Source organism: Clostridium sp. AF27-5AA (genome assembly GCF_003478415.1).
Lineage (GTDB): Bacteria > Bacillota > Clostridia > Lachnospirales > Lachnospiraceae > Otoolea > Otoolea fessa.
This window is the reverse complement of the sequence record NZ_QUFH01000009.1, coordinates 1-57,671: the sequence shown is the minus strand read 5'-3', so window position 1 is coordinate 57,671 and position 57,671 is coordinate 1. Positions and strand designations below refer to the sequence as shown.

Genomic DNA, 57,671 nt, shown 5'->3' with positions numbered 1-57,671 from the left:
AAACTGGGAAAGAAAATCTATATCACGGGAAAAGGGCGCTGCAATGTGACGAATGACTGTGATATGGAAGGGCTGTTTGACAGTGTTGTGACAAACAGCCGCTTTTTGTACAGTGCATTTTATGGTTTTACCAATCAGGATATGAAGGATTTTCTGGAGGCGAACGGCTGTCATGTTAAGGTGGAGCGCGGCAGCCGTGTCTTTCCGGTGTCTGACCGAGCGTCGGATGTGACATCGGCGCTTGCAAGACGGCTGCGGGAACTGCGCGTGAAAGTAGAATTGAATCAGGGAGTCCGGGAACTGTGGCTGGAGGATGGTGTATTAAAAGGTGTGATTCTGGCGCAGGGCGGTAATGAGCGTGGGAAAAAGGACTCCTACATAGCTGCGGATGCAGTGATCGTGGCGACGGGCGGTTTGTCCTACCCGACGACCGGCTCAACCGGCGATGGTTACCGGTTTGCGGAGGCAGCAGGGCACAAGGTAACGGAACTTTCGCCGGCGCTTGTTCCGTTTGAGACGAAGGAAGATGTGAAGGAGCTGCAGGGACTCTCCCTGCGGAACGTGGAAGCTGCTGTTTTAAATGGAAAGAAAGAGGTTTACCGTGAATTTGGTGAGATGCTGTTTACCCATTACGGCGTTTCGGGTCCGGTACTCTTGAGTGCCAGCAGTTATGCGGCGAAAAAACTGAAAAAGGCTCCGCTGACTCTGATGATCGATCTGAAACCGGCGCTTTCCATGGAACAGCTCGATGCGCGGATTCTGCGCGATTTTGAGGCGGAGAAGAATAAACAGTTTAAAAATGCGCTGAACCATCTGTACCCATCAAAACTGATACCGGTCATAATTCGCCGCAGCGGCATTGAGCCGGACAAGCAGGTCAACGCCGTGACGAAGGAAGAGCGGAGACGGCTGGCGGAGGTGACAAAGCATTTTACACTGACGCTGACCGGGCTGCGAGGTTTCAATGAGGCGATCATTACCCAGGGCGGTGTGACGGTAAAAGAAGTTAATCCATCCACGATGGAGTCGAAGAAGCTTCCAGGGCTTTATTTTGCCGGGGAAGTGCTGGATCTCGATGCAGTCACCGGCGGCTACAACTTACAAATTGCGTGGTCGACCGGTGTGCTGGCAGGACGGAGCGCAGCGGAAAATCATGAATTATAACGATATGAAAAAGGGGAAACGAAATGCCGATTAATATAGCGATTGATGGACCAGCCGGGGCTGGGAAGAGCACAGTGGCAAAGAAGCTGGCGGAAGATTATGGATATATTTATGTAGATACGGGGGCGATGTACCGGGCGATGGCATTGTATTTTCTGCGCCAGGGCATCGACAGCCATGATGAGGCGGCGATCGGACGCGCCTGTGAGACGGTTTCCATTTCACTGGAATATGAAAATGGGATCCAGCAGGTTTATTTAAATGGGGAGAATGTCAGCAGCGAGCTTCGGACGGAGGCGGTTGGAAATATGGCTTCGAATACCTCTGTCTATGCGCCGGTCCGCAAAAAACTGGTGGAGCTGCAGCGTGAATTAGCCGGACGCCGGGATGTCGTGATGGATGGCCGGGACATCGGAACGGCGGTTCTGCCGGATGCGACCCTGAAAGTATATCTGACCGCGAGCAGCCGTGTGAGAGCTGGACGCCGTTATAAAGAGCTGACCGAACGCGGGGAAAGCTGTTCCCTGGAGGCGATCGAGCAGGATATTATCGAGCGCGATTACCGTGATATGCACCGGGAATTGTCGCCTCTCAAGCAGGCGGAGGACGCCATTTTACTGGATACTTCTGAGTTGGATTTTGAAGAGGTAATGCGGGAGATGGAGAAGCTGGTTGAGGCGGCGAAGAAAAAGCAGAAAAATCCCATTGCCGTAGGCAATTTTTGATGGATTTTTGCGCGTGACTGTGAAGGTACTGAACAGTTACGAAAATGCCAGGAAAAAGGAGAAGTGGGAAAGGGGCGGCAGCAAACATGAGACGATTGAAACAAACATGGATCGCCGCAGCACTTGGGATGAGTGTATGGATGACCGCCTGTGCGGGCGCGGCATCGGAGACAGCCACACAGGAAGGGGCTGTCGATGAGGAGAGCCAGGGGGCGCTCTGTGAGGCTGTGGCTGAAAATGATCAGGCGCAGGAGCAGCCCAAACGGGATAAAACGCAGGAAACTGAGCGGACGGAACCGCTCACGGTTGAACCAGTCCGGGAAACCCTCAATATGACGCATTTTGACAACTGTACCTTTGCAGCTGGGTTCAAACCGCAGCAGATCCATCAGGATGAAAGCAATGTTATCATCACATTGACGGTCTATGACTATGAGCATTTTCATAAGGCAGATATCGATGAACTGCAGGCGGGAGATACGCTGCTTATCGATGGGAAAGAATGTCTCATTACTTCGATTGACCGACAGGAGTCTGGGCGGATCGAGATCAATGGCGGTCCGGCACAGGGGGGAGAAGAGCTGAGAATGGTAGAGGAGGATTCCTTTTATGGCTCGGAGATGGCAGTCGGGAGAAGTTACCATAAGCTGGGAGAGGTTACGCTGCAGATGGATGAGAACTTTGTCCTGACAGATGATTCTGACCCGGATACACCGCCGCAGGTGTATACCGCGGAAGAATTATTCGCGATCCGTGATCGGCTGATCGGGGAGTTTAAGCCATACAACACGGCTGTGACGGTGAAGAATGAGAAAATTATTTCGATTTACCGGAAATTTATGCCATAAAAGATATAAAATCATTAAGAGGAGGAGAGCACCTTTTATCCGGATGAGAGGTGCTTTTTTGTGTAACAGGAAATTCCTTGGAACTCCCTATTACACAAAAAGGCACTAACGTGCCAATGATGCGCACTCGCGCGAAGCAGAAACATGTCGCAAGCGACCGCGCTCGGCGCGAGAATGTGCCAAGGCACATTCTTTTTCAATATAATTTCCAGGATAAATTGACTTTTAAACATACCCCATCTATAATGAAACAAGCTGATATGGGCAGTGGGTGCCGCTGTTTGTGCCAGACCAGTCAGATTGCTCGGATTGGCAGGCGCGGACAGGGGGTAAAAGGGAAACAGGTGCAAAACCTGTGCGATCTCGTCACTGTGAACCGGAGAGTGGCGCCGCAGATGCCATTGCGAAAGTGAGAAGGCGCGGCGTGCATGATGACCCGAAAGCCAGGAAACCTGCCGGCTGTCGTGAACATATCGGTTAGAACTATTTTTGTGCGAGTCACACAAGGAGGAAAACATGAGAAAAAACAAAAAAGTAGTTGTAAGTGCAGCGGCAGTTACGATGTCCGTATTGCTTGGAGCCTGCGGTGGCAGTACATCCAGCCAGGCAACCTCGACGGAGGCGGCTTCTGAGGCAGAGACCGAGGCAGCTGAGAGCGCCGATTCCGATCAGGAAGCAGCAGATAAGGTGGCAAAGCTGATCGATGACATCTATGTACAGGAGCGCACCGATGACACGGATGAGCAGTGCAAGGCAGCCAAAGAGGCATGGGATGCCCTGACTGACGAGCAGAAGGAGCTGGTAGAAGGCGAGAACGCAGATCCAGATTATTTTGGTCGTGATACCGGCGACGCGAGCCTGGACGATCCGCGCAATCAGGATGAGATTGGCGACAAGGAGATCCTGGTAGTCAGCTTTGGTACTTCCTTCAACGACAGCCGTGTGAAAGATATCAAGAGTATCGAGGATTCCATCCAGGATGCATTCCCGGATTGGGCAGTCCGCCGTGCATTTACCGCACAGATCATTATCAACCACGTTGAGGCTCGTGACGGCGAGTGCATCGACAATATGGATCAGGCACTGGAGCGCGCCGTGGAGAACGGAGTTAAAGAGCTGGTTGTCCAGCCGACCCACCTGATGCACGGTGCTGAGTATGACGAGATGGTTGAGGCGCTCGAGAAGTATCAGGATAAATTCGAGCAGATAGCTGTCGCAGAGCCGCTGTTGGGTGAGGTTGGCGACGATGCAACCGTTATCAATGCAGATAAAGAGGCAGTTGCAAAAGCAGTTGTAGCAGAAGAAGCTTCGGAAGCTGGTTTTAAAGATGCAGCTGACGCAGCCGATCAGGGAACTGCATTCGTTCTGATGGGGCATGGTACCGCACACGTTGCAAAGGTAACCTACAGCCAGATGCAGACCCAGATGCAGAATCTTGGATATAGCAATGTATTTATCGGTACCGTAGAGGGCGAGCCGGAAGAGACCTCCTGTGAGTCTGTTATCGAGGCAGTGAAGGCAGCAGGTTATAAGAATGTCGTTCTTCGTCCGCTGATGGTAGTTGCAGGTGATCACGCAAACAACGACATGGCAGGCGATGACGAGGATTCCTGGAAGAGCCAGTTTGAGGCATCAGGTGCATTTGACAAGGTAGATACTCAGATTTCCGGTCTGGGCAGAATTAAAGCAGTAGAATCATTCTATGTTGCTCATACACGGACAGCCATTGATTCTATTGTGAAATAATGTATATGAAAAAGAAATTAAATTTAGCGGCGCTTCTGCTTGCTGCCGCTCTTCTCGGAGCGTGCGGAGGACAGAAACAGGACGCAGCCGACACCGTGGCGCAGACAGAGAGCGCAGAAACCGAGAATGTCGAACAGAAAAGCAGCATTGACCTTGCAGACGGCATCTACACCGTCGATTTTAAGACGGACAGCAGTATGTTCAAGGTCAATGAATCGAAAAATGGAAAAGGTGTCCTGACGGTCAAGGATGGCGAGGCGATACTTCATATCAGCCTGACCTCGAAAAACATCGTGAACCTGTATCTGGGTACTGCGGACGAGGCAAAGGAAGATGAAGCCGGTTGGCTGCAGCCAACCGTAGACACGGTTACTTACAGCGACGGTCTGAGCGAGGAGGTCAACGGCTTCGATGTGCCGGTTCCGGCGCTCGGAGAAGAATTTGATCTGGCTCTGATTGGTAAGAAGGGCACCTGGTACGACCACAAAGTAAAGGTAGAAAATCCGGTTTCCGGAGAGGCAGAGGACGCGGAAGCGGCATCATCCGAGACGGAGAATAGCGATGATGCGGCAGATGCCCAGAAACCGGCAGGGCAGACTGCAGATGTGGCAGACGGCACTTATACCTGTGAGGTAACCCTGCAGGGAGGTTCCGGCAGAGCATCGGTGGACAGCCCGGCGACCATTATCGTCAAGGATGGAAAGGTGACTGCCGATATTGTCTGGAGCAGCCCGAACTATGAGTATATGCTGGTGGATGACGTGCAGTATGATCCGATCCAGACCGAGGGCAATTCCGAGTTCCAGATTCCGGTAACGCTGGATGAGGATGTAGCGGTCAGTGCCTTGACGGTGGCGATGAGCCAGCCGCATCTGATTGATTATACGCTGCATTTTGACAGCGTGACGTTATCAGAAGTTACGAAATAAAAGTAGATAGAAATACCTGTCCAGGAAGAACCTCCCGGTCCTTTTGTACATATTTTGATTACAGAAGGATCCGGGAGGTTTATGTCTATGCGTATCTGTGAACTCAAACAGCGGGAAGTTATAAATGTAAAAGATTGCAAGCGCCTTGGTTTTGTGGGCGACGTCGATTTTGACATCAGCACGGGAAAAATGCTTGCGATCATCGTGCCAGGACCGGGCTGTGTCTGGGGCTTTCTGGGGCGGGAAAAAGAGTACATAATTCCATTCTGCGACATCTGCCAGATAGGGGATGACATTATTCTGGTGAGGCTGAAAGAAGAGAGAGAAAAGAAGGAATAAAGAAGGAATAGCGGAAAACTTCTGCTTGCAGAAGCGCACTTCCTGCGATATTATAATAAGTATGATATGTTATGAAAACTTGGCGGGGGCATATCAATAAAACCAGAAAAGGGGAAGAGCGATTGAAGTGTCCATTTTGCAACGCGGCTGACACGAAAGTAATCGATTCACGGCCTGCGGATGACAACAGTTCTATCAGACGCCGGAGACAGTGCGAGACTTGTGGAAAGCGTTTTACCACATATGAAAAACTTGAGACGATCCCTCTGATGGTTGTCAAAAAGGATAATACCCGGGAGATGTACGACCGGGCGAAGATAGAGGCAGGAATCCTGCATTCCTGCCACAAGCGCCCAGTCTCTCAGGGACAGATTTCGGCGTTGATCGACGATGTGGAAAACAATTTATTTAACCGGGAAGAACGGGAGATCTCGACCGCGGTGATCGGGGAACTTGTGATGGAGCGGTTAAAGGATCTGGATGTGGTTACCTATGTGCGGTTTGCATCGGTATACCGGGAGTTTAAAGACGTCGATACATTTATGGAGGAACTGCAGAAGATACAGCAGCGGAATGTGCCGTCGTATGAGTCTGGAAAGAACGGGGAAGAGACCAGATGATGGGAAATGCGTTTTATCCGGATGAATGGCTGGATTCTGCGTATGATATCCCGTATGAGCAGTTTTACCAGAAGGGAATGCGGGGTATCATATTTGATATTGACAATACGCTGGTGCCGCACGGTGCCCCGGCGGACGAGCGGGCAGTACAGCTGTTTGAACGTTTGCGGGCGATCGGGTTCCACACCTGTCTGCTCTCGAATAATAAGGAGGCGCGGGTCGCCCCGTTTGCCGGACAGGTAGGTTCGGATTATATTTACAAGGGCAGAAAACCGAAGCGCAGCGGATACAGGCAGGCGATGCTCCGGATGGGAACGGGCGAGCGCTCGACGATGTTTGTCGGGGATCAGCTCTTTACGGATGTGTACGGGGCGAGGCGGACAGGCATCTATTCGATTCTTGTAAAGCCGATCAATCCGAAGGAAGAGATCCAGATTGTGTTAAAGCGGTATCTGGAGAAAATTGTCCTGTGGTTCTATGTGAGAAGATAGAAAAAAATAGTGGAAGGTTGCAGCCGGGTGTTTTTGAACGGTTTGAAAGAGCTTGCCAGGCGGCAGAACCGGATGCTGACAGGAGTGACGGAAACGGTGGAAAATCAGTTGTTTTCAGAAAAAATATCGGCAATTTTAGAAAAATAAGGGGCGGAATTGACATGATGTGCCCTGTGTTTTCAAAAAAGTAGTTGAAAAAGAGGATTTTATAGTATAAAATAAAAAAGATAAAGCGAGTATTTTCAAGGAGGAGCATCATTTATGATATCAGCGGGCGATTTTAGAAACGGCATCACACTGGAGATTGATGGCAACGTATACCAGATCATGGAATTTCAGCACGTAAAACCGGGAAAGGGAGCTGCGTTCGTTCGTACTAAAATTAAGAACGTAATGAATGGCGGCGTTGTAGAGAAAACCTTCCGTCCGACCGAGAAGTTCCCGTCTGCCAGAATCGACAGAGTTGATATGCAGTATCTGTATTCCGATGGCGACTTATACAACTTCATGGATGTAAACACATATGAGCAGGTAGCTTTAAACCAGGAGACAATCGGCGACGCACTCAAGTTCGTAAAAGAGAACGAGATGTGCAAGATCTGTTCTTACAACGGCAAGGTATTCTCCGTAGAACCGCCGCTGTTCGTAGAGCTTGAGATCACAGATACAGAGCCGGGCTTCAAGGGCGATACTGCTACAGGCGCTACCAAACCGGCAGTTGTAGAGACTGGCGCTACTGTATATGTACCGTTATTCGTAAACCAGGGCGATAAGATCAAGATCGATACACGTACTGGTGAATATCTGTCCAGAGTCTAAGTTATAACATATACGTCAGAAAGGTCTTCACGATACCGTTTGTACCCTTGTGGGGAGGCAGTCGTGTCACTGACAGGTTTCTGACTGGAAACAGAGATTACTGTTTGTGGCAGGCATTTTCCTTTGCTGGTTATGCAGCGCATGAACAGTAGCAAGCAGAGAAACTGTTGTAAGATCCGGAGGAAACGTCGAGATTTTACAACAGTTTTTTTGCTTAACATATCGGGGAGGCGTCTATGACGCGTCCGTTGGTTCATCTCAGAGAGCGGGTTCGGAGTGAGCGGTGCTCATGGGGAGTGATAAATATGGAGAACGGAAGAGAAGACCGTCTGCGTCTGGGGGAAGAGGATGAGCCGGGGCGCAGATCTGGTGGCAGGAAGAGGCGTACATCCGGCAGGCAGACGGCAATCCGCCGGGAGCGGACGAGGCAGCAGAAGAAGCGCCGTGTGATGATGCGGCTGTTTTTGTGTCTGCTTATTTTCCTCCTGGGTGCGGGAACAGGCTGGACGCTGCGCGGGAAAATGATCCGCAAGCTGATCGATCCGTCCACGATCGAGATGCCAAACTGGGTTGATGAGCAGCTTCTCACGGTCAACCGATATTCCAGACCGGGGACGAATATCCCGGTCATCAACGGGATCGTGATTCACTATGTGGCAAATCCTGGGACGACGGCACAGCAGAACCATGATTATTTTGAGGGGTTGAAAGATCAGAGCGGCAGTAACACTGTTTCCGTCAGCAGCAATTTCGTGATCGGTCTGGACGGCGAGATCATTGAGTGCGTTCCGGTCGGGGAGAAGGCATATGCCTCCAATGAGAGGAATGCGGACACCGTTTCGATTGAGTGCTGCCATCCGGCGGCAGACGGAAAGTTCACAGACGAGACGTATGACTCGCTGGTAAAACTGACTGCATGGCTGTGCAAGCAGCTCGATTTAAGTCCGAAAGACGTGATCCGTCATTATGATGTGACTGGAAAGGCGTGCCCGAAGTATTTCGTGGATCATGAGGATGCCTGGAAGCAGTTCCGCAAGGATGTGAAAAAGGCAATGCGGAAAGATATATAATATACGATATAAATTATGAAAGGGAATCTAGTATGAAAACGATTTTAGATTTGATCGTGGAAGAACTGAAACCGGCGTTTACCGGCTGCGGGTACGATGAGAAGTACATCCGCGTAACGGTATCAAACCGCCCGGATCTCTGCGAGTATCAGTGTAACGGCGCGATGGCAGCTGCCAAAGCGTATAAAAAGAAACCGATCGATATTGCCAATGAGGTGGTGGAAAAGACAGCCGGAAGCAAGATGTTTTCTGAGATCAATGCCGTGATGCCTGGATTTATCAATATCCGCCTGAATCCGTGCTACCTGGCATCCTATGTACAGCAGGTGGCAGAGGATGAAAAGCTGGGACTCAACGCAGCTAAGAAGCCGGAGACGATCATCATCGATTACGGCGGAGCCAATGTAGCAAAACCGCTGCATGTCGGACACTTACGTTCTGCGGTCATCGGAGAGAGCATCAAGCGCATCAGCCGCTATATGGGACACCATGTCATCAGCGATGTGCATCTGGGTGACTGGGGATTGCAGATGGGACTGATCATCGAGGAGCTGCATGACCGTCAGCCGGATCTGGTATATTTTGACCCGGATTATACCGGCGAGTATCCGTCGGAGCCGCCGTTTACGATTTCCGAGCTGGAGGATATCTATCCGGCAGCGAGCGCGAAATCCAAGGTAGATGCGGCATTTCGTGAGCGGGCACAGCAGGCAACCTTCAAACTGCAGAGTGGCTATGCACCGTTCCATGCGATCTGGAAGCACATCATGAACGTGTCCTTGAAGGATCTGAAAAAGAACTATGGCAATTTAAATGTATCGTTCGACCTCTGGAAGGGCGAGAGCGATGCGCAGCCATATATTCCGGGACTGATCGAGGATTTACAGAAAAAAGGTCTTGCCTATGAGAGCGATGGCGCGCTGGTTGTCGATATCGCACAGGAAGGGGATGCGAAGGAATATCCGCCTTGTATCGTCCGCAAATCCGATGGTGCGGCGCTGTATGCGACTTCCGATCTGGCGACGATCATCGAACGTGAGCAGGATTTCCATCCGGACCGCTACATTTACGTCGTAGACAAGCGCCAGGAGCTTCATTTTATCCAGGTATTCCGTGTGGCGAAGAAGGCGGGCATCGTCAAAGAAGATACGCCGATGATCTTCTTGGGCTTCGGTACGATGAACGGCAAGGACGGTGGTCCGTTCAAGACACGTGAGGGCGGTGTTATGCGTCTGGAGCACCTGATCAAGAATATCGATGAGAAGGTATATGAGAAGATTCAGGAGAAGCAGAAGGTTCCGGCGGACGAGATGACACGCACGGCGGAGATTGTCGGTCTGGCGGCACTTAAATATGCCGATCTTTCGAATCAGGCGACCAAAGATTACATTTTCGATGTAGACCGCTTTATTTCCTTCGAGGGAAATACAGGTCCACATATCCAGTATATGATCGTCCGCATCAAGTCCATTCTGGAGAAATACAAGGAACTGCGCGGTGCGGATGCTAAAGTGGTTCCGATCCGTCCGGCTGAGAGCGAGACAGAGAAAGCACTTCAGATGGCGCTTTGCCGTTTCGGCGAGGTGACAGAATCTGCATTCTACGAGACGGCGCCGCATAAGCTCTGCCAATACATGGCGGCAGTGGCGGATGCGTTCAATGCATTCTATCTGGAAAATAAGATCCTCTCCGAGGAGGACGCAGCGAAGCAGGCAGCCTTTATCAGCCTGATCACGCTGACCAAGCGGGTGCTGGATACCTGTATGGATCTGCTCGGAATGGAATCGCCGGAACACATGTAATCTGTAATATGGAGGAATCCTCATGAAAATAATAAAAATGTCCGTAGATACCTTCTGGAAGGGCGAAGTACGGGTACAGGGACAGATTGAGGATGAGACAAAGGTATATCAGACAAGAATTTTTATCAAGGGTAGTCAGATCTATGACTACTCTTGTTCTTGTGCGGAGGGAAATTCATTCCGGGGTTCCTGCGTGCATGCAAAAGCGCTTCAGGAGGCGTTTGCCCGCCAGCAGAAAGCCGAGCATACACCGCCGGTTTCGACTTCGCCGGAGATCCGGATGATGATCCGGGAGTACACGAACCGGGAAGTAGCGCGGATTCTGGGCGAGGAAGAGCGGGAACCGGTCTATCTGCATCCCTATTTACAGATCCGGCGCGGCGAAGTGCTTTTGGAGGCACGGATCGGACGGGAAAAACGGTATATTGTGAAAAACCTGCTGGAATTTGCACAGGCGGTTCACAGCGGAAAACGGGTGGAATACGGAAAAGGCATGGCGTTTGAACACGTCCCGTCTGCCTTTGCGCCGGAAAGCCGCCCATTTTTAGATCTTCTGCTGGAGGAGGCGGACGCCTACATACGCCATTATGAGGAGATGCGCGGTCATGCGGGGCTGCCGCTTCCGGTGATGCGGGCGTTAACGCTGGGATCTGCAGCGAGGGATCGGCTGTTTGATCTTTTAGAGGGAAAAGAAGTCCAGACGGAGGACGAGAAAGGTGCTGAACGTGTGTGCCGGGTTGAGCGCAAGGATCCACGTTTCCCGGTGGAGGTGGAAGCAAGGGGCGATGGAATTGCGGTTACGGTTCCATCGGCTCTAACCTCGTTCCGGGGAGAACAGCGTCTGTATGTGGCAGATGGATTGCATCTGTTTGGATGCAGTGAACTGTATACAGAAACGATGGGCGTTTTTCTGGAGCAGATGGAACAGGGCGGAAGAGAGTGCAGAAGCCGGAAAGAGAAGCGGGAGCTGCTGGTTGGAAGCCGGGATATTCCGCTCTTTTATGCGCGGGTGCTGGAAGGCATGGAGGCACTTGGGATCTTGCAGAGCCCGGAGATCGATTGGGAGAAATACCGCCCAGAGGCGTTGAAAGCCCGGTTTGAGTTTGACAGTGATTCGCCGGACGAGCTGCGTCTGCGTCCGACGCTTTCCTACGGAGATTTTACGTTTTCGCCGCTGGCGGACGAGCATGTTCCGCGGGAGATCTGCCGGGATGTACCGGCGGAATTTTATATCAGCCGCCTGATCACGCGGTACTTCTCTTACTGGGAGGATGAGAGCGGCGAGCTGGTGATCCGCGGGGATGAAGAAGCGCTGTACCAGGTTCTGAGCGAGGGAATGCCGCAGTTTCAGGAGGTGGGCGAGGTATGGCTGTCAGAGTCTGTCCGCCATCTGCGCGTCCTGCCCCCGCCGGAAGTGTCGATGGGGGTTTCTCTTGGAGGCGGCTGGCTGGATCTGAAGATTGAGACGGCGGGAATCGACCCGGCGGAGCTTTTGCAGGTACTCAGTGAATACCGCCAAAAAAAGAAATATTACCGCATGAAAAATGGCGAATTTTTGCAGCTTTCGGGCGGCGGCCTGCAGGCGCTTGACAGCCTGACTGCGGATCTGGGACTGACAAAGAGTGAATTTCAGGCGGGGGAGGCGAAGATACCTGCCTACCGTGCTTTTTATCTGGACAGTCTCTCGGGCGACGGCAGGATGAAACTGTTTCAGCGGGATGAAGCCTACGGGATGATGGTGCGCGATCTAAAAACGGCGCAGAGTGTCAGCTATGCGGTTCCGGCGGTGCTGGAAAAGACGCTGAGGGAATACCAGAAGATCGGATATACGTGGATGCGGACGCTGGCGCGGTATCATTTCGGTGGGATCCTGGCAGATGATATGGGACTGGGAAAAACGCTGCAGGTGATTGCGCTTCTGACGGCATTTTATCAGGAAAAAACCGAGCAGAAAGCGGCTGGAAATGAAGGCAGTGGGTCAGAATTACCTCTTCCGTCTTTGATCGTCTGCCCGGCGTCGCTCGTCTACAACTGGGGACAGGAATTTGCCCGGTTTTCGCCGGGGATCCGCGTGCTTCTGATTGCCGGGACGGCGAAAGAACGGCAGGAACAGCTGGAGGAGCAGATGCGGATGGAGGCGTCTGAGGGGGCGCAGGTGATCATCACGTCCTATGATCTGTTGAAACGGGATCGGGCGGCGTATCTGGGACGCACGTTTGAATATGAGATTATTGACGAGGCGCAGGTCATTAAAAATGCAAAGACACAGGGCGCGAAGGCGGTAAAGGAGATTTCGGCGAATGCCCGTTTCGCTCTGACGGGAACGCCGGTGGAAAACCGGCTCAGCGAGCTTTGGAGCATTTTTGATTTCCTGATGCCGGGATTTTTATACAGTTACCGGAAGTTCCGTGAGCGGTATGAGCTGCCGATCGTGAAAAATCAGGATCCGGAAGCATTGACGGCACTGCGGCGGATGACGGGACCGTTTGTCCTGCGCCGCTTGAAAAAGGATGTGCTGCGGGAGCTTCCGACCAAGGAAGAGAGGATCGTTTATTCGGCGGCGTCGGGGCGGCAGCAGAAGCTTTATACGGCGTCGGCGTTGAAACTGAAAGAGGCGCTGGCTGGCGGCGCGTGGTCGGGTAATGGAAAATTGGAAGTGCTTTCCCAGCTCATGCGGCTGCGCCAGATCTGCTGCGATCCGGCACTCTGTTTTGAAGATTATACGGGGGAATCGGCGAAGCTGGAGACCTGTGTTTCGCTGATCGCATCAGCGTCTGCGGCGGGACATAAGATCCTGCTCTTTTCCCAGTTTGCCTCGATGCTGGAGCGGATTCGGGAACGCCTTTTACAGGAGGGCATTTCGTCCCATCTTCTGGTCGGCGCGACCCCGAAGGAGGAACGCAGCCGGATGGTGCAGGCGTTTGCCTCGGATGAGGTTCCGGTGTTCCTTATTTCCCTGAAAGCCGGGGGAACGGGACTCAACCTGACGGCGGCGGATATCGTGATTCATTACGATCCGTGGTGGAATGTGGCAGCGCAGAACCAGGCGACCGACCGCGCGTACCGGATCGGGCAGGAAAAGCCGGTCACGGTATACAAACTGATCTTAAAGGATACGATAGAAGAAAATCTTTTGAAGCTGCAGAATGCGAAGCTTGCGCTGGCGGCGCAGGTGGTTTCAGAGGGAATGGTTTCACTGGGCGATTTGAGCCAGAATGAACTGATGGAGCTGTTTGAACAGAATCCATAAAAAAATTTGCAGAAATAACGGGCAGGAGGAAAAAGCGTGAAGCAATGGAAACGATACAAATCATATATACTGCCATATAAGAGCGCCTTTATTCTGGGACCGCTCATGATGGTAACGGAGGTGCTGGGTGAGATTCTGCTGCCCAAATTTATGTCGATGATTATTAACCATGGCGTGGCGCAGAAAGACGGCGGATACATTCTCAAAATGGGACTTGTGATGGCGATTACCTCCTTTTTGATGGCGGCAGGCGGCATTCTGGGGGCATATTTTGCAGCGAAGGCGTCGATTTCCTTTACCAGCGATCTGCGCCGCGACTTATTTGCCAGAGTGCAGCAGTTTTCATTTAAAAATATCGATACGTTCAGCACGGGATCGCTGGTAACCCGTCTGACGAACGATATCCAGCAGGTACAGAACCTGATTATGATGGGACTTCGGATGATGCTGCGCGCGCCGGGCATGTTCCTGGGGGCGCTTGTGATGGCGTTCTGGATGAATGCGGAACTGGCAGCTGTCATCCTGGTGGTGATTCCGCTTCTGACGGCGGCGATCGTCTGGATCTTACGGACTGCCTACCCGCGGTTTACAGCCATGCAGAAAGCGCTGGATACGCTCAATAGCGGCATCCAGGAGGTGCTGACGAACGTGCGGGTGGTGAAATCCTTTGTGCGGGAAGACTACGAGGAAAAGCGGTTTGCCGACACGAACCGGGAGCTCAAGGAGGCAGGGCTGCGGGCGCTGAAGATCGTAATTGCGACGATGCCGGTCATGATGTTCGCGATGAATGTGACGACACTGGCAATTGTCTGGTTCGGCGGAAACCTGATTATCGGCGGACGGATGGCGGTCGGAGATCTGACGGCATTTACGACCTACATTGTACAGATTCTGATGTCACTTATGATGCTCTCAATGGTATTTTTGCAGAGTTCCCGCGCGATGGCGTCCATCCGGCGAATCGATGAGGTGCTGGATGAGCCGATTGATTTGAGCGATGAAAATGCATCACAGAAGGACCGGAAGGTTGAGAAGGGGCGCGTGGAATTTAAGGATGTTTCCTTTTCCTACCGCGAAGGCGGTGAGCCGGTTCTATCCCACATCAGCCTGACGGCAGAGCCGGGGGAGACGATCGGCATCCTCGGTGCGACCGGAAGCGGAAAAACGTCGCTGGTACAGCTGATTCCCCGCCTCTATGATGTGACAGAGGGGAGTGTGCGGGTGGATGGTATCGATGTGCGGGAGTATTCCCTGAAAAATCTCCGGGACGGCGTTGGCATGGTTTTACAGAAAAACGTCCTGTTTTCCGGCACGATCGAGGAAAACCTGCGCTGGGGTGATGAGACGGCGACGGAGGAAGAAGTGCGGCGGGCAGCAGTGTATGCGCAGGCAGATTCCTTTGTGAATTCGTTTGCCGAAGGCTACAAAACGGAGATGGGACAGGGCGGCGTCAATGTATCCGGCGGTCAGAAACAACGGCTGTGCATCGCAAGGGCACTCTTAAAGAAGCCGAAGATCCTGATTCTCGACGACAGCACCAGTGCTGTCGATACGGCAACAGAGGCGGCGATCCGGACGGCATTCCGGGAAGATTTGAAAGATACGACGAAATTTATTATCGCACAGAGGCTGAGTTCGCTGGAATACGCGGATCGGATTCTCGTCCTTGAGGACGGCAGGATTATCGGAGAGGGAACGCAGGAGAAGCTGCTGGCGTCCTGTGAGGCGTACCGGGAGATCTATGAGACGCAATATGGAAAACGGGCTGGCGGGGAGGTAATGGCATGATGGATGAAAAACAGATTGAAAGCCTGAAACGCCGATATGGCAGCCGCATAGCCGACGCACCGAAACGCCGCCGGGGACCGGAACGGATGGCGGTTATGAAGGGCGGAAAGCCCAAGGCGGGCGGTCAGACGATGCTGCGCCTGCTTTCATACTTAAAACGCGACCGGATGGCGATGACAGCCGCCTTTTTCTGTGTGATCCTGGGGACGGTGACAAATCTGGCGGGCGCCTATATGCTGCGCCCGATCATCAACCGGTATATTGTGCCTTTAGATGGCAGCCGGGGCGATGTGGCGGGGCTGTTCCGTTCCCTGTGCGTGATGGGAGCGGTTTATTTAGCCAGCGTTGCCGCTTCCTATATGCAGTCGCGCATCATGCTGCAGGTGGCGCAGAACGCGCTGCAGCGGCTGCGGGAAGAGCTGTTTAACCATATGCAGACGCTTCCGCTCCGGTTTTATGATACCGGCAGCAACGGCGATCTGATGAGCCGTTTTACAAACGATGTGGATACGATCGGCATGATGCTCAGCAGTACGCTGGTGCAGCTTTTATCCGGCGTACTCAGTATTGTGGGAACGCTGGTGCTGATGATTTACACGAACGTGTGGCTGACGGTGATTACGCTTGCCATGATGCCGGTGATGCTGCGTGCCGGTAAATTTGTTGCCGGACGGAGCCAGAAATATTTCTCTGCCCAGCAGGCGGCGCTTGGCGCGATGAACGGCTATATTGAGGAGACCGTGCAGGGGCAGAAGGTCGTCAAGGTATTCTGCCATGAGGAGATCGCAGAGGAAGAATTTGGATGGCTCAATGCGGATCTGAAAGAAAAACAGATCCGGGCACAGTTTTTCGGCGGTGTGATGGGACCGGTCATGAACAATTTAAGCCAGTTAAATTATGGACTGACAGCCTGCATTGGCGGTCTGCTCAGTGTGTTCCGGAACTTTGATGTCGGTGGACTGACCGTATTTTTAGGTTTTTCGCGGCAATTTTCCAGACCGATCAACGAGCTTTCCATGCAGGTTGGAAACGTATTTTCGGCGCTGGCAGGCGCGGAGCGCGTGTTTGCAGTGCTGGATGCGGAACCAGAGGCGGCAGATGCGTCGGATGCGGTTTCGATCGCGCCGATCCGCGGTGAGGTGGTGCTTGACCATGTGACTTTCGGCTATGAGCCGGGGCAGGTGATTTTGAAGGATATTTCGCTCTATGCGAAGCCGGGACAGAAGATCGCCTTTGTCGGTTCGACGGGAGCCGGAAAAACGACGATCACGAATCTGATCAACCGTTTTTATGATATACAGGGCGGCTCGATCACGGTGGACGGCGCCGATGTCCGCCGGATGCACCGGAAGGAGCTGCGGGAAAATATCGCGATGGTTCTGCAGGATACGCATCTTTTTACCGGCACGGTACGGGAAAATATTCGATACGGGCGGCTGGATGCCACGGATGAAGAAGTTGTTGAGGCGGCAAAAACGGCATCGGCGCATTCCTTTATCATGCGTCTGCCGGATGGGTATGACACGATGCTGGAGGGCGACGGTGCAAACTTAAGCCAGGGACAGCGCCAGCTATTAAACATTGCGCGGGCAGCAGTTTCTAAAGCACCGATCCTGATTCTGGATGAGGCGACGAGTTCGGTCGATACGCGGACGGAGAAGCACATCGAGCACGGCATGGACCGGCTGATGGCGGACCGGACGACCTTTGTCATCGCCCACCGGCTTTCGACAGTCCGCAACGCCAATGCGATCATGGTGCTGGAGCACGGGCAGATCATTGAGCGCGGCGACCATGAAGATCTGCTGGCGCAGAAAGGGCGGTATTTTGAGCTGTATACCGGAATGAAAGAGCTGGAATAAGGCTTTCGTTGAGAATTAAATGAGAATTTGTTTCCTGTACGCGTGAACTCACCTATATTGAAAAACGGATGGATCTAGTGTATAATGGGAACACTTGAAATTTTTAAGTAAAATCGGATCACGTAAGCTGGAAAATAGAGCCGGATCCGTGGCAAATTTTGTACCGTTAGGAGGAATATCTATGAGTATCCGAGTTGGAATTTTAGGATATGGAAATCTGGGACGCGGCGTGGAGTGTGCGATCCGCCAGAATCCGGATATGGAACTGAAAGCAGTATTTACACGGCGTGCGCCGGAAACGGTCAAGATCCTGACCGAGGGCGTACCGGTTTATCATGTAGATGAGGCAGAGGCGAAGAAAGACGAGATCGACGTTTTGATTCTCTGCGGCGGTTCGGCTACGGATCTGCCGGTTCAGACCCCGAAATATGCACAGTGGTTTAACGTAGTGGACAGCTTCGATACCCATGCAAAGATTCCAGAGCATTTCGCAGCAGTCGATGAGTCCGCACAGAAATCCGGAAAGGTTGGCATCATCTCCGTTGGCTGGGATCCGGGTATGTTCTCCCTGAACCGTCTCTATGCAGCTGCATGCCTGCCGGAGGGCGAAAATTATACATTCTGGGGCAAGGGCGTCAGCCAGGGACATTCCGATGCGATCCGTCGGATCGAGGGCGTCAAGGATGCCAGACAGTACACAATCCCAGTTGAAAGTGCACTGGAGGCAGTCAGAAGCGGCAGCAGCCCAGAGCTGACCACCCGCGAAAAACACACCAGAGAGTGCTTTGTTGTGGCAGAAGAGGGAGCGGATCAGGCAAAGATCGAGAATGAGATCAAGACCATGCCGAACTACTTTTCTGATTATGACACAACGGTTCATTTCATCACCGAAGAAGAACTGAAACGCGATCACAACCGTCTCCCGCACGGTGGTTTCGTACTCCGCAGCGGTAAGACCGGCTGGAACAAAGAGAACCACCATATCATCGAGTACAGCTTAAAGCTGGATTCCAACCCGGAATTTACTTCCTCCATCATCGTGGCATACGCACGCGCGGCATACAAGATGAACCAGGAAGGCCAGAAGGGCTGCAAGACCGTCTTTGATGTGGCACCGGCGTATCTGTCGGCAGAGAGTGGGGCAGATCTGCGGAAGAAGTATCTGTAATAATTTCAAATTTTCCTTTCAACTTGTATTGTCGCTTAAAATGAAGTAAAATGTAAGACAGATTTGCATGATTTGTACCTGCGCAGCACTGGCAAAATCCGTTAAAGTCCGCGCAATGAGTGAACGTAACTTTACGTTTGCGGGAGCTGGTGGGTAGGAGAAAAGCGAAAATACATACAGGAAGGACAATATACGATGAATAAATGGAAAAAATCCGTGCGTTCCCTCTGCCTGGGAATGGCACTTATGATGTCTGTGTCATGGACGGCATTTGCTGCGACAGACGGGGCGACCGGTCCGGGACAGGCGGCAGGAGGCACGGTCTCCGGCGCAGTTCCTTCGGGAGCAACGGTTACTTCACAGAATGCAGCTCAGCCGACGGTGGCAGCGCAGGGCGCAGTGCTCTATGATGCGACGCACAACCAGTTCCTGTTTTCCAAGAATGCGGATACGCAGTATTATCCAGCCAGCATCACGAAGCTGATGACGGCGCTTCTGGTAGCGGAAAACTGTAATCTGAGTGATACGGTAACCTTTTCCCAGACGGCAGTTTCGAATCTGGAATCGGGCGCGGTGACGCTGCAGGTCAAGGCGGGCGATACCTTTACGGTTAAGGACTGTCTCTATGGTCTGCTTTTAAAATCGGCAAATGAGGTGGCAAACGGACTGGCGGAGCATGTGTCCGGCAGTGTCAGCGCGTTTGCGGATAAGATGAATGAGAAGGCAGCGTCCTTAGGATGCACGCATACGCATTTTGCAAACCCGAACGGTCTGAACAATGCGAACCATTTTACAACCGCACATGATATGGCGCTGATTGCAAATGCTGCATTCAATAATGCGACGGTGCGTCAGGTTGCATCGACCCTGCATTACGATTTTCCGGCGACTGCCAGCGTGCCGACGGTGCGGACGCTTACGATGGGACATAAGATGCTCAATCCGGCAAATTCCCAGTATTATGAGGGAATCATAGGCGGAAAGACCGGTTATACCTCCCTGGCAGGCAACACGCTGGTAACGTGTGCAGAGCGGAATGGCGTGCGCCTGATTGCAGTTATTTTAAAGAGTTCGCAGACCCATTATGACGATACGAAGAAGCTGCTGGACTATGGTTTTGCAGTGGCGGGCAGTGCATCCGGCACACCGGCTGGCACGAATACCTCGGTATCGGATGCGGCGAACAACAGTACGTCAAATTCCAGCAAGCCGTCCGGCAATACGACCGGCACGGGTACATCGTCTTCCGGCAGCCAGGGCGGACCGGGTAGCTCTGGATCTGGCAATACAGCTGCTCAGGGCGACGGTGCGTGGCAGCAGTTTGGAAATGAATGGAAATACCTGAAAGCAAACGGAACCTACGCGGCAAAAGAGAGTCTCCTGATCAAGGGAGAGACATACTATTTCCATGCAGATGCGTGGATGGCGCGTGACTGGCAGATGGTAAACGGCTCCTGGCATTATTATACCGAAAGCGGGGCAATGGCGAAGAGCCGCTGGATTCAGACGAATGGATACTGGTATTATGTCAGTGCTGACGGAGCATTGTTTGTCAATGGAACGACACCGGACGGATACAGAGTCGATGCGAATGGTGTCTGGATTCAGAAATAAAGAAGGGCATAAAAACGGAGCCGACCGGCAGTCAGAAAGGCAGGGGCGGCTCCGTTTTTTGCAGCTCTGCGGTCGCAAAAGGACCGGCGGCACAGCTGGCAGATGGGGTTGATGTTATTATAGTGTGATCAATTCATACTCCCGGCTTCCCAGACCGATTTTCTCTGCGTGTGCCAGACAGCTTTTCCACTCGGATTCTGGTGTGGAATTTGTGAAATGGTCATGGTGATCGTGAAAATTCGGATCGGCAAGATGTTTTGCAAGCTGGCTGCCCGGCATCGGAGCAGCGTCCAGACAGGCGTCCACACAGGCCTGATCGAGTGCCAGCGGATCGAAAGAAGCAAACATACCAAGATTTGGAAGGATCGGTATGTCATTTTCACCGTGGCAGTCGCAGTTCGGGGAGACGTCAACCACCAGGGAAATATGGAAGTTTGGACGTCCATCCACAACGGCTTTTGTGTATTCCGCCATACGGCAGTTTAACAGCTCATTGGCTGCGTTGTTGTCAAATTCGATCGCGTCAAAGTTGCAGGCGCCGAGACACCGTCCGCAGCCGACGCAGTGCTCACCGTCTACGTGCATTTTTCTGGAGGCTTCATCGAAAACGAGACCGCTGTTGGCACATTCCTTCTGACAGCGGCGGCAGCCCCGGCAGAGCTTTTCCTTGATGTGTGGTTTTCCACTGCTGTGCTGATCGGTCTTACCGGCGCGAGAACCGCAGCCCATGCCGATGTTTTTGATCGTGCCGCCGAAGCCGGTCATCTCATGTCCCTTGAAATGGGTCAGGCTGATAAAAACATCGGCATCCATGACGGCACGGCCGATCTTAGCTTCTTTGATGTATTCGCCTCCGGCCACCGGAACAGCGATGTCATCGGTGCCTTTTAATCCATCACCGATGATGATTGGACATCCGACAGTCAACGGGGTAAAACCGTTTTCCCAGGCGCATTCCAGGTGCTCAAGCGCATTCTTGCGGCTGCCTGGATACATCGTATTGCAGTCTGTTAAAAATGGTTTGCCCCCCAGCTCTTTGATGACATCAACAACGGCCCTGGCATAATTCGGACGCAGATAACTGATATTTCCAAGCTCACCAAAGTGCATCTTGATAGCGACAAATTTACCGTCCATATCGATGGAACCGATCCCGGCTTTACGGATCAGTTTTTTTAATTTGGCAGGGAGACCATCGCCAAATGCAATGGTGTGGAAATCTGTAAAGTATACCTTTGCTTTTTCAGCTTTTGACATATGAATACCTCCTGATAGATTGCTTTTTTGGATTTTTTATATAGTAAAGTGATAGAAAAATCCATTTTATTATACCGGAATCGGGTGGGTGTGTCAAAAATTTACTTTTCTTTTTAATGTAGTTCCTATATAATAAAAAAACATGGAAAAAGCAGATTTCAGCTGCAGGGAGGATTCTGGCAAGATACCTGTATCTGGAAACCTGCTTTTGAAAATACGAGGGGACTTGTCTGCATAGAAGGGACAGTGACCCGGGCAGGAGATGACAGTATGAGAAATGCACCGGTTATCTATATCGTGGTGCCTTGTTACAACGAAGAGGAAGTTCTGCCATTGACGGCAGAATTTTTAGGAAAAAAATTAGATGATTTAATCCGCAGCCGCCGGATTCATCCGGGAAGCCGGGTGCTGATGGTAGATGACGGTTCGAAGGATAAAACGTGGAAGCTGATCGAAGAATTCCATGAGAAGGATGAACGGTTTGCAGGTGTGAAGCTGAGCCGCAACCGCGGCCATCAGAATGCGCTTTTAGCAGGACTTTTTGAGGCGGCGAGACGGCGGTGTGATGCGGCGATCTCGATGGATGCCGATCTGCAGGATGATGTGGACGCATGCGACGCGATGATCGAGCGGTATATGGCTGGCTGCGACATCGTGTACGGTGTGCGTCGCCACAGGACGACGGATACATTTTTTAAGCGTACAACCGCACTGGGATTTTATAAGATTATGAATGCGTTGGGAGCGAACACTGTGTATAATCATGCGGATTACCGCCTGATGAGCCGGAGGGCGCTGGAAGGACTGGAGGAATTTTCGGAGGTCAATCTGTTTCTGCGCGGGATTGTCCCGATGATCGGCTATCCGTCCGATGTGGTATATTATGACCGTAAAGAGCGGGCAGCAGGGGAGAGCAAATATCCGCTGAAAAAGATGCTGGCTTTTGCCATCGAGGGCATCACTTCGCTGAGTACAAAGCCGATCCGGATGATTACGTTCATGGGAATTGCGGCATTTTTTGTCAGTATTGGATTCCTTATCTGGGCAGTGGTTGATTTCTTCCGGGGCAATACGATCACCGGCTGGGCGAGCATGATGGTGTCGCTCTGGTTTATCGGCGGACTGCTCCTTCTCTCGGTCGGAATCGTCGGAGAGTATGTCGGAAAGATTTATCTGGAGTCGAAGCACCGCCCGCGCTATATCATCGAGAGCCGCACGTCGGATCGCATCCGAGAACGTGAGAAAGGGCGCAGCCGGAGGCAGGAGATGCCGGGAGAAAATTTGCGCCGCAGCCGTGCAGAAGCACGGGAACTCCAGACATCAAAAAGAAGAGAAGCTGTGCAAAAACCGGAGCAGGAGTGAAGTGGCTCTTAGTTACAGTTCACGGGTAGGCACTTTTGGAACCGAAAGTGCCGTAAGAAAACGTGGTGGCAGCAGGAATTTGCCGTATTTAAATGCGAAGCCACGGCAAATTCCGTTACTGTTCACGTATACGTGAACAGTAACAGCTCTTAAAAATTCAGGAAACACTTGACAAACCCGGAAAATGGGTGTATCTTCATAAACAAATAATTCCTATCAGGAATAAGGGAATATAAGCTGAAAGGGGACAGATCCGATGCGTCAGAGTAAAGCCATGCAGATGAATATGATGATGAACGGCATGTGTATGATGTGCTGTCATATTTGTGTGCATGAAAGACGGAACGGGCTGGTCGGATAGACCTGTAAGTATAGCATAGGAAGCCGCGATCCGTACTGGATTCGCGGCTTTTTTGTGTCATAAGAAATTCCTTGGAATTCCTTATGACACAAAAAGGCACTAACTGCTTCCTGTGACAGAAAAACAGTAGTGGCATCTTTTATGTGACAGGGTATCAATGCTGTATATTCGAAAAAAGAGAGGGGAAAAGACAATGGAGCAGAGAAAGAAAGCGATCATCTGCCTGGAAGGACTGGGAAAGCAATTCCAGACAACTAACGGAACGGTGACCGCGTTAGATGATATTAACCTGGAAATCCTGCAAGGTGAGATTTTTGGAATTATCGGTCTGTCAGGTGCAGGAAAGAGTACGCTGGTCCGGTGTATCAATTATCTGGAGACACCGACGGCGGGACGGGTTATTTTTGAGGGACAGAACCTGTCGATGATGAAGGAGGCGGAGATTCGGAAAGCCAGACAGTCGATGGGAATGATTTTCCAGCAGTTTAATCTTCTGGCACAGAGAAATGTACTCCAGAATGTGTGCTTTCCGATGGAGATTGCCGGTGTCCCGAAAGCAGAGGCGAAGAAACGGGCGGCTGAGCTTTTAAAATTAGTCGGTCTGGAAGAACGGATGAAGGCATATCCGGCACAGCTCTCCGGCGGACAGAAGCAGCGTGTGGCGATTGCACGTGCGATGTCCACGAACCCGAAGGTGCTGCTTTGCGATGAGGCGACGAGTGCGCTCGACCCGAACACGACAAAATCGATTTTGGAGCTTCTCAAGAAGATTAATCGCGAACTCGGCATTACTGTGATCGTGATTACCCATGAGATGGCGGTGATTGAGTCTATCTGCGACCGTGTGGCGATCATCGACCACAGCCACATTGCAGAGTCTGGCAGGGTATCAGAGATTTTCTCCGGTCCGAAGTCGGAGATTGGGCGGCAGCTGATTCTCGGTGAGACGGTAGGGCAGAAGACAAGCTTTGCCAGAGCGCGCCAGATCCGCGTTATTTTCAATGGACAGGAATCCTCGGAGCCAATTATTTCCAATATGGTATTAGCCTGCAAGGTTCCGGTCAATATCCTTCTCGCGGATACCCACGATATCGGGGGCAAGGCGATGGGACAGATGCTTCTGCAGCTCCCGGAGGACGAGGTGGATGCAGGGCGTATCTGCAATTATTTAAAAACGGTCGGTGTGACCTATGAGGAGGTGCGCTAAGATGATATTTGATGCGAGGACAGTTAGTATGCTGGTAAAAGAGACCTGGAGAACCTTATATATGGTAGGTCTTTCTTCCCTGATTTCTTATTTGATCGGAATACCGCTCGGCGTGGCGCTGGTTGTAACCGATAAAGATGGCATCCGTCCTGTGCCGCTGTTTAACAAAGTGGTGGGTGTGATTGTCAACCTGCTCCGTTCGGTGCCGTTTATCATCCTGTTAGCGATGGTAATGCCGCTGACCCGCGCGATCGTGGGAAAGACGATCGGAGCAAATGCGGCAGTTGTACCGCTGGTAATCGCGGCGTTCCCGTACATCAGCCGTATGGTAGAGGCATCGTTAAAGGAAATTGATGCAGGCGTGATAGAGGCAGCAAAATCAATGGGCGCTTCGATCTGGCAGATTATTTTCAAGGTGCTGCTTCCGGAGTCCAAGCCGTCCCTGTTAGTTGGCGCGGCGATTTCAATCACGACGATCCTCGGATATTCCGCGATGGCAGGCTGCGTCGGCGCCGGTGGTCTGGGCGATGTGGCGATCCGATATGGATACCACCGTTATCAGGCAGATATGATGCTGGTTACCGTTGTGATTCTGGTTATTATCGCACAGCTGATTCAGGAGATCTTTACGCGGAGTTCGAGAAGAAGTGATAAGAGAATCCGTTAATAAGATATTTACAGAAATGAAATGCAGCCTATCGTCTGTGGCAGATGCAGGACATTTCTGAAATATAAATTTAAAGGAACTGTTTAAACACACAAAGAGGAGGAAATCACTATGAAAAAATCATTCTTAGGAACCACATTCCTGGCACTGCTGGCAGCTGCATCCTTAGCAGGCTGCTCTTCCAGCTCGAATGAGACAACTGCTGAGACCGCTGCAGAGGCAGCAGAGGAGACTACCGCAGAGGCAAAAGAGGCAGACGGCGATCTGGAGAAGCTGGTAGTAGGCGCAAGCCCGGCACCGCATGCTGAGATCCTGGAAGCTGCAAGAGACCTTCTGGCAGACAAGGGCTACGATCTGGAGATCGTAGAGTATACTGATTATGTACAGCCGAACAACGCACTGGAGTCCGGCGATCTGGATGCAAACTACTTCCAGCACAAACCATATCTGGATACCTTCAATGAGGAGAATGGCACTCACCTGGTAAGTGCAGGTGCAATCCATTATGAGCCATTCGGCATCTACGCAGGCAAGAGCGATTCTTTAGATGAGCTGGCTGACGGCGCAGAGGTTCTGGTGCCAAACGATGTAACCAACGAGGCAAGAGCACTTCTGCTTCTTCAGGATCAGGGTCTTCTGACACTGAAAGAGGATGCAGGTCTGACCGCAACTATCAATGATATTACAGAGAACCCAAAGAACCTGGATATCGTAGAGCTTGAGGCAGCACAGCTTCCGCGTTCCTTACAGGATGCTGATATCGCAGTTATCAACGGCAACTACGCAATCGAGGCTGGTTTAAAGGTAACCGATGCTCTGGCAGTAGAGGCTTCTGACTCTCTGGCAGCCCAGACATACGGAAATGTTGTAGCAGTTCGTGAGGGTGACGAGGAGAGCGACAAGACAAAAGCTCTGATGGAAGTCCTGACAAGCGATGATATCAAAGAATTTATCGAGACGAAGTATGATGGAGCGGTTGTTCCGCTGTTTTAATTGACGGCAGGAACCTGATTACAGCAACGAAATTGGGAAGAGACGGATGCTTTGCGGTGAAAACCGCAGGCGGGGGTCTCTTCTTTCGATTTATGGGAATGTGCGTCAGATGAAAAATGTTTTGCGTGAATTTTTTTGAATCATGTGATAGAATAAAAAAAGGATAAAGGTGACAGGCGGGTGATAAGAATGGAAATTCATATACAGAACAGGAAAAAGGGCTTTACGCTGGCGGAGCTTTTGGTAGTCGTTGCGATAGTTGCCATTTTAGCTGCAATTTCTATTCCCATTTTTACCAGGCAGCTGGAGACCAGCCGGGAGGCCACGGATCTTGCCAATGTCCGTTCTGCATATGCAGAGGTGATGGCAGCGGTCATGATTGAGGATACAGAGAATGAAGTGAAGGTTGTAAAGCTGAAACAGAAAAAAGAAAAATGGCAGTCGCATGACCCGGTGACGATAGGTGGAGTGATGCATTATAATGATCAGGGTGATACGGCCAACTGGATTGGTTATCCGGTTCCGGGTGGGGAGTGTGAAGTTTCCTATCGGCCGGATTCGGGAGTGCTTTTTAACTGGAAAAGCGGAAATGGTACAGGCGGTTCGGAACAGAAATACGCGTTTAATATCAATTGCGATGTACATGCGCCCTTGAATGACAGCGGCATATTGAAAATGCTGGGTAATAACAACAATTTTGAAATTGATTCCAACTGTACAAAATCCAATATGCTTCCCAAGATACAGGCGAAGATTGAGGGGGACAGCCTGTTAAAAAAGGGAACTTGGGCCTATCTGGGAGATGCAACGGATAAGTCGAAGCGATATTTATTTTGGACATCTGTAGATATATCCTCAGATTCGGTTGGTGCAGGAAAGAAGATACCGGTTATTATCAGTACAGCAGATGGAAGGTTTTATATTTCAGAAACAACTACCGCTATTCGAAAGAATACAGCTGGTAATTATGTAGCAATCGCCGATCATCTAACTCCACAACAGTATAGGGAATGTCTTTCGGAGGATAAAAAGTATAAGAATCTGCAGGAGGCATATGATGCATACGCAAAGCTGGTGACAGATGGGACGTACCCACAGTATAAGGATACGCTGCCGAAGTAGGGGCTGTGCAGCTGTTACAGGTGGGCGTCTTTAAAGTGGGGGGAGCCAGGGCATATGTTACTGTTCACGCATACGTGCCCAGTAACGGGCATATATCATTTACCAACCTGTGCCGAAAACCTTGACATTTTCCCGAAAAACCTCTATGATAACAAGGAACTGAAAAATGAAAGGCAGTGAAGAAGAGGAGTACACATAGAAGCCCTGACAGAGAGAACCGCGCAGGTTGAGAGACGGTTCCGGGAAACGGATGTGGAAGGTAGCTTCGGAGCCGGATTTCTGAAAAACCGCGTTCTGCTATGACTTAGGAATGCTGTGAAAGAGAGTGGTGGATAAGAGATCCCGGGAGTTCCCGTTATAGAATCAAGAGGATTGGGGTAAAGTCTGGATGTGTGCAAAGAAAACACCGGCAGACGAAAATCCTGATTGAATTAAGGTGGTACCGCGTATATGACGCCCTTTGCAGATGATATGTCTGCAAGGGGCTTTTTCATTTCATAGGAAATTACGTCCTATGAAACAAAAAACGCTCCGCGAGGATGCGCCAAGGCGCATTCTTTTTCATAGGAAACGCGCTTCGGAAAGGACAAAACAGATGAAAAAACAGGGTCCGCTGACAAGCTGTGATACGTGCGGCAATTATGTCTATGACGATGATTATGGGTATTATCTGTGCGAGGCAGATCTGGATGAGGACGAGATGGCGGCATTTTTAAGCAACCAGCGTTTTGTCTGCCCGTACTACCAGACGGATGATGAGTACAAGATTGTCCGGAAACAGATGTAAGAAACTGCATCGGAAATTACACGAAATGAAGGTAAACAAGATGCGGTTCATGATAAAATGCAGGGATAAACAGCATTTGATGAGTTAAAACGCAAAAGGAGAATCGATCAATGAAAGAACTGGAAAAGACATATAATCCGGCGGATATTGAAGATCGCCTGTATCAGAAATGGCTGGACAGCAAATATTTCCACGCCGATGCAGAGCGCGGACGCAGAAACGGTAAGAAGCCGTTCACGATTGTGATGCCGCCGCCAAACATTACCGGACAGCTTCATATGGGACATGCGCTGGATAACACCATGCAGGATATCCTGATCCGTTACAAGAGAATGCAGGGCTATGAGGCACTGTGGCAGCCGGGTACCGACCATGCGGCGATCGCAACGGAGGTTAAGGTTATCAACAAGCTGAAAGAGCAGGGCATTGACAAGCATGATCTGGGTCGTGAGGGCTTCCTGGAGAAAGCATGGGAGTGGAAAGAAGAGTACGGCAGCCGTATCGTAAAACAGCTTCACAAGCTGGGTTCCTCCGCTGACTGGGACCGCGAGCGTTTCACGATGGACGAGGGCTGTTCCGAGGCGGTTCTGGAAGTATTTACCAGACTGTATGAAAAAGGTTATATTTACAAGGGATCCCGTATCATCAACTGGTGCCCGGTCTGCCAGACTTCGATTTCGGATGCCGAGGTAGAGCATGAGGAGCAGGACGGCTTTTTCTGGCACATCAATTATCCGATCGTCGGCGAAGAGGGACGTTTTGTCGAGATCGCAACCACCCGTCCGGAGACACTGTTAGGTGATACTGCGGTAGCTGTCAACCCGGAGGATGAGCGCTACAAAGATATCGTAGGCAAGATGTTAAAACTGCCGCTGACCGACCGTGAAATTCCGGTCATCGCGGATGAGTATGTAGATAAAGAGTTCGGTACCGGCTGCGTAAAGATCACACCGGCACATGACCCGAACGACTTTGAGGTAGGAAAACGCCACAACCTGGAAGAGATCTGCATCATGAATGACGATGCAACTATCAGCGTACCGGGCAAATATCAGGGCATGGACCGCTACGAGGCGAGAAAAGCCATGGTAGAAGATCTGAAGGAAATGGGACTTTTAGTCAAAGTTGTTCCGCATTCCCACAACGTAGGTACCCACGACCGCTGCGGCACAACCGTAGAACCGATGGTAAAACCGCAGTGGTTTGTCAAGATGGAAGAGATGGCGAAACCGGCGGTAGAGGCACTTAAATCCGGCAGACTTAAATTCGTTCCGGAGAGCTTTGGAAAGACCTATCTGCACTGGCTTGAGGGCATCCGTGACTGGTGTATTTCCCGTCAGCTCTGGTGGGGACACCGGATTCCGGCATATTATTGTGATGATTGCGGCGAGATGACCGTTGCCAAGAACGCACCGGCGGTATGCCCGAAATGCGGCGGCACCCATCTGCATCAGGATGAGGACACGCTGGATACCTGGTTCTCTTCCGCCCTGTGGCCGTTCTCCACGCTCGGCTGGCCGAAGGACACACCGGAATATGAATATTTCTATCCGACCGACGTGCTGGTAACCGGATACGATATCATTTTCTTCTGGGTTATCCGTATGGTATTCTCCGGTCTGGAGCAGACTGGCAAAGAGCCGTTCCACACCGTCCTGATCCACGGTCTGGTACGTGATTCTCAGGGACGTAAGATGAGTAAATCCCTTGGAAATGGTATCGATCCGCTGGAGGTTATCGACAAGTACGGCGCCGATGCACTCCGTATGACCCTGATGACCGGTAACGCACCGGGCAACGATATGCGTTTCTACTGGGAGCGTGTAGAAGCAAGTCGCAACTTTGCAAACAAGGTGTGGAATGCATCCCGTTTCATCATGATGAACATTGAGAAAGCGCCGGTAACGGATGTAAAACTTTCTGGCCTGCAGATGGCTGACCGCTGGATCCTCTCCAAGGTCAACACGCTGGCAAAAGATGTCACCGAGAACATGGATAAGTACGAGCTGGGAATCGCCCTCCAGAAGGTTTATGATTTCATCTGGGAGGAATTCTGTGACTGGTACATTGAGATGGTAAAACCGAGACTCTGGTCCGAGGAGGATACCACCAAGGCAGCTGCACTCTGGACCCTGAAAACGGTTCTGATCCAGTCCTTGAAACTGCTGCATCCATATATGCCGTTTATTACCGAGGAAATCTTCTGCAATCTGCAGGATGAGGAACCGTCCATCATGATTTCTTCCTGGCCGGTCTACAAGGATGAGTGGAACTTTGCAGAGGAAGAGAAGGCAGTTGAGACGATCAAGGATGCAGTCCGCGCGATCCGCGGTGTCCGCACATCCATGAACGTACCGCCGAGCAAGAAGGCAAAAGTATACGTTGTATCTGAAGATCCGGAAGTTCTGTCCATCTTCGAGCACAGCCGCGTCTTCTTTGCAACTCTTGGCTATGCGAGCGATGTTATTCTTCAGAAGGACAAGAGCGGAATCGCAGACGATGCTGTATCGGCTGTGACTGCAAAGGCAACCATCTATATGCCGTTTGCAGAGTTAGTTGATCTGGACAAAGAGATCGAACGCCTCAGCAAGGAAGAAGAGAAGCTGAAAAAAGAGCTTGCCCGTTCCGAGGGTATGTTAAGCAATGAAAAGTTCGTCAGCCGCGCACCGGAGGCAAAGATTGCCGAAGAGCGCGAGAAGCTGGAGAAATACCGCCAGATGATGGCACAGGTACAGGAGCGCCTGGCACAGCTGCGGAAATAGTTGAATATGAAGTAAAAGGCAGGATCGAGAGATCCGCCTGATGCGTGAAATAAGCCGATGTGTATGGGGAAAACTATATGCATTGGCTTATTTGCAAAGAAAGAACCGAAATTATTCTGTTTTTTATTTATATGGGCGAATGCCTTTGAAGAGAGAAAGGAGATTATTTTTTTATCCTCGAACGAGGATAATTGGATTATACGAGATATTATGGAGATAAGAACAGCGACAATAGCAGATCTGGCTCAGATTGCAGCCGTGGAAGCAGAATGCTTTCCGGTAGCGGAAGCCGCAACGAAAGAGGAGTTTGAGGAGAGAATTAAGTATTATGGAAATCATTTCTGGCTCATGTTTGAAGGCGAAAAGCTGATTGCGTTTGTGGACGGCTTCGTCACAGACAAGCCGGATCTGACGGATGAGATGTACGAACGGGCAGAAATGCACGATGAAAACGGCGCATGGCAGATGATTTTTGGTGTCAATACGATCCCGGCATACCGGAAACATGGCTATGCGGGACAGTTGCTCCAGTGCGCCATCGAGGATGCCAGAAAACAGGGGAGGAAGGGACTTGTGTTGACGTGCAAGGAAAAATTGATAGCCTATTATGCCAAGTTTGGATTTGTGAATGAGGGGATCTCGGAATCGGTGCATGGAAACGTGATCTGGTATCAGATGCGGTATAAGTTTTAAATTTAAGAAGAAATACGTGATTGCCCGCAAATACTAATAATACTTATTATAGGAATCGAAATGGCGTTTTTAATAGAAGTGTGATAAGATACAAGTATCAGAATTAAAAATGAGACGCCATTTCGATTTTTTGTAATTGTTTGCAACAAGCATTACAAATTCTTTTCCATCTTTCTGCGTGTATCTTTTGCGTGTGTTTTATATGCATAACGGGCATCGGAAGCAGGCTGCACGGGATTGGGTGAAAAAGGGTCAAAAGGGGCGTCCGCAAACAGGAGGGGTTAGAGAAAACATGAAATCATTGCAGGCGCGTTATCTGGATCGACTGGCAGAGCTTTACCCGACGATTGCAGCGGCATCGACGGAGATCATCAATCTGGAATCGATCTTAAATCTGCCGAAAGGAACGGAACATTTCCTGACCGATATCCATGGGGAATACGAGGCATTTTCTCATGTATTGAAAAATGGTTCCGGTTCCGTCAAGCGAAAGATTGACGATGTATTTGGAAATACCCTGAGCCGTCAGGATAAGCAGTCACTGGCAACCCTTATTTACTATCCGGCGGAGAAAATGAGCCGGATTCTGCAGACGGAGAAGAACCCGGATGACTGGTATAAGATCACACTCTATCGTCTGATTGCGGTCTGCCGCCGGGCAGCGAGCAAGTACACGCGTTCGAAGATCCGCAAGGCGCTTCCGAAGGAATTTGCCTATGTGCTGGAAGAACTTCTGACTGAGCGCGGTGATCTGCAGGACAAGGAATCCTACTACGATGCCATCGTCCAGACGATTGTCCGTGTGGGACGGGCGAAAGCCTTTATTATAGCGCTAAGCGAGCTGATTCAGCGCCTGACGGTCGATCATCTTCATATCGTAGGCGATATCTATGACAGGGGTCCGGGACCGCATATCATCATGGACAAGATGATGACCTATCACTCGATTGATGTCCAGTGGGGCAATCACGATGTGCTCTGGATGGGCGCGGCAGCGGGACAGATGGGGTGTATTGCAAACGCAATCCGTATCTGCGCGAGATATGGAAACCTGGATATTTTGGAGGATGGTTACGGCATCAACCTTCTTCCATTGGCAACCTTTGCGATCAATACATATGGGGATGACCCGTGCACCTGCTTCCAGTTAAAGGGCAGTGACTCTTACAGTGCGTCTGAGCGCGAGATGAACCAGAAGATGCACAAGGCGATCTCGATCATCCAGTTCAAGGCGGAAGGGCAGATCATCAAGCGCCATCCGGAATTTGGTCTGGAGAAACGAAATCTTCTGCATCATATTGATTTTGAACGCGGCGTTCTGGAAATGGATGGCAGAGAGTACAAGATGCTTGATATGAATTTCCCGACGGTGGATCCAAAGGATCCATATGCATTTACACCAGAAGAAGCGGATATCATGGAACGTCTGGAACGTGCGTTCATGAACTGCGAGAAGTTGCAGCAGCATATGAAGTTTCTGCTGGCGAAGGGAAGCCTCTATAAAGTATACAACAACAATCTTCTTTACCATGGCTGCGTTCCGTTAAATAAGGACGGTACCTTCAAGGAGGTAGAGATCTACGGCAAGCAATATAAGGGAAAGGCGCTATACGATATTCTGGACAATTATGTCCGCAAGGGGTTTGTCGCGGTCGATAAGGCAGAGCGGGAAAAAGGCAGGGACATGATGTGGTATATCTGGCTGAATGAAAATTCCCCGCTGTTCGGCAAGGACAAGATGGCAACGTTTGAGCGCTATTTTCTGGCAGAAAAAGAGACACATAAAGAAGTAAAAAATCCGTATTACGATATGCTGGAAAATGAGGAAGTGCTTGACCGCATTCTCCGTGAGTTTGGCCTGGAGCCGGAGGGCGCGCACATCATCAACGGTCACGTCCCGGTCAAATCCAAAGACGGCGAGAGCCCGCTCAAATGCGGCGGTAAGCTTCTCGTTATCGACGGTGGTTTCTCAAGGGCATATCAGAAAGAAACCGGTATCGCGGGGTATACGCTGATTTACAACTCCTACGGTCTGATTCTGGCAGCGCACGATCCGTTTGAGTCCACCGAGGCGGCGATCGAGAAGGAGAGTGATATCCACTCCGAGAGCCGTATGGTCAAATGGGTGCCGGAGCGCAAGTGCGTCGGGGATACCGATATCGGACGGGAACTGAAAGAGAAGATCAAAGATCTGGAAAAACTGCTGAATGCGTACTATAGCGGTGCGATCGCGGAGAAATTTACGCGGTAGATCATTCGCCAGACAACGGATGCAAATGGAAATCACGTAAGTGATCCGATTGCAGTGAATGCTGTAGAGGCAAATATTCGGAAATCAGAGAGTGTAAAATGAAAAGGAATACGGCAATGACATAATATGTATCATGTCATATACAGTGTGCCGTGATATGAGGACTTTTACAGCCGATGAGAGAAAAGAAAAAAGGAAAACGTTGATTTTCTGATTATATTATTTTCAAAACAAAAAAAACGCAATATTCCAGTTTGCGTTGCGGTTGTAGTTTGTAATATTTTAAAGTACAATAGTAAAGAATTTATAAAAAAAAGGAATGCAGCAATGACATAATACATATTATGTCATATACAGGGACATATATAAAGCAGGAAAATCTGGTTGGCGGAAATATGGACATCTTTTGATTATAAGACAGAGCGAGAAGAAGACAGGAGTTCACCGATACTGGGTGTGCCAATGCGATTGCGGAAACATCTGTCTGGTTTACGGAACGCATTTAAAAAGTGGACATACAAAAAGCTGTGGCTGTTACCGCAGAAAAAAGCAGACGCATGGATGGCTGGATCTGACGGGAGAACGTTATGGACGGCTTCTGGCTCTGGGACCATGGAAAGAAGATTCTCCTTACCTGGATATGGTCAAAGACGGAAATTCTGGCATGGACGGGAGAAACAAGGGCGCGAATGCAGAAAAACAGTATTATGATACATTCCTAAAAAAATATCATGGAGAACAAAGCGGCGCTGAGAGCGAAGGGAGAGAATAGAATGTTGCAAAAATCGCAGGAAGAGCCGAAAAAAAAAGAACAAAGAATTTCGGACATACATACACACGTTCTTCCGGGACTTGATGATGGCTCGAAAAGCATAGGCGCCAGTGTTCGGATGCTTCGGAAATCATATCAGCAAGGTGTGCGCAATGTGATAGCAACCCCTCATTATACCGTTTATCACTGGCGGACAAAACCGGAACAGATACAGAGACTTATGGAGCAGATGGCAAAAGCGGTTCAGAAGGTGATGCCGGAGCTGCGACTGTATAGCGGGCAGGAAATACAATATTTTGAAGGCATGGCTGATATGCTTCAGAGGGGAGAACTGCTGACACTGGCGGGAAGTCATTATGTTCTGGTAGAATTCCTTCCCCAGTCGCAGTGGAGTCAGATACAGAATGCAGTCCGGGAGCTGCTGCTGGCGGGATATTTCCCAGTGCTGGCGCATATTGAGCGTTATCAGTGTCTAAGAAAGACAGGACGTCTGACAGAGCTTCAGAAGGAGGGAGCTTATCTTCAGATGAATTACGGAAGTCTGATAAAGCTTAGAAATGTCTGGAATTTACGTGAGAGACTGGAACGGCGCTGGTGCCGTAAAGTGCTGCTGGCGGGATATATCAGTTTTCTGGGAACCGATATGCATGGGGTTCATCACCGTGCACCGGACAGTGACAGGGCGCTTGCCTGGATCCGGAAAAAAGGCGGGGATACATTGGCCAGACAATTGTCAGTGGAGAATCCAGAAAAAATAATCCTGGATGAACGATTATAAGAGGAACTCTAAAATACATCTGAAACAGATTGGCAGAATGCCGGTCAGAAAAAAAGAAAGAAAAGGAAATTTGTAAGGTATGGAAACGAAAGAGAGTCAAAAACAGGCGTGGGATGACGAGGATGTAATTGATGTCGGAGAGATTTTGTATGCATTGCTCCGGAAACTCTGGATTATCATCGGAGCGCTTGTGATTGGAGGAGCAATTGGAGGGGCATATAGTTACTTTTTGCTCACACCGCAGTACACTTCAACCGCAAAAATCTATGTACTGACAAAAGAAACAACGCTGACATCGTTGGCCGACCTGCAGATTGGCACGCAGCTGACGCAGGATTACAAGACGATCATTACCGGCCGCTCGGTCATGGAAGAGGTAGTCGATAAACTTCATCTGGACATGGACTATAAAAAGCTGGTTAAGAAGATTGAAGTGGAGAATCCGAAAGATACACGTATTCTGAGCATTTCAGCGCAGGATCCGGATGCGGAAATGGCAAAAAAGATCGTTGATACGACGGCAGAAGTGGCATCGGACTATGTAGGAGAAATCATGGAGATGACACCGCCGAAACTCATCGAGAGCGGTGAGGTAGCTGTTAAAAAGACCAGTCCGAGCAATACCAAAAATGCTGCGATTGGCGCTTTGATAGCAGCCTTTTTGGTGTGTGCATACATCAGCCTGACTGTTATTTTGAATGATACGATTCAGTCAGAGGAAGATGTGGAGAAATATCTGGAACTGCCGGTACTGGCTGTGATTCCGGAGAGCAAGATTCACGGAAGAGGCGAGAAAAAAGTAAAACGTACCTCCGGCATCTGGGATATCATCAATCCATTTGCCGGAAAAGAGAAAAACGAAAGAAGGTAGGAGAGCATGGCAAACCAGAATCTGTTCATCCCGGTTACACAGGATGAAAAAAAAGACTATCAATATGAGGAAGCAATGAAAACACTCCGTACCAACATTCAGTTTTCGGGCAGTGGATTGAAAGTGATCATGCTGACCAGCACGATGCCGGATGAGGGAAAAAGTGAGACATCTTCCCAGCTGGCGATTTCAATGGCACAGACAGAGGGACGAGTTTTATTTATTGATGCCGATATCCGTAAATCCGTGCTGGTATCCCGCTTCGGATTCGGGCAGCAGATTTACGGTCTGACGCAGTACCTGACAGGACAGAAACTGCTGGGGGATATTCTGTATCATACCAATCTGCCAAATCTTGACATCATTTTCTCTGGCCCGATGGCGCCGAATCCGGCGGAATTGCTGGGAGAGGACGCATTTGCGCGGCTGGTTGAATGGGCAAGAAATGAATATGATACGATCATCATTGATACGCCGCCTCTTGGAAGTGTCATTGACGCAGCTATTATTTCCCAGCGCTGTGACGGAGCTATCCTCGTAGTTGAAAGCGGGGCGCTCAGTTATCGCCTGGTGCAGAAAGCAAAAAACCAGCTTGAGCGGACAGGCTGCCGGATTTTAGGAGCCGTACTGAATCGTGTCGATATGGCAGGCAGCGGATACTATCATAGATATTATGGAAAATATTCCAAATATAGTAAATATTACGAAAACGAGTCGGATAAATGAAAAAGCAGAATATGATTCGATGGATTGCCGGAGCGGCGGTGGGAATCGCCTGCGTGGGATTCGGTATCCATGCGTATTACAGATATGAAGAGAGAGAAGCAGCCGTGCAGGAGATGGAAGCACGTGGGCAGCAGGAAAACGAGGATGCAGAAGACCAGAAAAATGGGATTTTGACCTGGAATGGAAAGAAATATCGCCGGAATACAGCGATGAGAGCCATTCTTTGTATGGGTATTGATACGAAGGGCGAGATGGCATCACAGGCAGTTTCGGGAAAAGGCGGCGATGCCGATGCCATCTTTCTGATCGCCGAGGACGCGTCCAGAGATCAGGCTCAGATTGTACTGATTCCAAGAAATACAATGACGGAGATAGAGGTATTTGACTATTTTGGGGAACCTCTGGGGACCGAGACACAGCAGCTGACGCTGGCGTATGCGTTTGGAGATGGGCGGGAAGAAAGCTGTGAACTGACAGCAGAAGCCCTTTCTAAACTTTTATTTGGTCTTAAGATCGACGGATACTTTGCAGTCAATATGGATTCGATTTCCTATTTTAATGATGCAGTCGGTGGTGTGCCGGTTACCGTGGATGATGAGATGGTCGCAAACCAGTATCCAGAAGATTTCAAGATGGGAGAAACAGTCAACCTGACCGGAGATCTGACAGAAAAATATGTCCGCTTCCGGGATGTGGACGAAGAGGGGTCCGCAAGTATTCGTCTTCACCGGCAGAAAGGATATCTGAAAGCGTTTATTCAGAAGGCAAAGGAAAGTCAGGCGGCAGACAAAACCACCATAACCCGGCTGGTGGATGGAATACAGAAATTGGCGATCACCAACATGGCGAAGGACCAGTACATGGACATGGGACTGGCGCTTTTGAACAGTCCGGATGCCATGGAAGACGGTGATTTTATTGAACTGTCGGGAAAAATATATCAGGGAAAATTCGAAGAGTTTTACCCAGATATGGATGAGCTAAAAGAGATTGTCATCAATCTTTTTTATAAAGAAAAAGCTTAAAAAGCAAAGGCTTAGAAAGCCGGAAAGGAAGGTTCAAATGAAAAAGAAGTACGCAGCACTCATGATGGCAGCAGCAATCATGGCAGTGCCGGGCACACTGGCAATGGCAGCGAGCCCGAACACAAATGTGACAGTCAGTCACGGAGGAAGCAGTTCAGGTTCTGCCTCTTCCAAGAGCGCAGGTCTCAATGTAAATGCGGGAACCATTACCAACAAGACATCTACGGGTATCAAGAATAGTGGTCAGAATGGTTCCAACGGTATTACTGTTTCGCAGGGAAATACTGCAAATGGCAGTTCGGTTGGGTTCGCATCCGATCAGCAGATCAAAGACGGCAATAGCTGGGCTGTTGCAGAAAAAGTGTTTGAGATCAATGCAGGTATTCCGCTGTATCGTGTAACGGGTGATCCGGCACTGGTTGGATATTCTCCGCTTATGCCGGCACAGCAGCTCATGACAACCGATGCAAATGGCGTTGTAGTGAGTGATCCGGTCACGGTAAATATTGCAGTAGCAGCTCTGGGCGATGTTCAGAATGTAGAAATCTACTACTACAGTGAAACCGATCATAAGTGGGAATTAGCTCCGGTCAACGGGATTGATCATGCAACAAACTCTGTTAATGTAACAATTCCGGGCAATGCAGTCTTTACATTGGTTCATAAGAACTAATTGATAAGACCGCGGAAGCCGGCAGGTACCTGGTAAGAGAGGTACCTGCCGGTACCTTGAGAGGCTGATTTACAAAGTCGATTGCAATAGGCATTGACGGGGGGAGCGGTAGATATGTACAGAAGAAATTCAGGCGGATGGATGAAGCATATCGATTTCATCATCCTGGATGTGATTTCTCTGCAGGCGGCATTAATACTTGCCTATGCGTGCAGTGGATATGGATGTGATATATATACACCGATTTTGTATCGGAATATGGCGATTTTCTTAGGACTGATGGATCTGATTTTGCTGGTTTGCAGGGAGACAATGCGGGGAGTCATAAGAAGAGACCAGTTTGTGGAATTTATAGTAGCTGTCAAGCAGGCCGTTTTTATAGAAGGCAGTGCTCTTTTATATCTGTTCCTTCTGCAGGAAGGGCAGAGGTATTCCAGGCTGGCACTGATGCTGACGGCTGTCTTCTATATCGGAACCGCGTATAGTGTGCGTGAATGCTGGAAATGGCATCTGCAGCGGAAAAAAACAGTCGATGGAAACAAGCGCGTTCTGCTGATTGTGACAAATGAGGACATAGCTGGACGGACGGTCAAAACGATCAAGGAAAACAATTATGCACAATACATGATTGCGGGGGTCTGCCTGATCGGAGGTCACGAATCGCATGTAGGAGAGAAAATCGAAGAAATCCCTGTGATAGTGGAGGAGGAAGAACTTCCCCATTATGTCTGCCAGGGATGGATTGATGAGGTTATTGTTGTAACCTCAGAGATGGTGCCATATCCGGATAAGCTGCTGAACCAGCTGACAGAAACCGGCGTAACGGTGCATCTGAACCTGGCAAAAGTGACAAGTGTGCCGGGAAAGAGACAGTTTGTGGAGAAAATAGGACCGTATACCGTGCTGACAACGAGCATCAATTATGCGTCGTCTTTCCAGCTTTTTCTCAAACGGATGATGGATGTCATAGGCGGACTGATCGGCTGTGCATTGACGGCGGTACTCTTTTTATTTCTTGCACCTGCGATTTATCTGTCATCACCGGGACCGATCTTTTTTACCCAGGAAAGAGTCGGAAAAAACGGAAAACGGTTCAAAATGTACAAATTCAGAAGTATGTACATGGACGCCGAAACACGCCGTGATGAGCTGATGAAAGAAAATAAGCTGGGCGATGGAAAGATGTTCAAGCTTGATTTTGACCCGCGCGTGATCGGAAATCAAATCATGCCGGATGGAAGCCATAAGACCGGAATCGGTGAATTTATCCGCCGGACAAGTCTGGATGAATTTCCTCAGTTTTTCAATGTGCTGAAAGGAGATATGTCGCTTGTAGGCACCCGCCCGCCGCTGATTTCAGAGACCAACCTCTATGAATTGCACCATAAAGCCAGACTGGCGATCAAGCCGGGTATTACCGGTATGTGGCAGGTCAGCGGACGAAGTGAAATCACGGACTTCGAAGAAGTTGTCCGCCTCGACCGGGAGTATATCACTAATTGGAATATCGGAATGGATATAAAGATTCTGATGAAGACGGTGATGGTGGTTTTGAGGAAAGATGGGGCGGTGTAAGGGAATACAAGTTATCCATAAGTGGAAGGCTTTGATTGAGAGCAGAGAAAAGCCTGATTTCATGCGGGTTTGCGCGGCTTGACCTTTTCACCTCAACTTGTTTCTGCCTGTCATGGTGCGTTACGGCCAGCGTGCTTTCAGGGGTTAATGGCTTCTGGCTGCGCTCTATACTTAACCCACCACAGCGAAAGCTGATAGAGCAGAAAACAGAATAAGGAGGTACGAGGACAAGCCTGCGTATAGATTGTTGTTGCAATCTGTATACAGGCTTGTTGTTGTGCTGTGAAGTAAGTTGAGGGGGTAAAAGTATACGATTGGCAAGAAATACGTGTACATAGATAAAAACACCTTTTGAGGTAATTAGGTCCAAAGAAGACCGGAGGAGTAAATATTATGAAGAATTTCAAAATCGCTGTTGCTGGCACTGGGGATGGAGATATAATAGGGTCAACCAAGAAAAACCACGATAAATAAAGGGTTTTGGCGGCTCGACTCGTTCGACAAAAGTGTTTATTTGCTGACAGGCTGCGGAGAAGCTGAAATCCAGAGGTTATAGGTGGGAGGTTTTGGTGCAGCTCTGTTTTGACCCACAAAATGAGCAGCAAGTAAAAAAATAAGGAGAACGAATCGAGCCTACGGTGGATTGCCATTGAGCAATCCGCCGTGGGCTTGTTTGCTGTTTTATCAAATAAAAAATTGGTGAGGGAGAACAGAACTATGAGAAATTATAAAATCGCTGTGGTCGGCACGGGATACGTAGGGCTTTCGCTGGGAGTGCTTCTGAGCCAGTATCATCAGGTGGTTGCAGTCGATATTGTGCAGGCTAAGGTCGATATGATCAACAACAAGAAATCTCCGATTCAGGATGATTATATTGAAAAATACTTGGCAGAAAAGGACTTGAATTTGACCGCAACGCTGGATGCAAAGGCAGCATATAGCGATGCGGATTTTGTTGTGATTGCGGCACCTACTAATGTCTACTCAACAAACCGTATTGACGTAGCATTGCCAAAAAGAACCTGTTTTGCACACTAATTGAGCTGCTGAAATTGGCTATATTTTACAACTATATGAGCTATAAATGCTAGATACTTATGCAAAATGTTGAACTTTTGGCCCGTGCGGCACAAAATTGGAACATCTTTTTCAGAAGAATCATAGAAATGGCGGAAAACAGGAGAAAACAACAAAAATCCATGAGTTTATCATTAACGTCTGAAACTGCTGTTGAGTACACTATCTGACCCGCTAATGACACCTACATCATAACGGTTTGTTGAGTCATGAAAAATAGAGAAAAACAGATGATTTCTACTTCATAAAACAGCTGTTGAGTAGAGCGTGGATGGTGATGATAAATACATGTTTTGTGCGGTGAGAGTGAATGATTTGTTCATAACGAACAATGAATGGTGAGAATTGGACTGGATGATATATACAGTTTTAACAAAACTCATGCGCCGACAGGGTTCGATTTAACAATCCAACACTTAGAAAAAACGTCATTGCAGGGTATACGGGGTTCGACTGTATAAATCAACACTTCGGTTATAGAGGAATAGAGACGAGTGTACTCAATAAACCGGAGAAAAGTAGAAATATGATTGTTGCGCCGAAAGGGTATGACAGTAAGGAAAAACACTTAGGCGAAAACAGCACCATAAAACACGCTGATATCATCCTGAATTTGGATGTGTAAATAGATTAAAAAAGAAATGAAAACGAGATGACGGAAAAATGAGGGGAGATAATGATGCAAAATTTAAAATATACAGTTTTAATGTCGGTATACTATAAAGAAAAACCGGAATATCTATCATTGAGTATTGAAAGCATGCTGAATCAAACTGTTAAGCCAGATGAATTTATTATCGTAAAAGATGGTCCTCTCACGACTGAACTCGATGAAGTGATAAATAATTTTGTGACGGCGTATCCTAAAATGTTCAATATTATAGTCAATGAAACTAATCTTGGGTTGGGACCAGCACTTGCAAAAGGAATAGAAAATTCTAAAAATGAGCTTATTGCCAGAATGGATTCGGATGATTATGTGGTCAGTACAAGATGCGAAAAGCAGTTGGAGAAGTTTAGAGAAGATCCAAAATTGGGAATGGTTGGATCTTATGAGGCAGAATTTGTAGATACTGTAGATAATGTTATATCAATTCATAGAGTGCCATCTGAGAATGATGAAATTGAACGATTCATGCACCGTAGATGTTCGGTATTGCATCCAACAGTTATGTATAAAAAAAGTGCGGTATTAAAAAGCGGCAATTATCAGTCGGTCTTGTTGTATGAAGATTATGATCTGTTTGCAAGAATGGTGCTAGAGTATCACATTAAAAGTTATAATATTCCGGAACCTCTGTATTATATACGAACTAGTGAAGATTTTTTTAAACGCCGTGGTGGCATTAAATATGCAAAAACTGTTTTGAAGTTTAAATGGGGACAGTATAGGAAAGGATATATGTCGTCGATGGACTTTTGTATTAGTGGGCTGGGACAAGCATTTGTTTGTGTGCTCCCGAATTCATTGAGAAAAAGCTTTTACATGAAATTTTTAAGAAAGTAATATAGGGATAAAAATAATTATGACAGAACCGATAAGAGTTTTACAGGTTGTAGCATCATTAAATGCTGGAGGAATGGAAAACTATATAATGAATTTGTACCGAATGGTTGATAAATCAAAGGTGCAGTTTGATTTTGTAGTTCATCATGCAGCTGTTGGTCTTTATGAGGATGAAATACATGAACTGGGTGGAAAAATTTACCATTTTACAGTATTGGATGATAAAAATGTCGTTAAGTATATTTCTGAATTGAACAGGTTCTTTGATGAGCATAAAGAGTATCAAATCATTCATGGTCATCTAAGTAGTCTTGCTGTTTTTTATCTTGGAGTAGCAAAGAAATATAATGTACCATGGAGAATAGCTCATAGCCATGGAGCTGGCTTTTTGCATACCTTGAAAGGGACGGCAAAATATTTGTTATTCAGAACAACAAAATGGAATGCTAATGTTCGTCTGGCGTGCTCAACGGAAGCAGGTAAGTATCTTTATGGAAAAGACACTTTTGAGTTTGTACCAAATGGAATAGATGTGGACAGATTCACGTTCGATGAAAACAAGCGCATTGAAATGCGGAAAATGCTTGGTATCCGTGACGAGTATGTTATTGGTCATGTTGGAAGATTTAATTTACAGAAAAATCATGAGTATCTTTTGCGGATTTTTAAAGAAGTTCAGCAAAAGACACCGAATATCAAGTTATTACTTCTGGGAGAAGGAGAGCTGTTTTCAAAGATTCAAAATTTAGCAGAGGATTTGGAAATCAAGGATAAAATTATCTTTGCCGGGGTTCATAAAGATGTAGAGAATTATTATCAGGCAATGGATGCTTTTGTTTTACCATCTTTGTTTGAGGGACTTCCTGTAACAGGAATAGAAGCGCAGTATTCAGGACTTCCTTGTTTCTTTTCAGATGAGGTGACGAGGGAAGTTAAGATATGCTCTGACACAAAATTTTTGAAAATCGGCAATGAAAATCTTGGCTTATGGGTAGATGCTATCAGCCAACAAAGAATAAACAAGGAACGAAATAGAATTGAACTAATTACGAAAAAGTTTGATATAAGAACTGCTGCAAAATCAATGGAAAAAAGATATATAGATTTGTGGAAACAAAGTAATAGTTGAAAGGATTATTGATATATGAGTAAAAAGGTTGGGATAATAACACAACATCGAGTGGTTAATTACGGGTCGGTTTTGCAGACCTATGCATTACAAGAAAAAATCAAAGATATGGGCTATGAATGTGAAGTCATTGATTATTATCCAGAACGTTTTACTCCGCTCGGGATGCTAAAAAGAATAAAGAACAAGGGAGAAAAATTCCAAAAGAGTTTTTTGATTAGAAATGCTGCAAGAGCAATAATTATTCCATCTTACATTATACGATTTCGGATGTTTTTTAAGTTTCTCAATGATTATATTGATATGACACCTAAAACATATAAAAGTGAGAAAGAATTAGAAAGCGAAAATTTTGATTATGATGTTTATTGTACAGGAAGCGATCAGGTCTGGAATTATGGATGGAATGAAAGAATTGAATATCCGTATTATCTGGCATTTGCTCCTGAGTCAGCCAGAAAAATATCATATGCTGCAAGTTTTGGAAAAAGTAAATTAGAATCAGATGAAGTAAATGAAACGAGGCGTCTTTTAAAAAGATATGATAGTATCTCTTTGAGAGAACTATCAGGAGTAGAGATTGTTGATAAATTGGGAATCGAGAATAGTACAAATGTTTTAGATCCCACATTGTTATTAAGTGGAGAAGATTGGAGAAAAATTTCTTCCAGAAAGTTCACGAAGGACAGGTATATTCTAATTTACAATTTGAACAGAAATCCAAGAATTGATGCGTATGCAAAAGAACTTTCGATTAAAACAGGTTTGGAAGTTAGGTATTTAAGTTATCAATTACATGAGTTTTACAAGAATGGAAAAATGTTCTGTAATCCACCGGTTGAAGATTTCCTTGCCTTAATTGATGGGGCAGACTATGTTATAACAGATTCGTTCCATGCGACAGCATTTTCTTTGAATTTCAACAAAGAATTTGTAATTGTATATCCGGGAAAATACAGTACAAGATTGCAAAGCATCTTAGAGATTTTAGGATTAACAAATCGAGTTGCAAAAAATGAAAGAGATTTGAGCATTGTTGAATCAAAAATTGATTACAACCGTGTAAATGAGATACTTGCGGCAGAAAGAAAACGTTCTTTGCTATGGCTTAGCAATGCTTTGAGTGGTGTGAAAAATGAAGACAGTATGTGAATTGAATATGTGTAATGGCTGTATGGCTTGTGTGGAAAAGTGCCATAGAAATGCAATTACAATCAAAGATGATTTGAAGTATTATAATGCTCTGATTGATACTAAAAAATGCGTTGACTGTGGACTTTGCACGAAAGTGTGTCCACGAGAAAATGATAATGACATGAGTAAGCCGAAATGGTGGTATCAAGGATGGGCAGATTCTGAAATAAGAGAACATGCTTCATCTGGGGGTGCTGCATCTGCAATTATTCGCGCATTTATAAAAAACGGTGGATATGTAGCATCTTGCTTGTTTGACAGCGGAAAATTTGTATTTGAAGTAACAAATGAGATGGCAGTTGCAAGAAAATTTGCAGGATCAAAATATGTTAAGAGTAATCCGGAAAAAATTTACGGAAAAATTCAATCACTATTGAAAGCAAATCAGAAAGTTCTTTTCATTGGATTGCCCTGTCAAGTAGCAGCGGTGAATCAATTTATTAAAGATAAGACCAATTTAGTTACCGCTGATTTGATATGTCATGGAACTCCATCACCTTATTTACTTAAAAAGTGCCTTCAAGAATATGGACATGATATAAATACCCTTACAGATATCAATTTTCGAATAAAAAGTTTATATGAGTTGAATAGAGACGGGAAACCTATTGCAGCGTTTCATACTATGGATAATTACCTTATCGCATTCCTTCACTCATATGATTATACAGAAAATTGCTATTCGTGTAAGTTTGCTACTTTAGACAGAGTATCTGATATAACGCTGGGAGATTCTTGGGGAACCGAACTAAGTGGAGAAGTGAAAAATGGTGTGTCACTAATTCTTTGTCAGAGTGAAAAAGGTAAAGAGCTGATTGAGAGTGCTGGATTAAACCTTTTAGATGTCGACATCAATAACGCGATTTCACATAATGAACAGTTAAATAAACCTTCAAAATGCAGTAAATCGCGTGATCAATTCTTTGAAAACTATAACAGGTACAATAACTTTGGAAAAGCCTTGGTGAAAACAGCACCAGGAATTGTGGCGAAAGAAAAAGTAAAATCTATCGTTAAGTATATTGTTCGTGGGGGGGGGACACAGGCCTTCATGATTACAGTAAAAGACGGTAAGATGTAATTGCGAGTCGGCAACGGTAACGGAGGAAAACATATGAGCAAAAAGAAACTTTTAATATACTATCCAGAAAGTATGCTTAAACCAGTAGGAGGTCCGGCAGGGTATCTATTTAATTTGAGACAGGGCTTAGATACATTGAACAAGGAGGAACTTCCGATAGATGTTTCTTTTTATGAAGCGGCACCTAAAAGTTTAAGGGATACTGTCAAAAATAAAGACAAAATACCAAAACGTTTGCGAGAATTTAGAAGAGCAGTTGATGACATTTTTTATGAAAAAAAGGCGTATCCATTGGACGAGAAATTACATCAATATGATATGATTCATTTCCATTCAATTGATGCAATGTATTTATGTAGAAAAACTTTGGAAAATTATAAGGGAACTGTAATTCTAACATCGCATTCTCCGTGCGCAAAGTTTAAGGAAAAACTAGCGTGGCTGAATCCGTTTGATTATAAGATGTTGAAAAAATGGGTTGACAGAATTGAAGAAATGGATGCCTATTCTTTTAAGCGCGCAGATTATATTATTTTTCCATGTAAGGAAGCGGAGGAACCATATTATCATACATGGGAAGGTTATGAACAACTTCGAGAAGAAAAAAAGTATCGTTATATGCCAACTGGAATAGTTGGATGTAAAGCAAAAGTAAATAGAGAAGATTTCAGAAAGAAATACGGAATTCCAGACAACGCTTTTGTGATTTCTTATGCCGGAAGGCACAATGAAATAAAAGGATACGCTGACTTAAAAAAACTTGGAGAAAAGCTCCTTGCGGATAAGAATGTATATTTTCTAATAGCTGGAAAAGAAGAACCGATGACGGGATTGAAAAACGATCACTGGATTGAGGTGGGATGGACAAATGATCCACATTCACTTATTGCGGCTTCAGATGTTTTTGTATTGCCAAATCATGAAACATACTTTGATTTGATATTATTAGAGGTTCTTTCACTTGGAGTACCCGTTGTAATGAGTCGCACAGGCGGGAATAAGTATTTTGAACAGTTCAAACAACCGGGATTAAAATTTTATGATACGTTGGAAGAAGCACAAGATAGGATATTGGATATTAAAAAAATGCCAGTAGATGAATTGTGCGAGGCCAAAGCTGGAATAATTGAAATGTTTAATAATGAATTCACTGTTGAAAAATTTGCAAAAAATTATATTAATATTATTTCAGAAATTGCAGCAAGCATTAGATGAAATATAGGAGAATTTTGATGAGCAGCGTATTCTCAAAGGTAAGAAGAAAAATTGAATACATCCATAATAAAAAAGCAACTTATGATTACGCTCCTCAGCAGGGAGGGTGGGAAAAATATGGCTCGCCAGTGTTTGGCGATGAAACGACGGCCTCCGTGTTTGATCCATTTGTAGTGATGATAGAAGATAGATACCGCCTTTTTGTCTCGGAACGAAAAAATAGCGGAATAATATGTACTGATTCTACGGATGGTACAGAATGGGAAAAATGGAAAGTTGCTTTAGAAGCAGGGCATAAGGGAAGTTGGGAAGAACGGGTTAATCGCGCTTCTGTTTGTGAAATAGATGGGAAATGGTTGATGTGGTACACTGGACAAAGTAGAAATAATAGTGCAATAGGCATCGCCACAAGTGATGATGGTATTCGATTTACAAGAATGCAACAAAAACCAATTCTTGTTCCGAGTGAGCCATACGAAAAAGGTTCGGTTATGAATCCGTGTGTTCTCTGGGACAAAGATGAAAAAATGTTTAAAATGTGGTATGCAGCTGGTGAGCAATTTGAACCAGATGTTCTTTGCTATGCGGAAAGTAAAGACGGCGTTAACTGGGAAAGGTATGCAAATAACCCTATACTTGAAAAGTCGAATGAAAAGTATGATCAATGCAAGGTAGGCGGATGCGATATTTTGAAGGAAAATGATAGATACTATATGTTCTACATTGGATATCAAAATGTGGATACAGCTAGAGTTTGTATGGCAGAGTCAAATGACGGAATACATAATTGGGTTAGAAGTACGGATAACCCTGTTATTTCACCAGAAAAAAATTCCTGGGATGCAGATGCAGTTTACAAGCCTACGGTTGCTTTAAATAAACAAAAAAACAAACTGCTGATGTGGTATAACGGTAGAAAACAAAATTGTGAGCGAATTGGTTTGGCAGAATATCGCATCAAATAGAAGATATGGGGAGGGTTAACCGATGATAGTAAGTATAATTATTCCAGTTTTTAATACAAAATATGAAGATTTATTAAAATGTTTGGATAGTATCCTTGCTCAAACTTTCCCCAATTTTGAAGTGGTTATTATTGATGATGGAAGTGAAGATTATTACGGTAATAGACTAGATGAGTTGGTTCAGTTAGATTCTCGTATAAGTGTGTTTCACAAGAAAAATGAAGGGGTCTCAGTAGCTCGTAATTTTGGAGTGAATAAAGCAATAGGACAGTATATCTTATTCGTTGATGGTGATGATATATTAACTCCGTGGTTACTAGAAAGCGCGATCCAAGCTGTTGAGGATTATGATTGTGATGTTATAGTTGGAATGATAAATACAACAGATAAAAGGCCAAGTATTTTTCCAAGTAGAGAAAAGAACGTAAAATTTGAACTGTTGGATGATCATAAGAAAAAAGAATTGGAGTGTCATATTTTTTCAAAAAGCTGTGAGAGGTGGAGACCTGATCAGGATGGATGGGAATTTAATGGAGAAGGATGTTGGGCGCATTTCATGAAGAAGGAGATTGCACTGGAAAATCAATTTATCCCAGGAGTTGCAGTTGGCGAAGATACTATTTGGGCATTAACCATGTTAAATAGTTCTAAGGATTACCGAATGGGAATGCTTTATGAAAAATGGTATTATTATATTCAAAATGATTATAGTGTGTTGAATAAATATAATCCTAAAATCGTGGGACAATTAACTCTTCCAGTGGATATTCTGGAAAAAAAGTATGGCGCTTCAACAGGCATTGTGCATGCCGCATATACAGATTGGTTACTTATGAAGCTAAAACATATATGTTTTAGAGCATATTTAGCAAAGGAAAATACTGACCCATTCAATAAGAAAGTGTCTGAATTTTCAAAAGTTTTACATACTGCTCCATGGATCGATGTTTTAAACAGACGTAATACTCAACCGTTCAAAAAGAGACTGAAGTTTTTTTTGTATGATAAGAATATTGCGTTATACTTCTACTCTTGCTTGAAATTGGTGAAAAGAAAAAAATACGATATAGAGGACGGGAGTAGAAATGAAAGTAAAAATTAATCACACATTATTTATAACGCTAAGTTTAATTACGCTGCTGATTGCAGGAAATTATTGGGGGATTGCTCAGTTCGTTTTGCCTTATAAAGCGAGACTATATATTTTGGTTCTTTCTGGAGCGATACCGTTATTATTACCGCTGTATTATAAGAAAAGAAGTATTATTATACCTTGGATGCTTTGTTTTTTCTTTGTGCTTTTTAGAAATCAAGAATTTTTGAGTGGAGGCTACTACAATTCAATAAGATTAATAGGCGCTTACTTATTCATATTTGCCAGCGTTAAAAGTTGTGATTGGATAAAAAAGGCACCCCAAATAATAACAGCCGTAGGAATAGCAAATGTTATTGCAACTCTTTTGTTTTTTGTGAATAATGGATTGTATCAGCTTTTTATTAATACAACTTACAAACAATATCAAGATGGAACACAAGACGGATTGTATGGGTATCGAGCGGCTCTTGCAGATCATTACTCTCAAAATGGAACATATATTACAATAGTTTTATTGACTGTATGGGCTGTATTTTTGACCTTAAATGGTCACGAAAAGAAGCGAAAATATATAATGATAGCTGGTATTGCTACAGTTATCGCACTTCTTCTTACATCTAAAAGAGCACATTTGCTTTTCGGCGTAGCAACTTTAATAGTCGTTTATTATGTTGTTAATCCTGAAAAAAGGTTGTTAAAATCCTTCAAGCTCATGATGGCAGCGGTGGCTGCTTTGATAGGATTGAATTTTCTTATGGATTATGTTCCGGATATTGCAAGAGTATTTGAACGATTTCAAACAGCCGGATCTGATAATGCAAGTTTATTGCGGATTCTTATGTGGGATAGGGCGCGCACTATTTTTAATCAAAATCCAATATTGGGAATCGGATGGTATGGATTTCGATATAAATCCGGCTTGAGTGCGCTAACGGGTGCCACTGCTGGGTGTCATAATATATACCTTGAATTATTATGCGAAACAGGACTTTTTGGTTTCTGTGTGTTTATTATGGCAATGGCATCAAGTATAGTAATAACATGGAAAAATATTAATTATCTTAGTCATCAAGAACGTGATGTCGAATTAACAAGTATAAAATTAGCCTTATCGGTTTCGTTTGCAATTCAATTTTTTGTGTTGTTATATGGAATGACAGGAAATCCTATATATGATTCGACTTTTTGTTTCTATGCAGTCGCAGTGGCAATTAACATCTCTTTTACATCAAATATGCGAGGTAGAATATGAAATATGATTATTTAGTAGTAGGCTCCGGCCTTTACGGAGCAATATTTGCACATGAAGCAAGGGTACATGGCAAATCTGTATTAGTTGTTGATAAACGCCCCAATATTGCGGGCAATATTTACACCGAGAACATTGAGGGCATTAACGTCCATAAGTACGGCGCACATATCTTCCATACCAACAACAAAAAGGTCTGGAATTATATCACCCAATTTGCCGAGTTCAACCGCTTTACGAACTCGCCTGTAGCCAACTACAAGGGCGAGCTTTACTCGCTGCCGTTCAACATGTATACCTTTAATAAGATGTGGGGCGTGGTTACGCCAGAGGAGGCTGCCGCCAAAATTGAGGAGCAGCGCAAGGAAATCACCGGCGAGCCGAAAAACCTAGAAGAACAGGCAATCTCTCTCGTGGGCCGTGACATCTATGAGAAGCTCATCAAGGGCTACACCGAGAAGCAGTGGGGCCGCGACTGCAAAGATCTGCCCGCCTTCATCATCAAGCGTCTGCCCGTGCGCCTGACCTTTGACAACAACTATTTCAATGCCTTGTATCAGGGCATCCCAATCGGCGGCTACACCAAGATGATTGCCAACCTGCTGGACGGCATCGAGGTGCGCCTGAATACGGACTATCTGGAGCACAAGTCCGAGCTGGATGCGCTGGCTGACAAGGTGGTCTACACCGGTCCCATTGACGCCTACTTTGATTATAAGCTGGGCACGCTGGAGTATCGCTCTGTCCGCTTTGAGAATGAGCTGCTTGACAAGCCCAGCTTCCAGGGCAATGCCGCAGTCAACTACACCGACCGCGAGACGCCGTGGACCCGCATCATTGAGCACAAGTGGTTTGAGTTTGGTAAGGACGAGAACGGCAATGATCTGCCCAAAACTATTATCAGCCGTGAGTATAGCAGTGAGTGGAAGCCGGGTGATGAGCCGTATTATCCGGTCAATGATGCCAAGAATAGCTTGCTGTATTCTGAGTACAAGAAGTTGGCAGAGACAGAGAGCAAAGTGATTTTTGGTGGCCGCTTGGGTGAGTACAAGTATTACGATATGGATCAGGTTATTGTTGCTGTACTAGAGAAATGTGAGAAAGAATTCGTGGGAGAAAATGTATGAGCAGAATTGGTATATTAACTTTTCATTCTGCAAATAATTTTGGTGCATTGCTACAGGCTGTATCGTTACAAAAGACAATTATAGAACATGGTGGTACAGAATGTGAACTTATAAATTATGAGCCAGAGTTTATTTATAAGGATTATTCAATTAGCCCATTCAAAAGTAAGCATCCGAAAGTTATTATTAAAAGCATACTGAGAATTCCGGATAAGATCAAGCGAAATTCAAAGTTTCAGTCATTCAGAGAAGAAAATACAATTTGTTCAGGACAATGCCAAAGTGAAGATTCTTTTGAGAAGACTTGCAACTCCTTTGAAAAAATTATTGTAGGTTCGGATCAGGTATGGAATTACAATCTTACTGAGCATGATATGCACTACTTTCTGCCGGAGATCGATGACTCAGTAGAAAAAATAGCTTATGCAGCAAGTACAGGCGGTGCTGATTTTTCAACAGATGAATCGAATGAAATGATTCAGTGTCTTCAAAGGTTTAAGAATATCTCGGTAAGAGAAAGTGCATCCAAAGAGGCTCTTAATCAAAGATTAAAAGAAAAAAACATTGAAATTGTATTAGATCCGGTTTTCCTCACAACCAAAAGCAATTGGTTGCGTTTGGCGGCAAAGCCAGTAAAAAAAGATTACATTCTTTTTTTCAAAATGGGATATAGTAAGACCGCTGAACCGGCGCTGGAGTTTGCTAAAAAATTAAGCGAAGAAACAGGCTATGAACTTCTTATGTTGTGGGATCAGGAAACGTGGTTTAAATATCGTGATGTTAAGCACATTGGAGCTGCAGGCCCAGCAGAATTTTTGCAGTGGATTGCAGGTGCAAAATGTGTAGTAACAAATTCGTTTCATGCTACAGCTTTTTCTATTATCTTGAACACACCTTTTTATGTGGAAACAGAGATTGAAAGAAAAGATAGGGTTCTTAATATTCTCAATATTTTCAAGTTAGAGAAATGTGGACTTGTAAAAGGAAAATCTGCAAATGGATTGAACATACCAAAAATTGAATGGAATGTAGTGAATTTACTACTGGATAACGAACGTCACAGGTCACTGGATTACATTGATAGGATATTAAAATAAGCAGTTCTGCCTTGGTATTTTATAGCCACATATCAAGGCAGAACTTGTTATAGGAGATACTAATGAGTCGTAAAACAGAATTAGCAAAAAATACGGCCATACTGACAGTGGGAAAGTTATGTACGCAGTGTATTAGCTTTTTCCTACTGCCTTTATATACGGCAATTTTATCAACGGAAGAGTATGGTACATTTGATTTATTAGTCACATATTCAGCTTTATTATTGCCTTTGGTAAACTGGCAACTAGATCAAGGACTATTTAGGTTTATGTTAGATTACCGTGGGAACAAAGAAGAAGAAAGCAAACTTTTGTCAACATTGTTGTTTTCTAGTATGATGCAATCTGTTGTCTATTTTGGTATGTATCTAATAATTACTCCCAAATTACATATCGAAAATGCATACTTCCTTTTGCTCTATGTGATTTTACAGGTATTTACAGCACTGTTCTTGCAGTTTGTAAGGGGATTAGGAGAAAGTGTCAAATATACGGTAGCATCCTTTATCTCGGCAACAACAACGACAATATTAAATGTTATTGCTTTGGTTATTTTGAAAATGGGACTCCAAGGATTGTTTGTTTCCACGTTATCTGCACAGATTGTTACATTAATTTATTTGATATTTGCATCAAAATGCTGGGAATATATTTCTCCAAAAAATATTCACCTGAGTATATTTAAAAGTGTTGGAACGTACTCCATTCCGCTAATTCCAAATAATTTGGCTTGGTGGGTTGTAAATGCTTCAGATCGAACAATTATTGCACATTTTCTTACAACAGCAGCAAATGGAATTTACTCTGTTGCAAACAAATTTCCAAATGTATTTATAAGTTTTTATAATATCTTAAATTTATCTTGGACAGAAACAGTTTCATTGCACTATGGTGATGAAGATAGGGATGAATTTTTGACAGAAACAATGACATCATTGTTCAAGTTATTTGCAGCAGCTTGTTTTGGTATTGTTGCCTGTATGCCTTTTGTTTTTCCCATAATGGTTAATCTAAAATACAGCGCTGCATATAATCAGATTTTGATTTTAATGTATGCGATGCTTTTCCGTGTATTGGTTGGATTATATAGTTGTGTCTATGTGGCACAAAAAAACGCAAAAAAGATTGCGTACACATCAATCTCAGCGGCTATTATTAACATCGCAGTCGATTTGATTTTAATTAACAAGATACAAGTGTTTGCAGCATCCCTTTCAACGCTGATTGCCTTTCTTTCAATGTTTATTGTTCGTTATATTGACGTAAATAAAACTGTACACATGAAAATTAGAAAGCCTATTATTATTGGCAGTGTCCTTATTGGTGGGATGCTCATAGGAACATACTATTGCGGAAATAGGATGATCCAGTTTGCAGCACTTTGTATTACTGCAGTTTATGCAATTTTAACTAATGTGGACATGCTGAAATCGGGTGTAAATCTGGTGAAGAGCCGTCTTGGAAAATAAGACTTGAAATAGTGTGAGTTGGGGAGGACAATCTTGAGAGCAGAGCAGATAATATTGACATTCTGAAAGCAATTTGTGCCTTTCTGATTGTTTGTATTCATGCACCGTTTCCGGGAGTAATTGGAGAATATTTTACAGCATTGACTAGAATTGCTGTAAGTTCATTGTGCCAATTGTGGTTTACATTACAACATTGATTTTTTTGATGATAGTTGACAAGATAAAAATGGCGGCAGTAATAGACCGCTGAAAGAAGGTGGCAATTTGATAACAGAAGTGAAAACGAAAGTTTATGCTGGAAGATTGAAAGATAGGGCTTCTCTGTTACGCAGTTCATCTGGTGGAGCTTTTGTGGCTCTTTCGGATTGTTTTCTGGATAACGGTGATGCCGTGGTTTGCGCTGTGTACAATTATGAAGATCACGCCACTGAGTTTCAACTAATCGAAAACAGAGAAGAACGTGACAAGGCTATTGGCTCTAAATATATGCAGAGCAAGCCAGGAAAAATCTATAAGACCGCAGAGGACTGGCTGATTAATCATCCGGAAAAACGATTGCTTTTTGTCGGCATGGGATGTCAGGCCGATGGTTTTCGCAAGTTTGCGGAAATGAAGGGATTCCGTGAACAAGTATGGATAGTTGATATTATCTGTCATGGATCGCCGAGTCCAAGGCTCTGGAAAGAATATGCTGAGTCTGCTGAGAAAAAGTATGGGAAGATTACATATTTGACATTTAAGGATAAGCGGAATGGTTGGAAAGCTCCGACGGCATATGTAACAGCTGGCGGTCAGGAGCATCTGATAAAGGATTATGTTAAAGTATTTTATAACCAATGTGCATTACGTCCGTCCTGCTATGAATGTCCGTATGCGACAACTGAACGAAAGACGGATATGACAATCGGAGATTTCTGGCATATTGAGGAAACAATTCCGGACTTCTATGATGAAAAAGGCAACTCAATCTTCCTGATCCACACAGACCGAGGAGAGCAGCTCTTTGAGACAGTCAAAGTGAAGTTGGAGTATAGACTAAGCGATACAAAACAATGCTGGCAGGCGAACTTGGAAGCTCCTACTAAAAGATCGGAGCAGAGAGATGAATTTTGGAATGATTATCAAAGGAAAGGAGTGGATTTCGTTATGAAAAAATATGGAACAACTCCCTTAAAAACGAAAATCAAAAACAAGATTGTTAAACTAATATCAATCGGGGGGGGGCAAACCCTAAATCCTGATTTGATTTATTATGCTGACTACTCCGAAAGGAGGGCGGCATAATGAATTGGTCGCAGCCTAAGGTATATGCTGTAAAGCATAAAGACGAAGAAATCAGGGCAGCTTCACGTTCTGGTGGTATTTTCACGGCATTGTCAGACTTGGTTTTGGATGATGGTGGTACTGTTTATGGATGCGTTTTAACTGATGATTTTCATGCTGTTCATGTGAGAACTGATAGCAGAGATGGACGAAATCAAATGCGTGGTTCAAAGTATATCCAAAGTAAAATGGGAGATACATATAAGAAAGTACAGGAAGATTTGAATGCAAAAAGAGAGGTGCTATTCTCTGGAACTTCTTGTCAAGTCGCTGGATTAAAGTATTTTCTTGGTAAAGATTATGACAACCTTATATGCATAGATATTGTCTGTCATGGAGTTCCGAGTCCTGTTGTTTGGGATAAGTACCTTAGATGGCAGGAACATAAGAATCATGGAAAAGTTGTTAAGGTTGACTTTAGAAATAAGAAGGATTTCGGATGGAAAGATCATGTTGAAACCATTTGGTTTGATAATGGAAAAAATGTAAGTAGCCCGATTTTTAAGAATCTCTTCTATGGTCACATGGTTCTTAGACCGAGTTGTTATGAATGTCCATATAAGTCCATCATGCATCCAGGAGATATTACGATAGCAGATTATTGGGGAATCGAAAAGGCTGCTCCGGAATTCGATGATAATAAAGGAGTGTCATTGGTCCTAGTTAATAATGAAAAGGCTGATAGCATCTTTGAAAATGTGAAGATTGAATTGAAGTGGAAGAGCACAAGAATTGAAGATAGTATGCAACCACCTTTGAAAGCCCCATTTCCAAAACCAGATGGAAGAGAACAGTTTTGGAACGATGTGAATGATAAATCTTTTTCGTATATTGCCAGAGCATATGGGGACAGTGGAACTGCAAATTATATAAAGAAGGTTCTGAGAAGAGCAAAACGAAAAATACAGCACTTAATAAGTAAAACTTGAGGAGAGGAGTATTTATGAGTGGAAAAGCATTAAACAAGCAGGAAATGGATAGTATCGATCTGGCTAAATTTGTTTTCGCTTTTGCGGTTATTCATATTCATGCGGGGGGGGGGTACGGTCGTACATCCGATTTTAGCAAGTATTGTTAATTCTTTTGATAGCTTAGCGGTTCCGTTTTTTTTTATAGTGGCAGGTTATTTCTTTTTTAATAGAATTGAAAAACTAGAAAACGAAGCTCAGAAAAAAGAATATGCGATAAGTTATCTGTTGAAAACATTGAAAATATATTTTGTCTGGTCAGTTGTGCTTTTACCGAGCAGGTTGATACTGAGTAAAAGTAGTATGCTTGGCGTACTTTTGAAGTGGTTCAGAACCGTATTTTTTATCGGTGATGCGCAGCTATGGTATTTGAACGCATTACTGATTGGATTGATTCTGATTTTGATATTGAAGAAATCGAAAATTAACGATACTTGGATTATGTTGATAGGAGTTGTATTCTTTATTGCTGGTATCTTTGTTCAAAAACAGTTGGATGTGGCATCTGTCAATGGATATGCAGGATTTTGGAAATTGTATTATATGATTTGGGGAAAGACAATAAAAAATGGTGTGTTTATGGGGATGTTTTATTGTATGCTTGGGACGCTAATCCAGAAAATCCCTCAAACAAAAACAGTATTCATTTGCACAATCTCAGCTTTTACACTTTATGTTGTGGGAGTGTACTTTCAGTACGAATGGAGAAAACTGTTGCTACCTGTTGTGTCGGTGCTTGTAGTTGAGTCAGTTATTATGCTACCTTTGCATATTGGATCTTTGGGAAAATGGTTCCGATCTATGAGCACGTTACTGTTTCTGTGCCATTATATTTTTGTCAGAGCGTTTGAATGTTTTCCAACATTAGCAGTTTGTTTCCCAGAAGGAATACATAAATTTATGTTTGTTGGTGTGTCTGCATTTTTATTGTCTGCATTGCTCGTCTGGGCTGGAAATAAAAATAAAAGAATTAGGTGGTTATGGCAATAGTGAAATGAATAGGAAGACTAACTATTAAAAGTCAAGCCTTAAAATGATATTTTTTGAATAAAATACA

48 protein-coding genes, 1 pseudogene, 1 riboswitch and 1 other annotated feature (1 of these 51 running past the window's edge) are annotated in these 57,671 nt (G+C 46.2%); of the genes and pseudogenes, 48 read left to right on the top strand and 1 reads right to left on the bottom strand.

What is annotated here, in order from left to right:
* From DWY89_RS10020 to DWY89_RS09945, 17 genes are all read left to right on the top strand, one after another.
* Positions 1 to 1,164 carry the 3' portion of an NAD(P)/FAD-dependent oxidoreductase gene (locus DWY89_RS10020; RefSeq protein WP_118523415.1) on the top strand. It extends 102 nt beyond the left edge of the window, so the window shows 1,164 of its 1,266 coding nt (coding positions 103-1,266); the start codon falls outside the window, past its left edge; the stop codon is at positions 1,162 to 1,164.
* A gap of 23 nt (positions 1,165 to 1,187) precedes the next feature.
* The gene (gene cmk / locus DWY89_RS10015; RefSeq protein WP_118523396.1) at positions 1,188 to 1,889 is read left to right on the top strand and encodes a (d)CMP kinase; all 702 of its coding nucleotides are present in this window, start codon (positions 1,188 to 1,190) and stop codon (positions 1,887 to 1,889) included.
* Positions 1,890 to 1,975: 86 nt separating this feature from the next.
* The gene (locus tag DWY89_RS10010; RefSeq protein WP_147353336.1) at positions 1,976 to 2,737 is read left to right on the top strand and encodes a hypothetical protein; all 762 of its coding nucleotides are present in this window, start codon (positions 1,976 to 1,978) and stop codon (positions 2,735 to 2,737) included.
* Between the two features lie 297 nt (positions 2,738 to 3,034).
* Positions 3,035 to 3,212, top strand: a riboswitch (cobalamin riboswitch).
* Between the two features lie 41 nt (positions 3,213 to 3,253).
* Positions 3,254 to 4,483, top strand: coding sequence for a sirohydrochlorin cobaltochelatase (locus DWY89_RS10005; RefSeq protein WP_118293199.1), 1,230 nt, complete (start codon positions 3,254 to 3,256; stop codon positions 4,481 to 4,483).
* 5 nt (positions 4,484 to 4,488) lie between these two features.
* Positions 4,489 to 5,412 carry a hypothetical protein gene (locus tag DWY89_RS10000; protein ID WP_118523414.1) on the top strand — a complete coding sequence of 308 codons (924 nt, stop codon included), beginning with the start codon at positions 4,489 to 4,491 and terminating at the stop codon, positions 5,410 to 5,412.
* Positions 5,413 to 5,499: 87 nt separating this feature from the next.
* Positions 5,500 to 5,751 carry a YlmC/YmxH family sporulation protein gene (locus DWY89_RS09995; protein WP_106999996.1) on the top strand — a complete coding sequence of 84 codons (252 nt, stop codon included), beginning with the start codon at positions 5,500 to 5,502 and terminating at the stop codon, positions 5,749 to 5,751.
* A gap of 122 nt (positions 5,752 to 5,873) precedes the next feature.
* Positions 5,874 to 6,371 (top strand): transcriptional regulator NrdR, encoded by a 498-nt coding sequence (gene nrdR / locus DWY89_RS09990; protein ID WP_118472763.1) that lies wholly within the window; start codon positions 5,874 to 5,876, stop codon positions 6,369 to 6,371.
* Positions 6,371 to 6,862 carry a YqeG family HAD IIIA-type phosphatase gene (locus tag DWY89_RS09985; protein ID WP_118523413.1) on the top strand — a complete coding sequence of 164 codons (492 nt, stop codon included), beginning with the start codon at positions 6,371 to 6,373 and terminating at the stop codon, positions 6,860 to 6,862. Before nrdR ends, DWY89_RS09985 begins: the two co-directional genes overlap by 1 nt.
* Positions 6,841 to 7,053, top strand: a complete 213-nt coding sequence (locus tag DWY89_RS14250) for a hypothetical protein (protein WP_147352788.1) — start codon at positions 6,841 to 6,843, stop codon at positions 7,051 to 7,053. Before DWY89_RS09985 ends, DWY89_RS14250 begins: the two co-directional genes overlap by 22 nt.
* 70 nt (positions 7,054 to 7,123) lie before the next feature.
* Positions 7,124 to 7,681 carry an elongation factor P gene (gene efp, locus DWY89_RS09980; RefSeq protein WP_022358740.1) on the top strand — a complete coding sequence of 186 codons (558 nt, stop codon included), beginning with the start codon at positions 7,124 to 7,126 and terminating at the stop codon, positions 7,679 to 7,681.
* A 305-nt stretch (positions 7,682 to 7,986) separates the two neighbouring features.
* Positions 7,987 to 8,751 (top strand): peptidoglycan recognition family protein, encoded by a 765-nt coding sequence (locus DWY89_RS09975; protein ID WP_118522660.1) that lies wholly within the window; start codon positions 7,987 to 7,989, stop codon positions 8,749 to 8,751.
* 32 nt (positions 8,752 to 8,783) lie between these two features.
* Positions 8,784 to 10,553 (top strand): arginine--tRNA ligase, encoded by a 1,770-nt coding sequence (gene argS, locus DWY89_RS09970; RefSeq protein WP_022358738.1) that lies wholly within the window; start codon positions 8,784 to 8,786, stop codon positions 10,551 to 10,553.
* Between the two features lie 22 nt (positions 10,554 to 10,575).
* Positions 10,576 to 13,803 carry an SNF2 helicase associated domain-containing protein gene (locus tag DWY89_RS09965; protein WP_118524653.1) on the top strand — a complete coding sequence of 1,076 codons (3,228 nt, stop codon included), beginning with the start codon at positions 10,576 to 10,578 and terminating at the stop codon, positions 13,801 to 13,803.
* Between the two features lie 105 nt (positions 13,804 to 13,908).
* Positions 13,909 to 15,591 (top strand): ABC transporter ATP-binding protein, encoded by a 1,683-nt coding sequence (locus DWY89_RS09960; RefSeq protein WP_118524665.1) that lies wholly within the window; start codon positions 13,909 to 13,911, stop codon positions 15,589 to 15,591.
* Positions 15,588 to 17,453, top strand: a complete 1,866-nt coding sequence (locus DWY89_RS09955) for an ABC transporter ATP-binding protein (protein WP_118524652.1) — start codon at positions 15,588 to 15,590, stop codon at positions 17,451 to 17,453. The genes DWY89_RS09960 and DWY89_RS09955 overlap by 4 nt, the downstream gene beginning before the upstream one ends.
* Before the next feature lie 181 nt (positions 17,454 to 17,634).
* On the top strand, positions 17,635 to 18,621 hold the full coding sequence (locus tag DWY89_RS09950) for a diaminopimelate dehydrogenase (protein ID WP_117795607.1): 987 nt from the start codon (positions 17,635 to 17,637) through the stop codon (positions 18,619 to 18,621).
* A gap of 195 nt (positions 18,622 to 18,816) precedes the next feature.
* Positions 18,817 to 20,235, top strand: coding sequence for a D-alanyl-D-alanine carboxypeptidase family protein (locus DWY89_RS09945; RefSeq protein WP_118524651.1), 1,419 nt, complete (start codon positions 18,817 to 18,819; stop codon positions 20,233 to 20,235).
* Positions 20,236 to 20,352: 117 nt separating this feature from the next.
* Here DWY89_RS09945 and DWY89_RS09940 read toward each other — a convergent pair whose 3' ends face one another.
* The gene (locus DWY89_RS09940; protein WP_118524650.1) at positions 20,353 to 21,492 is read right to left on the bottom strand and encodes a DUF362 domain-containing protein; all 1,140 of its coding nucleotides are present in this window, start codon (positions 21,490 to 21,492) and stop codon (positions 20,353 to 20,355) included.
* Between the two features lie 270 nt (positions 21,493 to 21,762).
* Here DWY89_RS09940 and DWY89_RS09935 point away from each other — a divergent pair, with 270 nt between their 5' ends.
* The 31 genes and pseudogenes from DWY89_RS09935 (at position 21,763) to DWY89_RS09780 (ending at position 57,604) form a co-directional block, all read left to right on the top strand.
* Positions 21,763 to 22,854 (top strand): glycosyltransferase family 2 protein, encoded by a 1,092-nt coding sequence (locus DWY89_RS09935; RefSeq protein WP_118524649.1) that lies wholly within the window; start codon positions 21,763 to 21,765, stop codon positions 22,852 to 22,854.
* A 554-nt stretch (positions 22,855 to 23,408) separates the two neighbouring features.
* A complete protein-coding gene (locus DWY89_RS09930; RefSeq protein ID WP_118524648.1) occupies positions 23,409 to 24,422 on the top strand; it encodes an ATP-binding cassette domain-containing protein in 1,014 nt (337 codons plus the stop codon).
* Position 24,423: 1 nt separating this feature from the next.
* Positions 24,424 to 25,089 (top strand): methionine ABC transporter permease, encoded by a 666-nt coding sequence (locus DWY89_RS09925; protein WP_118524647.1) that lies wholly within the window; start codon positions 24,424 to 24,426, stop codon positions 25,087 to 25,089.
* Between the two features lie 111 nt (positions 25,090 to 25,200).
* Positions 25,201 to 26,082, top strand: a complete 882-nt coding sequence (locus DWY89_RS09915; protein WP_117795596.1) for a MetQ/NlpA family ABC transporter substrate-binding protein — start codon at positions 25,201 to 25,203, stop codon at positions 26,080 to 26,082.
* Between the two features lie 189 nt (positions 26,083 to 26,271).
* Positions 26,272 to 27,204 (top strand): type II secretion system protein, encoded by a 933-nt coding sequence (locus DWY89_RS09910; RefSeq protein WP_243022808.1) that lies wholly within the window; start codon positions 26,272 to 26,274, stop codon positions 27,202 to 27,204.
* Positions 27,205 to 27,371: 167 nt separating this feature from the next.
* Positions 27,372 to 27,668: a binding site (T-box leader), on the top strand.
* A 131-nt stretch (positions 27,669 to 27,799) separates the two neighbouring features.
* Positions 27,800 to 27,991: a DUF6472 family protein gene (locus tag DWY89_RS09905; protein WP_022358726.1), complete on the top strand. Its 192-nt coding sequence runs from the start codon at positions 27,800 to 27,802 to the stop codon at positions 27,989 to 27,991.
* A 110-nt stretch (positions 27,992 to 28,101) separates the two neighbouring features.
* Positions 28,102 to 30,753 carry a valine--tRNA ligase gene (locus DWY89_RS09900; protein ID WP_118524646.1) on the top strand — a complete coding sequence of 884 codons (2,652 nt, stop codon included), beginning with the start codon at positions 28,102 to 28,104 and terminating at the stop codon, positions 30,751 to 30,753.
* Positions 30,754 to 30,963: 210 nt separating this feature from the next.
* Complete coding sequence (locus tag DWY89_RS09895; RefSeq protein ID WP_118524663.1) at positions 30,964 to 31,446, top strand: GNAT family N-acetyltransferase; 483 nt, start codon at positions 30,964 to 30,966, stop codon at positions 31,444 to 31,446.
* Between the two features lie 292 nt (positions 31,447 to 31,738).
* Positions 31,739 to 33,697 carry a fructose-1,6-bisphosphatase gene (locus DWY89_RS09890; RefSeq protein ID WP_118523389.1) on the top strand — a complete coding sequence of 653 codons (1,959 nt, stop codon included), beginning with the start codon at positions 31,739 to 31,741 and terminating at the stop codon, positions 33,695 to 33,697.
* Between the two features lie 406 nt (positions 33,698 to 34,103).
* Positions 34,104 to 34,469 carry a hypothetical protein gene (locus DWY89_RS14640; protein WP_243015277.1) on the top strand — a complete coding sequence of 122 codons (366 nt, stop codon included), beginning with the start codon at positions 34,104 to 34,106 and terminating at the stop codon, positions 34,467 to 34,469.
* Positions 34,429 to 35,247, top strand: coding sequence for a CpsB/CapC family capsule biosynthesis tyrosine phosphatase (locus DWY89_RS09880; protein ID WP_347474718.1), 819 nt, complete (start codon positions 34,429 to 34,431; stop codon positions 35,245 to 35,247). Before DWY89_RS14640 ends, DWY89_RS09880 begins: the two co-directional genes overlap by 41 nt.
* Positions 35,248 to 35,326: 79 nt before the next feature.
* Positions 35,327 to 36,118, top strand: a complete 792-nt coding sequence (locus DWY89_RS09875; RefSeq protein WP_117795586.1) for a Wzz/FepE/Etk N-terminal domain-containing protein — start codon at positions 35,327 to 35,329, stop codon at positions 36,116 to 36,118.
* 6 nt (positions 36,119 to 36,124) lie between these two features.
* Positions 36,125 to 36,844, top strand: a complete 720-nt coding sequence (locus DWY89_RS09870) for a CpsD/CapB family tyrosine-protein kinase (RefSeq protein ID WP_118472777.1) — start codon at positions 36,125 to 36,127, stop codon at positions 36,842 to 36,844.
* On the top strand, positions 36,841 to 37,869 hold the full coding sequence (locus tag DWY89_RS09865) for an LCP family protein (protein WP_117795582.1): 1,029 nt from the start codon (positions 36,841 to 36,843) through the stop codon (positions 37,867 to 37,869). Before DWY89_RS09870 ends, DWY89_RS09865 begins: the two co-directional genes overlap by 4 nt.
* A gap of 37 nt (positions 37,870 to 37,906) precedes the next feature.
* Positions 37,907 to 38,542, top strand: coding sequence for a hypothetical protein (locus tag DWY89_RS09860; protein ID WP_118524645.1), 636 nt, complete (start codon positions 37,907 to 37,909; stop codon positions 38,540 to 38,542).
* A 114-nt stretch (positions 38,543 to 38,656) separates the two neighbouring features.
* A complete protein-coding gene (locus DWY89_RS09855; RefSeq protein ID WP_118524644.1) occupies positions 38,657 to 40,117 on the top strand; it encodes a sugar transferase in 1,461 nt (486 codons plus the stop codon).
* Positions 40,118 to 40,834: 717 nt separating this feature from the next.
* Positions 40,835 to 41,187 (top strand): annotated as a pseudogene (locus tag DWY89_RS09850) (UDP-glucose 6-dehydrogenase); the annotation flags it as partial.
* A gap of 683 nt (positions 41,188 to 41,870) precedes the next feature.
* Positions 41,871 to 42,701 (top strand): glycosyltransferase, encoded by an 831-nt coding sequence (locus tag DWY89_RS09845; protein ID WP_117674298.1) that lies wholly within the window; start codon positions 41,871 to 41,873, stop codon positions 42,699 to 42,701.
* A 19-nt stretch (positions 42,702 to 42,720) separates the two neighbouring features.
* Positions 42,721 to 43,830, top strand: a complete 1,110-nt coding sequence (locus tag DWY89_RS09840) for a glycosyltransferase (RefSeq protein WP_117674299.1) — start codon at positions 42,721 to 42,723, stop codon at positions 43,828 to 43,830.
* A gap of 15 nt (positions 43,831 to 43,845) precedes the next feature.
* Positions 43,846 to 44,982, top strand: coding sequence for a polysaccharide pyruvyl transferase family protein (locus DWY89_RS09835; protein ID WP_117674300.1), 1,137 nt, complete (start codon positions 43,846 to 43,848; stop codon positions 44,980 to 44,982).
* Positions 44,966 to 46,105 carry a Coenzyme F420 hydrogenase/dehydrogenase, beta subunit C-terminal domain gene (locus tag DWY89_RS09830; protein ID WP_118524643.1) on the top strand — a complete coding sequence of 380 codons (1,140 nt, stop codon included), beginning with the start codon at positions 44,966 to 44,968 and terminating at the stop codon, positions 46,103 to 46,105. The genes DWY89_RS09835 and DWY89_RS09830 overlap by 17 nt, the downstream gene beginning before the upstream one ends.
* A 33-nt stretch (positions 46,106 to 46,138) precedes the next feature.
* Positions 46,139 to 47,320 carry a glycosyltransferase family 4 protein gene (locus tag DWY89_RS09825; protein ID WP_117674302.1) on the top strand — a complete coding sequence of 394 codons (1,182 nt, stop codon included), beginning with the start codon at positions 46,139 to 46,141 and terminating at the stop codon, positions 47,318 to 47,320.
* A 17-nt stretch (positions 47,321 to 47,337) separates the two neighbouring features.
* Positions 47,338 to 48,285, top strand: coding sequence for a family 43 glycosylhydrolase (locus DWY89_RS09820; protein ID WP_181977640.1), 948 nt, complete (start codon positions 47,338 to 47,340; stop codon positions 48,283 to 48,285).
* A 22-nt stretch (positions 48,286 to 48,307) separates the two neighbouring features.
* Positions 48,308 to 49,387: a glycosyltransferase family 2 protein gene (locus tag DWY89_RS09815; RefSeq protein ID WP_117674304.1), complete on the top strand. Its 1,080-nt coding sequence runs from the start codon at positions 48,308 to 48,310 to the stop codon at positions 49,385 to 49,387.
* Positions 49,371 to 50,633, top strand: a complete 1,263-nt coding sequence (locus DWY89_RS09810) for an O-antigen ligase family protein (RefSeq protein ID WP_117674305.1) — start codon at positions 49,371 to 49,373, stop codon at positions 50,631 to 50,633. Before DWY89_RS09815 ends, DWY89_RS09810 begins: the two co-directional genes overlap by 17 nt.
* Positions 50,630 to 51,757, top strand: a complete 1,128-nt coding sequence (glf, locus tag DWY89_RS09805; protein WP_117674306.1) for a UDP-galactopyranose mutase — start codon at positions 50,630 to 50,632, stop codon at positions 51,755 to 51,757. The genes DWY89_RS09810 and glf overlap by 4 nt, the downstream gene beginning before the upstream one ends.
* A complete protein-coding gene (locus DWY89_RS09800) occupies positions 51,754 to 52,854 on the top strand; it encodes a polysaccharide pyruvyl transferase family protein (protein WP_117674307.1) in 1,101 nt (366 codons plus the stop codon). The genes glf and DWY89_RS09800 overlap by 4 nt, the downstream gene beginning before the upstream one ends.
* A gap of 62 nt (positions 52,855 to 52,916) precedes the next feature.
* Positions 52,917 to 54,323, top strand: a complete 1,407-nt coding sequence (locus tag DWY89_RS09795; protein ID WP_117674308.1) for an oligosaccharide flippase family protein — start codon at positions 52,917 to 52,919, stop codon at positions 54,321 to 54,323.
* 264 nt (positions 54,324 to 54,587) lie between these two features.
* On the top strand, positions 54,588 to 55,607 hold the full coding sequence (locus DWY89_RS09790) for a Coenzyme F420 hydrogenase/dehydrogenase, beta subunit C-terminal domain (protein ID WP_118524642.1): 1,020 nt from the start codon (positions 54,588 to 54,590) through the stop codon (positions 55,605 to 55,607).
* Positions 55,607 to 56,575, top strand: coding sequence for a Coenzyme F420 hydrogenase/dehydrogenase, beta subunit C-terminal domain (locus DWY89_RS09785; protein ID WP_118524641.1), 969 nt, complete (start codon positions 55,607 to 55,609; stop codon positions 56,573 to 56,575). The genes DWY89_RS09790 and DWY89_RS09785 overlap by 1 nt, the downstream gene beginning before the upstream one ends.
* 99 nt (positions 56,576 to 56,674) lie before the next feature.
* Complete coding sequence (locus DWY89_RS09780; protein ID WP_147353334.1) at positions 56,675 to 57,604, top strand: acyltransferase family protein; 930 nt, start codon at positions 56,675 to 56,677, stop codon at positions 57,602 to 57,604.
* Positions 57,605 to 57,671 lie beyond the last annotated feature (67 nt).

Bases quoted from the DNA above. Each gene is read 5' to 3' on its own strand.
- DWY89_RS09795 (WP_117674308.1), top strand. From the start codon at position 52,917: ATGAGTCGTAAAACAGAATTAGCAAAAAATACGGCCATACTGACAGTG.
- cmk (WP_118523396.1), top strand. From the start codon at position 1,188: ATGCCGATTAATATAGCGATTGATGGACCAGCCGGGGCTGGGAAGAGC.
- DWY89_RS09815 (WP_117674304.1), top strand. From the start codon at position 48,308: ATGATAGTAAGTATAATTATTCCAGTTTTTAATACAAAATATGAAGAT.
- DWY89_RS09855 (WP_118524644.1), top strand. From the start codon at position 38,657: ATGTACAGAAGAAATTCAGGCGGATGGATGAAGCATATCGATTTCATC.
- DWY89_RS09995 (WP_106999996.1), top strand. From the start codon at position 5,500: ATGCGTATCTGTGAACTCAAACAGCGGGAAGTTATAAATGTAAAAGAT.
- DWY89_RS09875 (WP_117795586.1), top strand. From the start codon at position 35,327: ATGGAAACGAAAGAGAGTCAAAAACAGGCGTGGGATGACGAGGATGTA.
- DWY89_RS09880 (WP_347474718.1), top strand. From the start codon at position 34,429: ATGGAGAACAAAGCGGCGCTGAGAGCGAAGGGAGAGAATAGAATGTTG.
- DWY89_RS09955 (WP_118524652.1), top strand. From the start codon at position 15,588: ATGATGGATGAAAAACAGATTGAAAGCCTGAAACGCCGATATGGCAGC.
- DWY89_RS09905 (WP_022358726.1), top strand. From the start codon at position 27,800: ATGAAAAAACAGGGTCCGCTGACAAGCTGTGATACGTGCGGCAATTAT.
- DWY89_RS09910 (WP_243022808.1), top strand. From the start codon at position 26,272: ATGGAAATTCATATACAGAACAGGAAAAAGGGCTTTACGCTGGCGGAG.
- DWY89_RS09915 (WP_117795596.1), top strand. From the start codon at position 25,201: ATGAAAAAATCATTCTTAGGAACCACATTCCTGGCACTGCTGGCAGCT.
- DWY89_RS09945 (WP_118524651.1), top strand. From the start codon at position 18,817: ATGAATAAATGGAAAAAATCCGTGCGTTCCCTCTGCCTGGGAATGGCA.
- DWY89_RS09835 (WP_117674300.1), top strand. From the start codon at position 43,846: ATGAGTAAAAAGGTTGGGATAATAACACAACATCGAGTGGTTAATTAC.
- DWY89_RS09950 (WP_117795607.1), top strand. From the start codon at position 17,635: ATGAGTATCCGAGTTGGAATTTTAGGATATGGAAATCTGGGACGCGGC.
- glf (WP_117674306.1), top strand. From the start codon at position 50,630: ATGAAATATGATTATTTAGTAGTAGGCTCCGGCCTTTACGGAGCAATA.
- DWY89_RS09860 (WP_118524645.1), top strand. From the start codon at position 37,907: ATGAAAAAGAAGTACGCAGCACTCATGATGGCAGCAGCAATCATGGCA.
- DWY89_RS09800 (WP_117674307.1), top strand. From the start codon at position 51,754: ATGAGCAGAATTGGTATATTAACTTTTCATTCTGCAAATAATTTTGGT.
- DWY89_RS09780 (WP_147353334.1), top strand. From the start codon at position 56,675: ATGCGGGGGGGGGGTACGGTCGTACATCCGATTTTAGCAAGTATTGTT.
- DWY89_RS09930 (WP_118524648.1), top strand. From the start codon at position 23,409: ATGGAGCAGAGAAAGAAAGCGATCATCTGCCTGGAAGGACTGGGAAAG.
- DWY89_RS09830 (WP_118524643.1), top strand. From the start codon at position 44,966: ATGAAGACAGTATGTGAATTGAATATGTGTAATGGCTGTATGGCTTGT.
- DWY89_RS09975 (WP_118522660.1), top strand. From the start codon at position 7,987: ATGGAGAACGGAAGAGAAGACCGTCTGCGTCTGGGGGAAGAGGATGAG.
- DWY89_RS09960 (WP_118524665.1), top strand. From the start codon at position 13,909: ATGATGGTAACGGAGGTGCTGGGTGAGATTCTGCTGCCCAAATTTATG.
- argS (WP_022358738.1), top strand. From the start codon at position 8,784: ATGAAAACGATTTTAGATTTGATCGTGGAAGAACTGAAACCGGCGTTT.
- DWY89_RS09890 (WP_118523389.1), top strand. From the start codon at position 31,739: ATGAAATCATTGCAGGCGCGTTATCTGGATCGACTGGCAGAGCTTTAC.
- DWY89_RS09935 (WP_118524649.1), top strand. From the start codon at position 21,763: ATGAGAAATGCACCGGTTATCTATATCGTGGTGCCTTGTTACAACGAA.
- DWY89_RS09965 (WP_118524653.1), top strand. From the start codon at position 10,576: ATGAAAATAATAAAAATGTCCGTAGATACCTTCTGGAAGGGCGAAGTA.
- DWY89_RS09810 (WP_117674305.1), top strand. From the start codon at position 49,371: ATGAAAGTAAAAATTAATCACACATTATTTATAACGCTAAGTTTAATT.
- DWY89_RS09845 (WP_117674298.1), top strand. From the start codon at position 41,871: ATGATGCAAAATTTAAAATATACAGTTTTAATGTCGGTATACTATAAA.
- DWY89_RS09985 (WP_118523413.1), top strand. From the start codon at position 6,371: ATGGGAAATGCGTTTTATCCGGATGAATGGCTGGATTCTGCGTATGAT.
- DWY89_RS09825 (WP_117674302.1), top strand. From the start codon at position 46,139: ATGAGCAAAAAGAAACTTTTAATATACTATCCAGAAAGTATGCTTAAA.
- efp (WP_022358740.1), top strand. From the start codon at position 7,124: ATGATATCAGCGGGCGATTTTAGAAACGGCATCACACTGGAGATTGAT.
- DWY89_RS10010 (WP_147353336.1), top strand. From the start codon at position 1,976: ATGAGACGATTGAAACAAACATGGATCGCCGCAGCACTTGGGATGAGT.
- DWY89_RS09940 (WP_118524650.1), bottom strand. From the start codon at position 21,492: ATGTCAAAAGCTGAAAAAGCAAAGGTATACTTTACAGATTTCCACACC.
- DWY89_RS09900 (WP_118524646.1), top strand. From the start codon at position 28,102: ATGAAAGAACTGGAAAAGACATATAATCCGGCGGATATTGAAGATCGC.
- DWY89_RS09820 (WP_181977640.1), top strand. From the start codon at position 47,338: ATGAGCAGCGTATTCTCAAAGGTAAGAAGAAAAATTGAATACATCCAT.
- DWY89_RS10000 (WP_118523414.1), top strand. From the start codon at position 4,489: ATGAAAAAGAAATTAAATTTAGCGGCGCTTCTGCTTGCTGCCGCTCTT.
- DWY89_RS09785 (WP_118524641.1), top strand. From the start codon at position 55,607: ATGAATTGGTCGCAGCCTAAGGTATATGCTGTAAAGCATAAAGACGAA.
- DWY89_RS09865 (WP_117795582.1), top strand. From the start codon at position 36,841: ATGAAAAAGCAGAATATGATTCGATGGATTGCCGGAGCGGCGGTGGGA.
- DWY89_RS09925 (WP_118524647.1), top strand. From the start codon at position 24,424: ATGATATTTGATGCGAGGACAGTTAGTATGCTGGTAAAAGAGACCTGG.
- DWY89_RS09840 (WP_117674299.1), top strand. From the start codon at position 42,721: ATGACAGAACCGATAAGAGTTTTACAGGTTGTAGCATCATTAAATGCT.
- DWY89_RS09870 (WP_118472777.1), top strand. From the start codon at position 36,125: ATGGCAAACCAGAATCTGTTCATCCCGGTTACACAGGATGAAAAAAAA.
- DWY89_RS09895 (WP_118524663.1), top strand. From the start codon at position 30,964: ATGGAGATAAGAACAGCGACAATAGCAGATCTGGCTCAGATTGCAGCC.
- DWY89_RS10005 (WP_118293199.1), top strand. From the start codon at position 3,254: ATGAGAAAAAACAAAAAAGTAGTTGTAAGTGCAGCGGCAGTTACGATG.